The sequence below is a fragment of the Pseudomonas graminis genome (assembly GCF_004364335.1).
GTDB classification, from domain to species: Bacteria; Pseudomonadota; Gammaproteobacteria; order Pseudomonadales; family Pseudomonadaceae; genus Aquipseudomonas; species Aquipseudomonas graminis_D.
Genome location: NZ_SOCR01000003.1, coordinates 459137 through 516807, shown reverse-complemented (window position 1 = coordinate 516807; position 57671 = coordinate 459137). Strand labels below are relative to the sequence as shown.

Here is a 57671-nt window from a genome sequence, read left to right as displayed (position 1 = left end):
CAACAAGTTCGACGGTGTGATCTCCTCCATGACCGTGACCCCGGCCCGCGAGAAAGTCATCGACTTCTCCAGCGAACTGTTCTCCGGCCCTACCTCGCTGGTCTACAAAAAAGGCTCCGGACTGAGCACTGACCTTGCTTCGCTGAAAGGCAAAACCGTGGGTTACGAGCAAGGCACCATCCAGGAAGCCTACGCCAAGGCCATTCTGGACAAGGCTGGCGTGAAAACCCAAGCCTATGCCAACCAGGATCAGGTGTATGCCGACCTCGTTTCCGGTCGTCTGGACGCATCGGTTCAAGACATGCTGCAAGCCGAACTGGGCTTCCTGAAGTCGCCACAAGGCGGTGACTACGAAGTCAGCAAGCCAATCGACGATCCCCTGCTGCCAGCCAAAACGGCCGTCGGCATCTCGAAAGGTAACAAGGACCTGAAAGCGCTTTTGGACAAAGGTATCAAAGCGTTACACGATGACGGCAAGTACGCCGAGATCCAGAAGAAGCACTTCGGCGATCTGAATCTGTACAGCGGTAAATAAGCAAACAGACGCCCGTTGATTTCAGCCAGAATCCGCCGCTGAAGTTCACGGGCGTTTTTATTGACTGCATAGGTTGCACATGTTCGAAACTCTCCTGCAAAACCTGGGACTGTCAGCATTCAGCCTGAAAGGCTTCGGCCCGCTGTTGCTGCAAGGCACCTGGATGACCGTCAAATTATCGGTAATGTCGCTGCTGCTGGCCATTGTGCTCGGCCTGCTGGGCGCCAGTGCCAAACTGTCGAAAGCCGCCGTGCTGCGGGTTCCGGCCCAGATTTACACCACGCTGATCCGTGGCGTGCCGGATCTGGTGCTGATGCTGCTGATCTTCTACAGCCTGCAAACCTGGCTGACCACGCTCACCGAAGCGATGGATTGGGATTACATCGAGATCGACCCTTTCTCTGCCGGCGTCATCACGCTGGGCTTCATCTATGGCGCGTATTTCACCGAAACCTTCCGCGGCGCGATTCTCGCTGTACCGCGCGGTCAGGTCGAAGCGGCCACGGCCTACGGGCTCAGCCGTTCGCAACGGTTTCGCATGGTGGTATTCCCGCAGATGATGCGCTTCGCCCTGCCGGGCATCGGCAACAACTGGCAAGTGGTGCTCAAGGCCACCGCGCTGGTGTCGATCATCGGCCTGGCCGATCTGGTCAAGGCCGCGCAGGATGCGGGTAAAAGCACGTATCAGCTGTTCTATTTCCTGGTACTCGCCGCGCTGATCTATCTGGTCATCACCAGCGTGTCCAACTTCGCCCTGCGCTGGGCCGAACGGCGTTATGCCGCCGGCAGCCGGGAGGCTCAACGATGATCGAGTTGCTGCAAGAATACTGGCGGGCCTTCCTTTATACGGACGGCCAGAACGTCACCGGCCTGGCTATGACGATGTGGCTGCTCAGTGCGTCCATCGCCATCGGCTTCATCGTCTCGATTCCACTGTCCATCGCTCGCGTCTCGCGCAATCCGATGGTGCGCTGGCCGGTGCAGTTCTACACCTACCTGTTCCGCGGAACGCCGCTGTATATACAGTTGCTGATTTGCTACACCGGGATTTACAGCATCGCTGCCGTGCGTGAGCAGCCCATGCTCGGTGCGTTCTTCCGTGACGCGATGAACTGCACCATCCTCGCCTTCGCCCTGAACACCTGCGCCTACACCACCGAAATCTTCGCCGGTGCGATTCGCAGCATGAACCACGGCGAAGTCGAGGCGGCCAAGGCTTACGGCCTGACCGGCTGGCGCCTGTACACCTACGTCATCATGCCGTCGGCCCTGCGCCGTTCGCTGCCTTATTACAGCAACGAAGTGATCTTGATGCTGCACTCGACCACCGTGGCCTTCACCGCCACCGTGCCGGACATCCTCAAGGTCGCGCGGGACGCCAACTCGGCCACCTTCCTGACGTTCCAGTCGTTCGGCATCGCGGCGCTGATCTACCTCACCGTCACGTTCATTCTGGTGGGCCTGTTCCGATTGGCTGAACGCCGCTGGCTGGCCTTCCTCGGCCCGACTCACTAGGAACCCTGCATGCGACACCAGACCCATGATCTGCTGGCCCCGGTGCCCGGCACTGCTCGACAGATCCACAGCTTTCACTACGGCCCGGAAAACAGCGTCTGCAAGGTTTACATCCAGTCGTCCCTGCACGCCGACGAGCTGCCGGGCATGCTGGTGTCGTGGTATTTGAAGCAACGGCTGGCTGAGCTTGAAAACGCCGGTCAGTTGCTCGGCGAAGTCGTGGTCGTTCCGGTGGCCAACCCCGTCGGCCTGGAGCAGGTTCTGATGGACATGCCGTTGGGACGTTACGAGCTTGAGAGCGGACAGAATTTCAATCGTCGCTTTGTCGACCTCGGCCAGCAAGTGGGCGATGAAGTCGAAGCGCAGCTGACCGATGACCCCAAGGGCAACGTCACGCTGATTCGCAAAACCTTGCTGGCGGCACTGAATAACTGCGTCGGCAGCACCCAGCTGGAGTCCCAGCGGCTGACGTTGCAACGCCTGGCCTGTGACGCCGACGTGGTGCTGGACTTGCACTGTGATTTCGAATCCGTCGAGCACCTGTACACCACGCCCGAGGCCTGGCCGCAGGTCGAAGCGCTGTCGCGTTATCTCGGCGCACAGGCAAGCCTGCTGGCGACCGATTCCGGCGGGCAGTCGTTCGACGAATGCTTCACGCTGGTCTGGTGGCAATTGCAGCAGCGTTTTGCCAAACGCTTTCCGATTCCGCTGGGCAGTTTTTCCGTGACCCTGGAGTTGCGCGGCCAGGGCGATGTCAACCACGCCCTCGCCAGCCGTGACTGCCAGGCGATCATCAGCTACCTGATGCACCATGGCGCCATTGCCGGCGAGCCGGTTGCACCACCTGAACTGATTTACCCGGCGACCCCGCTGGCGGGCGTCGAACCGGTCGCCACGCCTGTGGGTGGTCTGCTGGTGTTCTGCACACTGCCCGGCGAATACGTCGAGGCGGGGCAATTGATCGCTGAGGTCATCGACCCGATCAGCGACGCAGTGACCCCGATCCACACGGCCAACGCTGGCCTTATGTACGCCCGCTCATTGCGACGCATGGCGACCGCCGGCATGGTCATCGCCCATGTCGCCGGCACCGAAGCCTACCGCAGCGGCTACTTACTTTCTCCTTGAGGACTGCCCTTCATGTACAAACTGACCATCGATGGCCTGCATAAAAGCTACGGTGACCACGAGGTGCTCAAAGGGGTGTCGCTCAAGGCCAGCGTCGGCGACGTGATTTGCCTGATCGGCGCCAGCGGCTCGGGCAAGAGCACGTTCCTGCGCTGCATCAATTTTCTCGAGCAACCCAATGACGGCGCCATGAGCCTGGACGGCCAGCCCGTGCGCATGGTCAGCGACGCCGGCGGCATGCGCGTTGCCGACCCGGGGGAGCTGCAGCGGATTCGTACACGTCTGGCGATGGTGTTCCAGCACTTCAACCTGTGGAGCCACATGACGGTGCTGGAAAACATCACCATGGCGCCGCGCCGGGTGCTGGGCGTGTCGAAGGTCGAAGCCGAGGCCCGCGCGCGCAAATACTTGGACAAGGTCGGGCTGCCCGTGCGCGTCGCCGATCAATACCCGGCGTTTCTGTCCGGCGGCCAGCAGCAGCGCGTGGCGATCGCCCGGGCGTTGGCGATGGAACCGGAAATCATGCTGTTCGACGAGCCTACTTCAGCGCTCGACCCTGAATTGGTCGGCGAAGTGTTGAAGGTGATTCAGGGCCTGGCAGAAGAAGGCCGGACCATGATTCTGGTGACCCACGAAATGGGCTTCGCCCGCAAGGTCGCCAATCAGGTGGTGTTCCTGCACCAGGGCCAGATCGAGGAAATGGGCCACCCGGACGACGTGCTGGGCAGCCCGAAGAGCGAGCGCCTGCAGCAGTTTTTGAGTGGGAACTTGAAGTAACTCGTAGCGCCCTGATCTCCTGCCGCGTTCATTACGCCTGGCAAATGCACATCCTGTAGGAGCGACCGGTGTGGCGCTCCAAATTGCCCTCGATAGCCATTTGTCTGCGCCCGAGCCGGTGACTGACGGAAAGCTATCGCGGGCAAGCGCGCTCCTACACATTCAGCGCCGGGTGATAAATCCCGACCAAACTAAACCCCTCCCCCAGCGGTCTGTGACTTAACCCCTCCCAGAGCCTGCGCATGCCTAAAGCTGTCAATTTCGCCAAGCGCTGGTTTGCCGAGCGTGGCTGGAAACCCTTCCCCTTCCAGAAAGAAGTCTGGGCCGCTGTCGCCCGCGGCGAGTCGGGCCTCCTGCACGCCAGCACCGGCGCGGGCAAGACCTACTCGGTGTGGTTTGCCGCCCTCAACCAGTTCGCCCGGCCGGCGCCCGCGCCGACCGAGCAGAAGCCGCGCAAGCGCAAGCCCGTCGCCGCGCCCCTCAGCGTGCTGTGGATCACGCCCATGCGTGCCCTCGCGGCCGACACCGCCCGGGCGCTGGAAGGCCCGCTGCAGGATTTACAGATTCCGTGGAGCGTCGGCCTGCGCACCGGCGACACCAGCAGCAGCGAGCGCGCCAAACAGGGCCGGCGCCTGCCCTCTGCGCTGATCACCACGCCGGAGAGCCTGACGCTGCTACTCACCCGCGCCGATGCCCAGGCGACGATGTCGACGCTGAAGATGGTCGTCGTCGATGAATGGCACGAGCTGATCGGCAACAAGCGCGGCATCCAGTTGCAACTGGCGCTGGCGCGGTTACGTCAGTGGAATCCCGAGCTGGTCATCTGGGGCCTTTCCGCGACCCTCGGCAATCAGGAGCACGCGCAACAGGTGCTGGTGGGCGATCACGGCACCACCGTTCACGGCAAAGTGGTCAAGGAATTGATCGTCGACACACTGCTGCCGCCGTCCATCGAGCGCTTCCCCTGGGCCGGGCACATGGGCTTGCGCATGCTGCCGCAAGTGCTGGCCGAGGTCGACAGCAGTTCCAGTTGCCTGCTGTTCACCAACACCCGGGCGCAGTCGGAAGTCTGGTATCAAGCGCTGCTGGAGGCGCGCCCGGATTGGGCCGGGCTGATCGCGCTGCACCACGGCTCGTTGTCCCGTGAGGTCCGCGACTGGGTTGAACGCGCGCTGAAAGAAGGCCACCTGAAAGCCGTGGTCTGCACCTCAAGCCTCGACCTCGGCGTGGATTTTCTGCCGGTCGAGCGCGTGCTGCAGATCGGCTCGGCCAAAGGCGTCGCGCGGCTGATGCAGCGTGCGGGACGCTCGGGCCACGCGCCTGGCCGCCCGTCACGGGTCACACTGGTGCCGACGCATAGCCTGGAGCTGGTCGAAGCCGCCGCTGCCCGCGATGCCGTCAACGCGCGCCTGATCGAACCCCGCGAATCCCCCCACAAGCCGCTGGATGTCCTCGTACAGCATCTGGTGAGCATGGCCCTCGGTGGCGGTTTTACTCCAGACGCGTTACTGGCCGAAGTTCGCACCGCGTGGGCCTACCGCGATCTGACTGACGAGGAATGGGAATGGGCGCTTGCGTTCGTTCGCTACGGCGGCTTGTCACTGACAGCGTATCCTGATTATCGACGCGTTGAGCCTGACGAAGACGGCATCTGGCGCGTCCCCGATGCACGCCTCGCCCGCCGCCATCGCATGAGCGTAGGCACCATCGTCAGCGACGCCAGCATCAACGTGAAGTATTGGAGCAAGGGCGGCGGTGGTGGATCCCTCGGCAGCGTCGAAGAAGGCTTCATCGCCCGTTTGAAACCCGGAGACGGCTTTTTGTTCAGCGGTCGTCTGCTGGAACTGGTGCGCGTTGAGAACATGACCGCGTACGTGAAAAAGGCCACGGGCAAGAAAGCCGCCGTCCCCCGCTGGAATGGCGGACGGATGCCGCTCTCCAACGAGCTGGCAAACGCCGTGGTCGAAAAATTCGATGCCGCTGCCCGGGGCGACTTCAGCAGCCCCGAGATGCACATCGTCAGCCCGCTGCTCGAAGTGCAGCGGCAATGGTCAGCGTTGCCGCGCAAGGACACGCTGCTGGCGGAAGTCCTGAAGTCCCGCGAGGGTTGGCATCTGTTTCTCTACCCCTTCGCCGGCCGGCATGTGCACCTGGGGCTGGCGAGCCTGCTGGCGTGGCGACTGAGCCGCGACACGCCACTGACCTTTTCGATCGCCGTGAACGACTACGGCTTCGAGCTGCTCAGTGCTACGCCGATCGACTGGAACGAGCGCCTGACGACTCAACTGTTTTCCGAGGACGAGCTGCTGGCCGACATCATTGCCAGTCTGAACGCCGGCGAACTGGCCTTGCGCCGCTTCCGCGAGATTGCCCGCATTGCCGGGCTGGTGTTCTCCGGCTACCCAGGCGCTCCGAAGAGCAACCGACAACTGCAGGCCTCCAGCGGCTTGTTCTTCGAAGTGTTCAAACAGTACGACGCCAGCAACCTGTTGCTGACCCAGGCGCAGGAAGAAGTGCTGCGCCAGGAACTGGACGTCGCCCGTCTTGAACAAACCCTCAGCCGCATCAACAACCGAACCCTGGATTTGCACGTGATCAAACGCCCCACCCCGATGGCCTTTCCGCTGCTGGTCGAACGCATGCGCGAAAGCCTCAGCACCGAGAAACTCTCCGACCGTATTGCACGCATGGTCAGCGACCTCGAAAAAGCCGCCGGGCCTGAGGTCATGACGTGAGGCCGTATCTTTCGATTCAGCTGGCGGGTGCGGAGTTGTGGTTACTGGCGGACAAAGCCATCTACTACCCGGCCGAGCGCGCGTTGTTGATTGCCGACGCCCACTTTGGCAAGGCTGCTGCGTATCGACGGCTGGGTCAGCCAGTGCCCCATGGCACCACCGACGATAACCTTCAGCGCCTCGATGCGCTGCTGGCGAGCTATGACTGCGATCGGCTCATTTTTCTGGGGGACTTTCTTCACGCCCCGGAATCCCATGCGGCCGGCACGCTGTCGGCCATTCAGGCATGGCGCGACAAGCATCATGGCCTGGCGATTACCCTGATTCGGGGCAACCACGACAAGCGTGCGGGTGACCCGCCACCGGAGTTGCGCATGGACGTCGTCGAGGAGCCGATGTTTCTGGGACCGTACGCGCTACAGCATGAACCTGACCCACACCCTGACTTTCACGTACTGGCGGGCCATGTGCACCCGGCTTACCGGCTATATGGCCGTGGACGCCAGCGCTTGCGGCTGCCGTGCTTTTACGTGCTGCCACGGGTGAGCCTGCTGCCAGCATTCGGGGCTTTTACCGGGGGGATGAATATCGACCGCGCTGAGAACAGCAAGGTTTATGTGGTGGGGGATGGGGCGGTATGGGAGGCGGTTTGAAGCGGAATGTCAACGGCTTGAAACGGGGTCGAAAGAACGGGGCCGAAGGATCGCCGGGATCCTGATCGAACGGCTTGATGTGACTGACCGAGAAGCAAAATGGCCCCGCCGATGCTTTGGCTCCGGCGGGACATCACTCAGGCAACCGGTGCCGGCGGTGGCTCGTCCGGAATGGTCGGCACGCCACCTTCGTCAGGCTGAGGGTATTCGTTTGGACTGTCTGGGTCTGGCTGCCCGGGAATGCCCCCGGCGACCATGTTATTGAGGTGTGGATGCGCTAACAGCGACCAAGCCAGCAACCCAACCTGATTGGCACTCGGGTCGGGTTCCTTGCTGCTGGTGTTGATGTGTCTCTTCATAGGGCACTCCTGAGCGTTGGCCCCAACCGCATGGTGCGGAAGGGAACAGTTCAGTCAATAGAGTGCGGATTCCGAGACAAATTCAGTGCCCAGGTGACAAATGGCGCTATTACGTGCGAGGCAGCGTCACACCGCGCTGGCCTTGATACTTGCCACCACGGTCCTTGTAGGACACTTCGCACTCTTCGTCGGATTCCAGAAAAAGCATCTGCGCGACGCCCTCATTGGCGTAGATCTTCGCCGGCAGCGTGGTGGTGTTGGAGAACTCCAGCGTCACGTGGCCTTCCCATTCCGGCTCAAGCGGCGTCACGTTGACGATGATGCCGCAGCGCGCGTAAGTGCTTTTGCCCAGGCAGATGGTCAGCACGTTACGCGGAATGCGGAAATATTCGACGGTGCGCGCCAGTGCAAACGAGTTCGGCGGGATGATGCAGACGTCGCTTTTGACGTCTACAAAACTTTTTTCATCGAAATTCTTGGGGTCTACGGTGGCCGAATTGATGTTGGTGAACACCTTGAATTCGTCGGCGCAACGCACGTCGTAGCCATAGCTGGAGACACCGAAAGAGATCACCCGATCAGCGCCTTCGCCGCGCACCTGACGCTCCACGAACGGCTCGATCATGCCGTGTTCCTGCGCCATGCGGCGAATCCACTTGTCCGATTTGATGCTCATGGCGGTGTCCTGAATAGCGAGGTGAAAAAGATGTCCGGCATCTTACCGGTCGAACGCCCCGGGTTCAAAGATTGCGCGCCGTCTGCATTAAAGACGTTGAGCCACCTCAAGAAAAAATCGCAGACAGCCCCTTTGCACATCTGAAAAAGTGGGGTAAGGTGGCTCCACTGTGTTGCTTGTGTCACTGAGAATATCTACACGATGTTGAATTTCGATCCAACCATCTCCAAGAATTTTTCCTGCTCTTTGCACTCAGTCTCGGCCAGGGCACTTCCTGAGTCGCAGTTAACTTTGTCCAAGGAGATACACTATGTCTAATCGCCAAACTGGTACCGTTAAGTGGTTCAACGATGAAAAAGGCTTCGGCTTCATCACTCCACAATCCGGTGACGACCTGTTCGTTCACTTCAAAGCTATCCAATCTGACGGCTTCAAAAGCCTGAAAGAAGGCCAACAGGTCTCTTTCATCGCTACCCGCGGTCAGAAAGGCATGCAAGCTGAAGAAGTTCAAGTTATCTAACTTGTACTGAATCGCTTAAAGAACCCCGCCCTCAAAAGCGGGGTTTTTTTGTGCCTGTAGAAAAGGCATTCCTGCGCATTCCGCCTGCTACCCGCTGCCTCAAATCCTACTACCGCGACATGCCGAGCCTCCGGCACATCGCGTTTCCAGCCTTGCGCCTCAGCGCATCAGTCGTCGCTCTCAGAGATGCTCGGCATCTCCGCAGTCGCAGCTTCCTGCAGCACGATCCGCGCGCCGACATGACGCGCCAGCTCCTGATACACCATCGCAATCTGACTTTCGGGCTCGGCAATCGCCGTTGGCTTGCCGCCATCGGCCTGCTCTCGAATCAGCATGGACAGCGGCAGCGAGGCCAGCAACTCGACGCCATATTGCGTCGCCAGCTTTTCCCCTCCGCCTTCGCCAAACAGATGCTCGGCATGACCGCAATTCGAGCAGATATGCACGGCCATGTTTTCAACGACACCCAGCACCGGGATGTTGACCTTACGGAACATCTCCACGCCTTTCTTCGCGTCCAGCAATGCAAGATCCTGCGGGGTCGTGACAATGACTGCGCCTGCAACCGGGACCTTCTGCGCGAGGGTCAGCTGGATATCACCGGTGCCTGGCGGCATGTCGATGACCAGGTAATCCAGATCATTCCAGGCGGTCTGGGTCACCAGTTGCAGCAGCGCCCCCGACACCATCGGCCCTCTCCAGACCATCGGCGTGTTGTCGTCGGTCAGAAACGCCATGGACATCACTTCGATGCCATGGGCCTCGATCGGCACGAACCACTTCTGATCCTTGATCTTCGGACGGGTGCCTTCGGCGATGCCGAACATGACACCCTGGCTCGGGCCGTAGATATCGGCATCAAGAATGCCGACGCGCGCGCCTTCGCGGGAAAGCGCCAACGCCAGGTTCGCCGCCGTCGTGGATTTACCGACGCCGCCTTTGCCCGACGCAACGGCCACGATGTTCTTCACATTGGCCAGGCCGGGGATCTGGCCGAGGGCTTTGTGGGGGTGAATGACCGAGGCGATCTGGACGCTGGCCGATGCGACGCCATCCAGCCCTTCAATCGCCATCTGCAGCACCTGCGCCCAGCCGTTCTTGAACAGCGCAGCCGCGTAACCCAGTTCCAGCTGGACGCTCACGCGGTCGCCGTCGATCTCGATGGCGCGGACACACCCGGCGCTGACCGGGTCCTGATTCAAGTAAGGATCGGTGTACTGGCGAAGGACGGCTTCCACCGTTGCGCGATTGACGGCGCTCATGGGTGACTCCCTATAAGACTGACTAAAACAGGCGGCCATCCTACCTTGTATGCCTGATAAAGAACGCAACGACGTTTTCTTTCAAGCACATCGGCAGATTCCGACATGCAGCGCGGGATGAAAAAAAACGCTCAGGCCTTTATAGTGGCCGACCTCCGTTTCACTTCAAGTAGCCGAGCCCAATGTCCGAGCCACGCAAGATTCTCGTCACCAGCGCCCTGCCCTATGCCAATGGTTCCATTCACCTTGGCCACATGCTCGAGTACATTCAGACCGACATGTGGGTGCGCTTTCAAAAGCACCGCGGCAACCAGTGCATTTATGTGTGCGCGGATGACGCCCATGGTTCGGCCATCATGCTGCGCGCCGAGAAAGAAGGCATCACGCCCGAGCAGTTGATCGCCAACGTGCAGGCCGAGCACAGTGCCGACTTCGCTGACTTTCTGGTGGACTTCGACAACTTCCACTCGACCCACGCCGAAGAAAACCGCGAGCTGTCCAGCGAGATCTACAAACGGCTTCGCGACGCCGGACACATCGCCACGCGCTCCGTGACGCAGTATTTCGACCCGGAAAAGAAAATGTTCCTGGCCGACCGCTTCATCAAGGGCACCTGCCCGAAATGCGGCACTGAAGACCAGTACGGCGACAACTGCGAAAAGTGCGGCGCGACCTACGCCCCGACTGACCTGAAAGATCCGAAGTCCGCGATCTCCGGTGCAACCCCGGTCCTCAGAGACTCCAAACATTTCTTCTTCGACCTGCCTGCGTTCGACGCCATGCTCAAAAGCTGGACCCGAAGCGGCACGTTGCAGGACGCCGTGGCCAACAAGATCGCCGAGTGGCTGGATTCCGGCCTGCAGCAGTGGGACATCTCCCGTGATGCGCCGTATTTCGGCTTCGAGATCCCCGACGAGCCGGGCAAATATTTCTACGTGTGGCTGGACGCTCCAATTGGCTACATGGCGAGCTTCAAGAACCTCTGCGCGCGCCGCCCGGATCTGGACTTTGACGCCTTCTGGAGCAAAGACTCGACCACCGAGCTTTACCACTTCATCGGCAAAGACATCGTCAACTTCCATGCGCTGTTCTGGCCAGCGATGCTCGAAGGCTCAGGGTTCCGCAAGCCTACCGGCATCAACGTCCACGGCTACCTGACCGTCAACGGCCAGAAGATGTCGAAGTCCCGCGGCACCTTCATCAAGGCACGCACGTACCTTGAGCACCTGTCGCCGGAATACCTGCGTTACTACTACGCGGCCAAGCTGGGCCGTGGTGTGGACGATCTGGACCTGAACCTTGAAGACTTCGTGCAGAAGGTCAACTCTGACCTGATCGGCAAGGTGGTGAACATCGCCAGCCGTTGCGCGGGCTTCATTCAGAAAGGCAACGCGGGTTTGCTGGTGGCCGGCAATGCCGAGCCCGAACTGACCGATGCTTTTCACGCCGCAGCGCCAAGCATTGCCGATGCCTATGAGGCACGTGACTTTGCCCGTGCGATGCGCGAAATCATGGCCTTGGCCGACCGTGCAAACGCGTGGATAGCCGACAAGGCGCCCTGGTCGCTGGCCAAGCAGGAAGGTAAACAGGAAGAGGTCCAGGCGATCTGCGCCCTGGGCATCAATCTGTTCCGTCAGCTGGTGATCTTCCTCAAGCCTGTGCTGCCGAATCTGGCCGCAGACGCCGAGCAGTTCCTCAACGTCGCGCCACTGACCTGGGATGACCACCAGACGCTGCTGAGCAATCATCAGCTCAATCCGTTCCAGCCACTGATGACCCGCATTGACCCCGTTAAAGTGGAAGCCATGACCGACGCATCGAAAGAAGACCTGGCCGCCAGCGCCACCGACACAGGCGCGGCCCCGCAGGGCAATGGTGAGCTGACCAAAGACCCGCTCTCCCCGGAGATCGACTTCGACGCCTTCGCAGCCATCGACCTGCGTGTCGCACTGATCGAGAAAGCCGAGCATGTCGAAGGCGCCGACAAGCTGCTGCGCCTGACCCTGGATATCGGCGACGAGAAGCGCAACGTCTTCTCCGGCATCAAGAGCGCGTACCCGAACCCGGCGGAGCTGGAGGGTCGGTTGACCATGATGATCGCCAACCTGAAACCGCGGAAAATGCGCTTCGGTATCTCCGAAGGCATGGTGATGGCAGCGGGTCCTGGCGGTGAAGAGATTTACCTGCTGAGCCCTGACAGCGGCGCCAAGCCCGGTCAGCGCATCAAGTAACCCGCCCCGAACCGTAACATTCTGCACGTTATCGACGGCCCGCTCGGGTCGTCGATCGGGTCCAAGCATGAGCCTGATTCAGCGCATCGACGCCCTGCTGCCGCAAACCCAGTGCGGGAAGTGCGGCCATCCAGGCTGCCAGCCCTACGCCGAAGGCATTGCGAGGGGCGAAGCCATCAACAAGTGTCCACCCGGCGGCGACGAGACCATCGCGGCACTGGCCCGGCTGTTGAATGTGCCAGTGCTGCAACTGGACATCGAACGGGGCAGCGCGCCGGCGCAAGTCGCATTTATTCGCGAGGCCGAGTGCATCGGTTGCACCAAATGCATTCAGGCCTGCCCCGTGGACGCGATCGTGGGCGCCGCCAAGCTGATGCACACCGTTATCGTTCAGGAATGCACCGGCTGTGACCTGTGCGTTGCCCCCTGTCCGGTGGACTGCATCGACATGCTGCCGCTGCCTATGACCTCGGTGCCGTTCATTGGCGATTGCGCGATGGATGAAACGCAGCGATCGGTCAGAGCGGTCAAACGCAGTCGGGCACGGCAACGCTTTGACGCGCGCACAGCCCGCATGCAGCGCGATGAGCAACGGCGCCAGACCGAACGCCAGGCTCGCCAGTCACGGACCGCCACGCCTGCCGTGCTCCAACCAGACCCGGCGCAAGCCGCCCTGGCGCGCATTCGCTCGAAACCTTCGGCTGGCGGCGACGCGGCATTGAAACAGGCACGTGCCCAGGTTGCCATGAGCAGAGCCCAATTGCTGAAGTCGCTGAAAGCCTTTGGTCACCCGCCAATTGCCGAACAAGCCGCACAACTGGTGCGGTTGCAGCGCGGCCTCGACGAGGCAGAGCGCGCGCTTGCCCAGTTGCAGAACCCTGCGCCTGGCGCATCGTCTTCTCAGGAACCCCCCGCCCCATGAACGCCGCCAAACGCCTTGAGATCTTTCGTCGCTTGCACGAAGACAATCCCGATCCCAAAACGGAACTGGCCTATACCACGCCGTTCGAGCTGTTGATCGCCGTGATTCTCTCGGCGCAGGCGACCGATGTCAGCGTCAACAAGGCCACGGCGCGTCTGTACCCGGTAGCCAATACGCCTCAGGCGATTTACGCGTTGGGCGTCGAGGGTTTGTCTGCCTATATCAGGACCATTGGCCTGTACAACAGCAAGGCGCGGAACGTGATCGAAACGTGCCGCCTGCTGATTGAACTGCACGGTGGGGAAGTGCCACAAACCCGAGAGGCCCTTGAAGCCCTCCCCGGCGTGGGCCGCAAGACCGCAAACGTGGTCCTGAACACCGCGTTCCGTCAGCTGGCAATGGCGGTCGACACGCATATCTTCCGGGTGAGTAACCGCACCGGTATCGCGCCCGGAAAGAATGTGGTGGAAGTTGAAAACAAGCTGATGAAATTCGTGCCCGGGGATTACCTCATGGATGCCCACCACTGGCTGATTCTCCACGGCCGTTACGTGTGCATCGCGCGTAAACCTCGGTGCGGCAGCTGCCGGATCGAGGACCTGTGCGAGTACAAGGCCAAGACCTCCGACGATTGAACGATAGCGTCTCGGGGCTTTAATCGATTAAAAAAATCTTTTTTACCCGCGCGGAGTTTGTCGCTATAAGGAGCGCCAACGACTGTTCACGCCTGAGGCTGAATCATGAGCGATGAAAAAGACACCATCGAAGTGGACGACGACTTCGTGATCGAAGAGCCGGAGGACGTGCCGCCCGTGCCGGTAGAGACCGCCAAGGCCAACCTCAGCAAGCGCCGCACCATCGATAATCTGCTGGAAGAGCGTCGTCTGCAACGGCAGCTTGCAGACTACGATTTCGATTTCTGACCGCTCCTTGAAACGCCCTGCCGGAAGGCCTCTCCCTCGAGAGGCTTGGGCAGGGATACATGAGCTGAAAACGCCGCCTTGAAGCACCGTGGTTCCTCGACCATCAAACGAGACCGTTACGTTGGGCGAGTTCGATAAGGTCAACCAGCGAGTGCGCATTGAGCTTTAGCAACAGGCGCGTCTTGTACGTGCTGACGGTTTTGTTGCTCAGGAACATGCCGTCAGCGATCTCCTTGTTGGTCTTGCCACGGGCCAGCTGCTGCAACACCATCATTTCCCTGCCCGACAGACGATCCACCATCTCCGCCTCACTGGCATTGCCAAGACTGGAGCGCACCGTGTGCAGTGCCTGATTGGGGAAATAACTGTAGCCGGACAACACCGCCTTGATGGCGCTGAGCAATTCGGTCAAATCCTGCTGCTTGCAGACATAACCCGCCGCCCCCGCCTGCATGCAGCGCATTGAAAAATGCCCCGGCGCCTGGGACGTGAGTATCAGCACTTTGAAGGCCAGGGTCATTGCCGACAATCGGGCGATGACCTCCAGGCCATCGAGCTTGGGGATACCGATGTCCAGAATGACAATGTCTGGCAAATGCTCGCGCGCCAGTTGTAACGCATCCACGCCGTTATCCGTCTCGGCAATGACTTCGTAGCCATGGCGTTCCATCAACATGCGTACGGCGAGCCTAATGACAGGGTGATCATCCACGATCAACACTTTATTCATGAGCAGTCCATTCTTCGCTGTTCGAATTTTCAGAGCCCGCACAATAGCTTAGTCGTTTAGTGCTTTGCATGGCGCTCCTCCCTGCAGACCAGCAGGCAAAGACCTTTCTCACTCAACCAACAGAAAAATCCTACAAAACCTGCCCTATCCGCTCTCTTTTTAACGATCTTCAATCCATTCCCAGTACGTGACCGCATAATTTCGGGGACCGCAAGTGGTCATTTTTGAATCCTGAATGCGCTAAGCATTTCTGACTATATGAAGGGAGCTTGATAGCTCGCTTTGTCCTAAGGTTGTTCGACGACCTGATTGCTCCACCGACCTGTTTGAAGGTCTGGAAAGCCAGGGCTCTCCGTGAGGTTCGGGAAAAATGGGGTTCCTCTTTGAAGCAGTGCACCCGGCTGACGGATTACAGCTCGTTCACGATGTGCGTTAAGGCTTCAGCATATGCCCATCTCACCGGGCTGCCAGCAAACAAAAATCATAAAATATTGCAGGCCATCCGAAGCGCAGACAACCGCACACACTTGGTAAAACTACACAACTGAGCTCGACGAGTTTTATTACATATAAATACTCGAAAGGACCTACAGCGCGTTCAGAAATTTCTGAATAGTCCGGATCAACTTTCAACTGCCTTCACTGATACGCCGACCAGGGGCGGGAGAGAAAGTAACGCCCCTTGACCACCTCCCAACCGGGCGACGCGATTCAATAACCACGGCATCACATCACCCCCTATTAAAACAAAGGGCTGGCCCGCCTTTTACGTAATACTATTCGGCTCATAACATCCAGCACCCTCAAGCCATTCCAGAAAAATACTACATAACTAACGGACTATTATTACCGTAAATAAATTCACCCGAAGGAATAAAAAAACAAACCGCCTATTTTTTGGCTTTTCACTTGCCAAACCTATTACCAGTCGTTACTTTTTGATGAGCGAATGGTTCAACCCACTGTTAGTTAGTGGCTCTCATCACAATATAAGATTACTGCGTATATAAAGGCGGGCGCTTCTTTTGCCAGCAGTCCGTGCGCAGGTCTCTCTTCGGCATCAATAAAGCCATTCGGTGTTTAAACGCTTTTAAGCGTGAACGTCCCGGCAGTGCAGGCTGTTTAGTTGATATGTTCAAAGGAACCTACCATGACCAAGAAAATTAAATACTCCATTGGCGCAAGCAGCGACCCTATCAAACTGGCGGAGGCCGTAGAGCACTACGTTTCCCAGGGCGGCGTCATTAATGTCATTGCAGAAGGAGAGTCGAGGGAGACCGAAGCGTCGCGGCAAATCCGGGACGCCGATCCGGAAGCGGAGCTGTCTACAAAGGTCGATCTTCTCAAGGGGCTTGTTGCCAAGGGAGCAGGTGTCGCCGCGCTGCAATACTCGCTGCGCATGAACCAGAAGGACATCAAGCGCCTGGCCAGCGAGAACGGTCTGAAGATCCGCTGTTGCCAGCCTGTTCGCCGGTCACGCACGTCCCGGCAGAGAGAGCCGGCAACCCTGGACGACGCCACTGCCGGGCATGCCATGCATTACTCGGCGCTGGGTTACACCGTTCCTGAAATCGCTCAACTACTGGGCGTCGGGGTCCGCGATATCCGGGACATCGGCAAAGCCTATCGTTTTGAGTTTCGAACAACTTCGCAGGGGGATACGGCTAAGAGAATCGCCGGGGAGGACACAGATTTGCCAACATGAACGCAGCAAATGCCGCAGAGCGCGATCGCATCATTTACCGCCGGTAAACAGGGGCAATAATCGGCCAGCGTGGGAGCGTGAAGCGGTTTGGATGAATCGCCAGCGGTATGAAGAGGCCAGGTGTAATGAGTGCAGCCCCGAACAGGGCTGCACATCAACCACGACAGCGATCAGAACAACTTGCGGCCCTTGTTCGCTGCAATGCGCATGCGCAATGCGTTGAGCTTGATGAAGCCCGCCGCATCTGCCTGATTGTAGGCGCCGCCGTCTTCTTCAAACGTCGCGATGTTCGCATCGAACAGCGACTCGTCGGACTTGCGACCGGTCACGATCACATTGCCCTTATAAAGCTTCAAGCGCACCACACCATTCACGTGTGCCTGCGAAGCATCGATCATCTGTTGCAGCATAAGACGCTCAGGGCTCCACCAGTAGCCGGTGTAAATCAGGCTGGCGTACTTGGGCATCAACTCGTCTTTGAGGTGAGCGACTTCGCGGTCCAGGGTGATTGACTCGATCGCACGGTGAGCACGCAGCATGATGGTGCCGCCCGGGGTCTCATAGCAGCCGCGGGATTTCATGCCGACGTAGCGGTTCTCGACGATGTCCAGGCGACCGATGCCGTGCTCGCCGCCAATGCGGTTCAAGGTGGCGAGGACAGTGGCCGGGGTCATTTCAACGCCGTCCAGTGCCACGATGTCGCCGTTGCGGTACGTAAGCTCCAGATACTGCGGCTTGTCCGGCGCGTTTTCCGGAGACACTGTCCACCGCCACATGTCTTCTTCATGCTCGGTCCAGGTGTCTTCAAGCACGCCGCCTTCATAGGAAATGTGCAACAGGTTGGCGTCCATCGAATACGGGGACTTTTTCTTGCCGTGGCGCTCGATCGGAATCGCGTGCTTCTCGGCGTAGTCCATGAGCTTCTCGCGGGACAGCAAGTCCCATTCGCGCCATGGCGCAATCACTTTTACGCCTGGCTTGAGCGCATAGGCGCCCAGTTCGAAGCGGACCTGGTCGTTGCCTTTGCCGGTAGCGCCGTGGGAAATGGCGTCAGCGCCGGTTTCGTTGGCGATTTCGATGAGGCGTTTGGCGATCAGGGGGCGCGCGATGGAAGTACCCAGCAGGTACTCGCCCTCGTAGACGGTATTGGCGCGGAACATCGGGAACACGAAATCACGCACGAATTCTTCGCGCAGGTCGTCGATGTAGATTTCTTTGACGCCCATGGCCTGCGCCTTGGCGCGCGCTGGCTCGACTTCTTCGCCCTGACCCAGGTCAGCGGTGAAGGTCACCACCTCGCAGTTGTACGTATCTTGCAGCCACTTGAGGATTACCGAAGTATCCAGACCACCGGAATACGCGAGAACTACCTTGTTTACGTCCGCCATGCCATCACTCCAACGCGTTGTACGGAAAACCGACGAGTTTACCGATCACGCGCGGGAATTTACAGTGTCGCGACAGCTTCTGACGACAAAGCGACAGATTCTGTCAGTCAGACGACCTGCCTGATCATCATCAAGAGGCCTTGGCGGGCGTCGTACCTGCCGCTGTAACAGGCGCCGCGCCCGGGGCTGGCGTTGCGGCGGGTCCAGGCAATGGAGCCGGCATCGGAGCAGGCGCTGCGGATGGCGGCACGGCCGGGGTCTGCTGCGCCACACGTTCCAGGTGAATGTTCACCCGGCGGTTGCGCGCGCGATTGGCGTTGTTGGTGTTTGGCGCCAGCGGGTACTGCTCGCCGTGGAAGCGCAGGGTGATCTGCTCTTCCGGGATGCCCTGGGCTTTAAGGTAGTCCATGACCGACAGCGCACGACGCCGCGACAGATCGCGGTTGGTCAGTCGGTTACCGCTGTTATCAGAGTGACCGTCGAGTTCGACGTGATTAACCGTCGGATCAGCCTTCATATAAGCCAACACGGTGTCCAGCTTGCGCTTGGCCGTAGCGTCCAGCTCGATGCCACCGCCGGGGAAGCCGATCTCGGACTGCCGCACTTGCTCGAAATTCATTGGCAACAGCTTGGCCGTACATACTTGGAACTCGCCGTAGGCCTTGCTGAATTTGACCGGCAGCAGACGGACTTCCATGGCGCCGCCGCCATCGCGCAAGCTGTGACGAATCACCGGGCTGCGCCCTTCCATCAGGCCCGCAATCAGGCGCGTAGCCTGGGCCTGGTTGGTATTGAAAGGAGTCTCGCCGCTGTTGACTTTAACGGCGCCAAGATTGAGATCACTGCGACCCGGCTGCCACGGCGCCGCAGCGGCAATCAACATGGCCGAACCGGACGCCAGGCTGTAACCGTTTGCCTTCAGCCGAAACGTCGGCTGCTCACCCGCGCGACGCACGAACTCGCCGGCACCGAAATCAGTGATCGGCTGCGTCAGTCTGCACTCGAACTGATCGCCTTCCACCTTCCACTCAATATTCTCCAGACGGGTCTGGAAGGTGAGCGCCATGGCCGGCAGACTGGCAAACGCGCTGAGCAAGGCTAGATATCGCTGGCGCACGGGAGGCTCCACTAAATTCACGTGTAACAAGATTTATGACTTACACGTGGCTATCGGTAACTTCCCGCAAAACTTGATAGCGAGTGCCTGGAGGAGTCTTTTCCGGTAGCATTCCCAGCGAGTTTGACCCGCCTGGAATCCCCAATGTCCGAACGCCTGACCCTCCTGCGCCCCGACGACTGGCATATCCATCTTCGAGATGGCGCTGTTCTGCCCCACACCGTCGCCGACGTAGCGCGCACTTTTGGCCGCGCGATCATCATGCCGAACCTCGTGCCTCCGGTACGCAACGCGGAGCAAGCGGACGCCTATCGTCAGCGCATCCTCGCTGCACGTCCGCAAGGCAGCCGCTTCGAGCCGCTGATGGTGCTTTACCTCACCGACCTGACGCAGCCCGAAGAGATTCGCGCCGCCAAGGCCAGTGGCTTCGTGTATGCCGCCAAGCTATACCCGGCAGGCGCGACGACCAATTCCGATTCGGGCGTGACCAGCGTCGACAAGATCTTCCCGGTGCTCGAGGCGATGGCTGAAGCAGGCCTGCCGCTGCTGATCCACGGCGAAGTGACCCGCGGCGACATCGACGTATTCGACCGCGAAAAGATTTTCATCGACGAGCACATGCGCCGTGTCGTCGAGCGTTTTCCGACGTTGAAAGTGGTGTTCGAACACATCACCACCGCCGACGCCGTGCAGTTCGTCAATGAAGCATCGGCCAATGTGGGCGCGACCATCACGGCTCACCACCTGCTGTACAACCGCAACCACATGCTGGTGGGCGGTATTCGCCCTCACTTCTATTGCCTGCCGATTCTCAAGCGCAATACCCATCAGGTTGCCCTGCTCGATGCCGCCGCCAGTGGCAGCAGCAAGTTCTTCCTGGGGACAGACTCCGCACCCCACGCGCAGCACGCGAAAGAAGCGGCGTGCGGTTGTGCCGGCTGTTACACCGCGTTCGCCGCCATCGAGCTTTACGCCGAGGCGTTCGAATCACGCAATGCACTGGACAAGCTGGAAGGTTTCGCCAGTCTGCACGGCCCGGCGTTCTATGGCCTGCCGGCCAACACCGACACCATTACCCTGGTTCGTGACGAGTGGACGGCTCCCGCCAGCCTGCCGTTTGGCGAGCTTTCTGTTATCCCGCTGCGCGCCGGTGAAAAACTGCGCTGGCGCCTGCTGGAGGAACACGCGTGAGTGAAGAACATTACGAAGACGAGCAAGAAGGTTCCGGTGGCGGTACAGGATCCCGGCACCCGATGGCGGCCCGTTTTCGCGGTTACCTGCCCGTTGTTGTTGACGTAGAAACAGGCGGCTTCAATTGCGCCACTGATGCGTTGCTGGAAATCGCGGCCACGACGATTGGCATGGACGAGAAAGGCTTTGTCTTTCCAGATCACACCTACTTTTTCCGTGTCGAACCTTTCGAAGGCGCCAACGTTGAAGCGGCGGCGCTAGAGTTCACCGGCATCAAGCTGGATCACCCGCTGCGCATGGCCGTGAGCGAAGAAACCGCGCTGACGGACATCTTCCGCGGCATCCGCAAGGGCCTGAAAGCCAACGGCTGCAAACGCGCGATTCTGGTCGGTCACAATGCCAGCTTCGACCTGGGCTTCCTCAACGCAGCGGTTGCCCGGCTGGACATGAAGCGCAATCCGTTCCATCCGTTCTCCAGCTTTGACACGGCGACGCTGGCGGGCCTGGCGTACGGTCAGACTGTTCTGGCGAAAGCCTGCCAGTCGGCGGACATCGATTTCGACGGCCGCGAAGCCCATTCGGCGCGTTACGACACCGAGAAGACAGCCGAACTGTTCTGCGGCATCGTCAACCGCTGGAAAGAAATGGGCGGCTGGCACGACTTCGACAATTGAGTCGCTGCTGCTAGGCAATGAACGAACCGGCCCAAGTGGCCGGTTTTTTATGGGGTGGGATTGATGGCAGTGACCAGCCTAAAGCCCTAAGCGCCCCGATTGGCCCCTTCCCGGCTAAAGCCGGTCCCACTGATAGACCGCGCGCGCCTGTAGGACCGGCTTCAGCCGGGAAGCTCTTGTTCTGCTTTTGACCATCTTACGCAAAAGGCTCAGTCACCGCAGAACGCGACTTGGGTGCAGGCTGAACGCAGGTCTCGCGCAGTGGGCCGAGCCGCAGGGATGCGGCGAGAGCGCCGTCAGGACACGGATGTCCGTTCGGCGCGGGCCCACGGAGCGAGACCGGAGTGAAGGTATTCCGACGAAGGAAGGGCCCAACCAGGAGCACGGCCTTTTTGGTTACTTTTTCGGCTGTTGGAAAAAGTGACCCGCCGTAAGGGCGGAACCATAATCAGCCCAACCGCCGTTAATGGATACACACACAACCCTCACAAGCGATCAGGCCGATCGCCGTACCTGACCACTCATCGGTAGCCACGCGAAGGAGCCTGAGTAGTTTTGACAAGCATTCTCATTAACATTAGTATCCCTCGCATTGAGCCAATCACTCAGCGACGGTTTCTTATATGTATGTCTGCCTCTGCCAAGGTGTTACCGACGGACAAATCCGTGATGCAATCATGGAAGGATGCTGCAGCTATCGTGACGTCCGCGAGACCCTGGGTGTCGCCAGCAAATGTGGGAAATGTGCCTGCCTTGCGAAGGAAGTAGTGCGCGAAACCCTGACCGAGCTGCAAACCAGCCATGCCGCCCTCGCCTATCCCGCAGAATTTTCAGCTGCCTGAATGACCGCCTTCAAACAAAACCGGACACTGTCCGGTTTTTTTATGCCTTTAATTCAATCGCTTAGCAACAAGATGCGGAACACAAACATTCTTATTCCTATTTATTTTCACTTAGTATTCAATAACTTAGGTTTGACAGAGTTATAGAGGGGGCTCAGACTTGCGGCCTGTATTACCTATACCTTCGACAGGACCCGATCATGAAAGGCGACATCACAGTCATCCAGCATCTCAACAAGATCCTCGGTAACGAGCTGGTCGCGATCAATCAGTACTTCCTGCATGCGCGCATGTACGAAGACTGGGGCCTGAACAAGTTAGGCAAACACGAGTACCACGAATCCATCGACGAGATGAAACACGCTGACAAACTGATCAAGCGCATCCTGTTCCTGGAAGGCCTGCCCAACCTGCAGGACCTGGGCAAGATCCTGATCGGCGAACACACCAAGGAAATGCTTGAGTGTGACCTGCGCATCGAGCGCAAGGGCCACGCCGATTTGAAGGCCGCCATCGCGCATTGCGAAACCGTGGGTGACTTCGGCAGCCGCGAGATGCTGGAAGACATTCTGGAATCGGAAGAAGAGCACATCGACTGGCTGGAAACCCAGCTGGGCCTGATCGACAAGGTCGGCATCGAGAACTACCTGCAATCGCAGATGGGCGAAGAGGACTGATACTCGTCCCTGACACCGCCCAATAAAAAAGCCCCGCGTCTCGGCAGAGAGCGGGGCTTTTTTACGACTGCCCAAATCAGGCAGTGGCGTTTTTCGCAACAGCGGCTTTCACCAGTTCCTGCAGCGAACCGTCAGCCTGCATTTCAGTGATGATGTCGCTACCGCCGACCAGCTCACCACCGACCCACAGTTGCGGGAAGGTTGGCCAGTTGGCGTATTTCGGCAGATTGGCGCGGATTTCCGGGTTCTGCAGGATATCGACGTACGCGAACTTTTCGCCACACGCCATCAGTGCCTGAGAAGCCTTGGCCGAAAAGCCACACTGCGGGGCATTCGGAGCGCCTTTCATGTAAAGCAGAACGGTGTTGCTGGCAATCTGGTCTTTGATCGTTTCGATAATATCCATGGAGCACCTCGGCTAAACTTTACGACTGTATGTGTCGACACGGTGGCGCATTCTAAACGATTCCCGAGCATAACGCTCGGTCTTGGCCTTGATCGCTGCGATGAAGATGATGGCCATCATGCCGCGGCGACAGTGACCGGCACCCCGTTCAACACGGCGTTACCGGAAATCCCGTCCAGTGCCCGCTCGTCAGTCAGGTCATTCGCGCTTTCACCTGGCTGGGCCGTCGCGATCTCCATTTTTACGCCCGGACGACCGTGGCCCCAGCCATGGGGCAGGCTGACGACACCACGCATCATGTCGGTGCTGCCCATCACTTCGACCTCGATCACGCCGACCCGCGAGCTGACCCTGACCCGCTGACCGTCCATCAACCCCCGGCTGAGCAAGTCGTCGGGGTGCATCAGCAACTGATGGCGCGGCTTACCTTTCACCAGGCGGTGGTAATTGTGCATCCAGGAATTATTACTGCGCACATGGCGCCGGCCGATGAGCATCAGGCCATCGGCCTGGGGCGCAGGCTCCCCGGCGAAACGGGCAATGTCAGCGAGAATCAATGGCGGCGCGGCCTGCACCCGCTGGTTCACGGTTTTCAGGCGCGCGGCAAGATTGGGTTTGAGTGGGCCAAGGTCCAGACCGTGGGGATACTGCGCCAGTGTCTCCAGCGACAACTTCAACGGCGAAGCATCGCCATACAGTCCGCCGCGCAAACCGCGATCGACCATCTGCGCCGGCGGCATCGTCGGTTTCAGCTCGCGGCCGGTTTTCAGTGCGAACGCCTGGGCGAGCCCGACAAAGATTTCCCAGTCGTGCAAGGCGCCCTCGGGCTTGGCGAGGATTGCGCGGTTGAACCGTGTGACGTTGCGCACCGCGAACATGTTGAACGTGGTGTCGTAGTGGTCATTCTCCAGCGCGGACGTCGATGGCAGGATCAGGTCTGCGTGCCGCGTGGTTTCGTTGATGTACAAATCGACGCTGACCATGAACTCCAGCCCTTCAAGCGCGGTGTCGAGCTGACGGCCGTTGGGCGTCGACAACACCGGGTTGCCCGCGACCGTAATCAGCGCCTTGATCTGCCCCTCCCCCGGCGTCAGCATTTCCTCGGCCAGCGCGGAAACCGGCAGCTCGCCGCCGTACTCAGGCAGTTGCGAGACGCGACTCTGCCAACGGTTGAAGCTGCCGCCGGAGGTTGACTCCACCAGATCCAGCGCGGGCTCGGTGCACAGCGCACCGCCTGAACGATCGAGATTGCCGGTGACCAGATTGATCAGTTGCACCAGCCAGTGGCACAGCGTGCCAAACGCCTGGGTGGAAATGCCCATACGCCCATAACACACCGCACTTTCGGCAGCGGCGAAGTCCCGCGCGAGCTGCCTGATCTGCTCGGCAGGCACGCCGCATCGAGGGCTCATGGCGTCGGCGTTCATCTCGCTGACGGCCGCGCGGACGTCCTCCAAGCCATCAACCGCAAGGTGGCTTTCTCGGGTCAGGCCTTCGGCAAACAGGGTGTGCAGCACGCCGAACAGAAATGCCGCGTCGCCACCCGGGCGGATGAACAGGTGCTGATCGGCAATGGCGGCCGTCTCGCTGCGGCGCGGATCGACCACAACGACTTTGCCGCCACGGGCCTGGATCGCCCTCAGGCGCTTTTCGACGTCGGGCACGGTCATGATGCTGCCGTTGGACGCCAGCGGATTACCGCCGAGGATGAGCATGAAATCGGTGTGGTCAATGTCGGCGATGGGCAGCAGCAGGCCGTGGCCGTACATCAAATGACTGGTCAGATGATGGGGAAGCTGGTCTACAGATGTTGCGGAATAACGATTGCGGGTTTTCAGCAGCCCGAGAAAATAATTGCTGTGGGTCATCAGCCCATAGTTGTGCACGCTGGGGTTGCCTTGGTACACCGCCACCGAATTCGAACCGTGGCGCTCCTGAATCCCGGCCAGGCGCTCGGCAATCAGCTCAAACGCGGCCTGCCACTCGATTGGCTGCCAGTCGTCGCCAATGCGCTGCATGGGCTGCCGGAGGCGATCGGGGTCATTCTGGATGTCTTGCAGCGCCACGGCTTTGGGGCAGATATGCCCGCGACTGAACGTGTCCTGGGGATCACCCTTGATCGAGGTAATCAGGGTGGTAGCGTCGTCCTGCAGAGTGGTTTCGAGGGTGAGGCCGCAGATCGCCTCGCACAGGTGGCAGGCACGGTGGTGGAGAGTCTTGGTCATCGCCAGTCTCGAGTTTTTATAGGGCGATCAGGCCGATCGCGGATACAAAACTATGGGACCTGTGCAGGCGATGCGCCAGAAATGTCAGCGCCGTGAATCGGGCAGCATCAGGCGAGCCGATAGCTCACCCGATGAAGAAAACGTCACTCAGGAAGCGGCGCCACCGATGGGCGTGACCACCTTGCGCTTCATCTGCACCTCGTGAACCGTTTCGATCTGCTCCTGAGACACCTGGATGCCGGTGAGTTCGCCGATCAGCCGCCAGTGCTCGTCAAGTCCGCCGCTGATGGTTGCCATGCGATCGATCATCCGGCGTCCCGCAGAACGTGTGACCTCGTCTTCGCTGCGCATCAGTTCGAACGACATCGACGTCATGGACGCCGTGAGGTGCGTAAGGGTTCGAGCCGTCAGCCCGAGCAGTTCCGTCAGTTGTTGCTCTTTTGAATCCATTCCCCACCTCTTTTGGAGGACATAAGCGGCCTTTATAACCCACGCCGATGGTTTAGGAAACGTCCGGGTTTCCGCGGCGTGAAGCATGTCGCATAAGGCTGCACAGTGGTTGCGACTGTTGCGAATCGGGCAGTCATCGCGGCGACGCCAAAGAGCGTCACAAGCGACCTGCCCAATCAGGACTAATGCGATGGCGAATGGCCTGCGCAGAATTGTGACTGTAGCACTTCGTTACATGAAAAGCGTCCCGCGAACACCGCTTTTAGGCTACCGAACGTCCGACTACGATTTTCCGTCACGGCGGGCCTTGGCATCAGGCGACATTTTCTTATACCCTCGCGCCTTCCCTATTCGTCGCCCCGTGCGGCTTTCGCCGCAGGTCTCGCCCGTTTTTCCGAAAAAAACCCGGCTTTGAGGATCTGCGGTCTGTTGCAGACAAGGTAGTTAATGATGAGCGCAAGGCACTTTCTCTCGATGATGGACTACACCCCCGCTGAGCTGGTCGGGGTGATTCGTCGCGGCGTTGAGCTGAAGGACCTGCGAAATCGAGGCGTGCTCTTCGAGCCGTTGAAGGGCCGCATCCTGGCGATGATCTTTGAGAAGTCCTCGACCCGCACCCGTGTCTCGTTCGAGGCCGGGATGATCCAGCTGGGTGGACAGGCCATCTTCCTCTCCCCTCGGGATACCCAACTGGGCCGTGGCGAGCCGATTGCCGACGGCGCGCGGGTCATGTCGCGGATGGTCGATGCCGTGATGATCCGCACCTTCGCCCACAGCAACCTCACCGAATTCGCCGCCCATTCCCGCGTGCCGGTGATCAACGGCCTGTCCGATGATCTTCATCCTTGCCAATTGCTGGCCGACATGCAGACGTTCCTCGAACACCGCGGCTCCATTCAGGGCAAAACCGTGGCGTGGATCGGCGATGGCAACAACATGTGCAACAGCTATATAGAAGCCGCGATTCAGTTCGACTTTCAATTGCGGGTCGCCTGTCCCGAAGGCTACGAACCCAGCGCGCATTATATGGCCCTGGCGGGCGATCGCGTGACCCTGACCCGCGATCCCCACGAAGCGGTGAAAGGCGCGCACCTGGTCTCCACCGATGTGTGGACGTCCATGGGCCAGGAAGAAGAAGCCGCCAAGCGTCTGGCCTTGTTCAAGCCGTTCCAGGTCACCCGCGCAATGCTCGACCGCGCGGCTGACGACGTGATTTTCATGCACTGCCTGCCGGCGCACCGTGGTGAAGAGATCAGCGAAGACCTGCTGGATGACCCGCGTTCGGTGGCGTGGGATCAGGCGGAGAACCGGCTGCATGCGCAGAAAGCCCTGCTTGAATTCCTCGTGGCTCCGGCCTTCGCTGCCCCATGAGTCAGCCCCTGCTGCTGACCCTGCATAACCTCGCCTGTGGTTATCAGGACCAACGGGTGGTGCAGAACCTCAATCTGCATTTGAATGCTGGCGACATCGGGTGCCTGCTGGGTTCGTCCGGCTGCGGCAAGACCACCACTTTGCGCGCCATCGCCGGCTTCGAGCCGGTGCACGAAGGCGAGATCACGCTGGCGGGCGACGTCATCTCCCGGGCCGGCTTTACCCTGGCCCCGGAGAAGCGCCGGATCGGCATGGTGTTTCAGGACTACGCCCTGTTTCCGCACCTCACCGTCGCAGACAACATCGCCTTCGGCATCCGCAATCACCCGCGCCAGAAGCAGGTGGTTCAGGAAATGCTGGAGCTGGTCAATCTCGGTGCGCTGGGCACGCGTCATCCCCATGAGCTTTCCGGTGGACAGCAGCAACGAGTGGCGCTGGCCCGCGCACTCGCGCCGGAGCCGCAACTGCTGCTGCTCGATGAGCCGTTTTCAAACCTGGATGGCGAGTTGCGTCGGCGCCTGAGCCACGAGGTGCGCGACATTCTCAAAGCCCGTGGCACCAGCGCGATTCTGGTGACCCACGACCAGGAAGAGGCCTTTGCCGTGAGCGATCACGTCGGCGTGTTCAAGGACGGTCGGCTGGAGCAGTGGGATACGCCCTACAACCTCTATCACGAGCCGGCGACGCCCTATGTCGCCAGTTTCGTCGGTCAGGGTTATTTCATTCGCGGGACAATGATCGATGCCGAATCGGTGCAGACCGAGTTGGGTGTACTGCAAGGTAATCGTGCCTACGCCGGCGCGCGCGGTACCCCGATGGATGTGCTGCTGCGCCCTGACGACATCGTTTATGCGCCCGACAGCCCGATCAAGGCCCGGGTTGCGGGCCTGACGTTCCAGGGCGCGGCCACGTTGTATCGCCTGCAGCTGCCGACCGGCACGCAGCTGGAAGCGTTATTCCCCAGCCATGTGGATCTGCGCGCAGGGGATGAGGTCGGCATCAACGTGTCAGCCGAGCATCTGGTGCTCTTTCCATCCTCGGGCAGCGTTCCGGTGCATCGGGACGTGACGGTCTGAAGGTCTGAAGGTTTGAAGGTTTGAAGGTTTGAAGGTCTGGCATTCTCGATCAGGCACCTTCAGCCCCGTATCACTATCCGAGTATCAACGCGCCGCTGGCCACCAGCGTCGCGTGCCCGCCAATCTTCACGCGCTCACCCTCCAGCCGGCAGAACAGCTCCCCTCCCCGCGCCGACGCCTGATAACCGGTCAAGCTGAATTTGTTGAGACGGGCCGACCAGTAGGGAATCAGGCTGCAGTGCGTCGAGCCGGTGACCGGGTCTTCATTGATGCCGATCCCCGGCGCAAAGTAGCGCGAGACAAAATCGTAGCGTTCGCCGTCACCCTTGGCGGTCACGATCACCCCAGGCCACGGCAACCGCGCGATGGCGGCAAAGTCGGGTTTGCAATCGCGAACAGCCTGCTCGGACTCCAGCACCACAAGCAATTCCGCCGCACTCAGCACGTCGACCACGGCAGTCCCGAGAGCGCGCTCGATTTCCACTGTCACACCCTGCTCGGCGGGCGGCATCGACGGAAAGTCCAGAACCAGCCGATTGCTCTCACGGCTCACACTCAACGGCCCGGATTTGCCGATGAAGTGAATAACCTCGGCCTTCTCGCCGTACTTCTCGAACAGCACAAAGGCGCTGGCGAGGGTCGCATGACCGCACAACGGCACTTCATGGGTCGGGGTGAACCAGCGTATGTGCCAGCCCGGGGCTTCACGGACCAGAAAGGCGGTCTCCGACAAATTGTGCTCCGAAGCGATTTGCTGCATCAATTGGTCGGAAAGCCAGGCGTCAAGGCGGTAGACCATTGCCGGGTTGCCTGAGAACGGGCGGTCGGTGAAGGCATCGACCTGATGGAATTCAAGCTGCATGGAAGGCATCCCCGAGTGAATAGACGCGGCAACCCTGTTCGGGTGCTGCGGTTCTGCGGCCAGTTTCGCCGCTTGAAAGGGTCAGGCATTTCTGACGAATCCGACGAATCATTCCCGGCCAATCCGGGCAAAGGTCGCACCGGTGTGCTGTGCAAGTACAGCGGCGGGCAGCTCGACTTCAAGCCCGCGCCGACCTGCGCTGACAAAAATCGTCGCGAACGGTTGAGCGGACTCATCGATGAAGGTGCGCAGCCTCTTCTTCTGCCCGAGCGGGCTGATCCCGCCCAGTAAATAGCCGGTGGCGCGCTGGGCGGCGCCCGGGTCAGCCATTTCGGCCTTCTTCGCGCCTGCGGCATGGGCCAGGGCTTTCAGGTCCAGCGAGCCCACGACGGGGACGACGGCCACCAGCAGCTCGCCTTTTTCGGTGCTGGCCAGCAGGGTTTTGAACACCTGAGCGGGGGCCAGATCGAGCTTCTCTGCCGCCTCCAGGCCATAGGAGGCGGCTTTGGGATCGTGCTCGTAACTGTGGACGCGATGTTCGGCGCGAACCTTTTTCAGTAAATCCAATGCAGGGGTCATGCAGCACTCCAGACAGCCAGATACTTTCTCTTTTGCTGACGATACTTTAGGCCATCGGTTATCGAAATGCCTGCATTCAAGAAGGACTTATCCACTAATATCGGCGTCTTGGAACATTCATCGGTAACGTTCGCTTTCGACCTTTGACAAGGTTCGTTTACGTCTATATTTTTTCGAATACGAATATCCCGCTTGCTTCCTAGACGCCATCCCGGTATTCAGTGCGCAAAGGCACCTCGCACAGGCAACAAAACGGACGGCCGTTTCCGGAAACTCGCTACATCACCAGGCATTCACCATGACCGACACCGAAAATAAGAATTACATCATCGCTCTGGATCAAGGCACCACCAGCTCCCGCGCCATCATTTTTGACCGCGACGCCAACGTGGTCAGCAGCGCCCAGAGTGAGTTCGTTCAGCATTATCCCCAGCCTGGCTGGGTCGAGCACGATCCGATGGAGATCTTCGCGACCCAGACCGCGTGCATGACCAAGGTGCTCGCCCAGGCCAACCTGCATCACAACCAGATCGCGGCGATCGGTATCACTAACCAGCGCGAAACCACGGTGGTCTGGGAAAAGGACACCGGCCGGCCGATCTACAATGCTGTGGTCTGGCAATGCCGCCGCAGCACCGAGATCTGCCAGCAACTCAAGCGTGACGGTCTGGAAGACTACATCCGCGACACCACCGGCCTGGTCATCGACCCGTACTTTTCCGGCAGCAAACTGAAGTGGATTCTTGACCACGTTGAGGGCAGCCGCGAGCGCGCCCGCCGTGGCGAGCTGCTGTTCGGCACCGTCGATAGCTGGCTGATCTGGAAGTTTACCGGCGGCAAGGTGCACGTCACCGACTACACCAACGCCTCGCGCACGATGATGTTCAACATCCATACGCTGGAGTGGGATCAGCGCATGCTCGACGTGCTCGACGTGCCCCGGGAGATGTTGCCGGAGGTCAAGTCGTCATCCGAAGTCTATGGCCACAGCAAAAGCGGCATCCCCATCGCCGGGATCGCCGGCGATCAGCAATCGGCGCTGTTCGGCCAGATGTGCGTGGAGCCGGGTCAGGCGAAGAACACCTACGGCACGGGCTGCTTCCTGCTGATGAATACGGGCAAGAAGGCGGTCAAATCCAGCCACGGCATGCTCACCACCATCGGCTGCGGTCCCCGCGGTGAAGTGGCGTATGCGCTGGAGGGCGCTGTGTTCAACGGCGGCTCCACCGTGCAGTGGCTGCGCGATGAGCTGAAAATCGTCAACGACTCCATGGACACTGAATACTTCGCCACCAAGGTGAAGAACAGCAATGGTGTTTATCTGGTGCCGGCCTTCACCGGCCTGGGCGCGCCCTACTGGGACCCGTATGCACGCGGCGCCTTGTTCGGCCTGACCCGTGGCGTCAAGGTCGACCACATCATTCGTGCCGCGCTGGAGTCCATCGCCTACCAGACCCGTGACGTGCTCGACGCCATGCAACAGGATGCCGGCGAGCCGCTCAAGGCCCTTCGCGTTGACGGCGGCGCAGTGGCGAACAACTTCCTCATGCAGTTCCAGGCCGACATTCTCGGCACGCCGGTGGAGCGCCCGAAAATGCGCGAAACCACCGCACTGGGTGCCGCGTATCTGGCAGGTCTCGCGATCGGGTTCTGGAGCGGCCTGGACGAGCTGAAGGGCAAAGCAGTCATCGAGCGCAAGTTCGAGCCGCAGTGCGATGACGCCGAGAAGGAAAAACTCTACGCCGGCTGGCGCAAGGCGGTGGACCGTACGCGCGACTGGGAACCCCACGAAGAGGTCGAATAAGCGCGGCTCTGAAAGGAGCGGCAGAGGCAATTTTTTCCGGCTGACAGGTCATGGCTGCCTGCGGCATCATGGGCGCCCGTGCCCGAAGGATAAAAAATGAATCTGCCACCCCGTCAACAGCAGATCCTCGAGCTGGTCCGTGAGCGCGGCTACGTCAGCATCGAGGAAATGGCGCAGCTGTTCGTCGTGACCCCGCAAACCATCCGCCGCGACATCAATCAGCTCGCGGAAATGAATCTCCTGCGTCGCTACCATGGCGGCGCGGCGTACGACTCCAGCATTGAAAACACGGCCTACGCCATGCGTGCCGATCAGATGCGCGATGAAAAGCAACGCATCGCCGAGGCCATCGCCGCGCAGATCCCGGATCACGCGTCGCTGTTCATCAACATCGGCACCACCACTGAATCCATCGCCCGCGCGCTGCTCAACCACAACCACTTGAAGATCATTACCAACAACCTGCATGTCGCGTCGATTCTCAGCGGCAAGGACGACTTCGAAGTGCTTTTGGCGGGCGGCAACGTGCGCCGGGATGGCGGCGTGGTCGGTCAGGCGAGTGTGGATTTCATCACCCAGTTCAAGGTCGATTTCGCCTTGGTGGGCATCAGCGGTATCGACGAGGACGGCAGTCTGCTGGATTTCGATTATCAGGAAGTGCGCGTTTCCCAAGCGATCATCGCCAACGCGCGTCAGGTGATTCTGGCAGCGGACTCCAGCAAGTTCGGCCGAAACGCGATGGTTCGACTGGGACCGATCACGCTGATCGACTGCCTGGTGACGGATCAGACGCCGGTGCCCGCGCTGGCGCAACTGCTGACGCAGAACAAGATTCGACTGGAAGTGGTGTAACCCCCGATCCATGAGCGAGCACGCCAACACGCAGTGCGAAGCACGGTCACGCTGAAGGTAGCGCTCGCTCACCTCCGATGTTCGCTTTTGTTCCTTTCCCTTCCCTCCCATCAGTATTTTCAATGAATACTGAGTGGCTGTGTTCGGCTTATTGCGCTACTATTTTCGGAAATGAACATAAATGTTCGAATTCGGCCGCTCTGTGGCGCAATATTCGAACGCGATCGAACACTCAGGAGGCCCCGATGGCCCAGTCCAGTTTGCCCACCCCACCCCTTTCCGAGGTCTATGACGTTGCCGTGATAGGTGGTGGCATCAACGGTGTTGGCATCGCGGCAGACGCATCGGGCCGGGGCCTTTCGGTCTTTCTTTGCGAGAAGGACGACCTCGCCAGCCATACGTCTTCGGCCAGTAGCAAGCTGATCCACGGTGGCCTGCGCTATCTGGAACATTACGAATTCCGTCTGGTGCGCGAAGCGTTGGCCGAACGGGAAGTGCTGCTGGAAAAAGCGCCGCACATCGTCAAACCGATGCGTTTCGTGTTGCCTCATCGTCCGCACCTGCGCCCTGCGTGGATGATCCGCGCCGGGCTGTTCCTGTATGACCACCTTGGCAAGCGCGAGAAGCTGGCAGCGTCCAAGACCATCCGCTTTGGCGCCAACAGCCCGCTGAACAGTTCGATCACCAAGGGCTTTGAATACTCCGATTGCTGGGTTGACGATGCGCGTCTGGTCGTCCTGAACGCCATGGCCGCCCGTGAAAAAGGCGCGCACATTCACACGCAGACCCGCTGCCTGGGCGCCCGTCGCAGCGGCGGTCTGTGGCACATGAACATGGAGCGTGCGGACGGCAGCCTGTTTTCCATTCGCGCCAGAGCGCTGGTCAACGCAGCCGGTCCGTGGGTCGCCAAGTTCATTCGTGAAGACCTCAAGCTTGAATCGCAGTACGGCATTCGCCTGATTCAGGGCAGCCATTTGATCGTGCCAAAACTGTACGAAGGCGAAAACGCGTTCATTCTGCAGAACGAAGATCAGCGCATCGTGTTTGCCATTCCGTATCTGGAACGCTTCACCATCATCGGTACGACCGACCGCGAATATTCCGGCGATCCGGGGAAAGTAGCGATCACCGAAGGCGAGACCGATTACCTGCTGAAGATCGTCAACGATCACTTCAAGAAGCAACTCAGCCGCGCCGACATTTTGAGCACGTGGTCAGGCGTACGTCCGCTGTGCAATGACGAGTCGGACAACCCGTCGGCGATTACCCGTGACTACACCTTGTCGCTGTCGGGGAGTGCGCAAGAGGCGCCGATCCTTTCCGTATTCGGCGGCAAGCTGACGACTTACCGCAAATTGGCGGAATCGGCAATGCAGCAACTGGCGCCGTTCTTCCCGCAGATGAAGCCAAGCTGGACCGCAAAAGCCAGCTTGCCAGGCGGTGAAAACATGACCTCGCCCGAGGCGTTGGCCGCCGAGCTGCAACAGCGTTGCACCTGGCTGCCGGCAGAGATCGCCAAGCGTTGGGCCATTACCTATGGCTCACGCAGCTGGCGCATCGTCGAGGGCGTCCAGACGCTGAGCGAAATGGGCGAGCACTTGGGCGGTGGCCTCTACAGCCGCGAAGTGGATTACCTGTGCAGCGAGGAATGGGCGACCAAGGCAGAGGACATCCTGTGGCGCCGGACCAAGCTTGGCTTGTTCACCACTGAGGAAGAGCAACTGAAGGTCCAGGCGTACCTGGATAAAGTGGCGGGCAGCATTAACCCCATTGACCTGATGGTCGTCACCGCGCCCCTCACAGCCTGATTGGGATGTACTGATCTCCTGTACGAGCGCGCTTGCCCGCGATGGCGTTGAGTCAGTTGATGGAGACGTTGACTGGCACGACGCTTTCGCGGGCAAGCGCGCGCCTACAGGTGCCTCAAGCCACAGCCTCATTCGGATTCCCGAACACTCTCCCCCGCCCAGTTCGGAATCCCGGACGGTCGAATCGCGCCTCACACATCCCTTCTTCGTAAATATACAGCGCTTTCATACGCTTAGCCTCGGCCACATCTCTGGCATGACTCATGCTCTACACTCCTGCACGATTGCTTCGATGTAGCGTGTCGCCTGACTGGGCCGCCGTTGAAGCGCTCTGAAACGATAGGGCCGTCCAACACCGGCCAATAAAAAAAACAATGTCGAGGAAAACCAGATGCGTATCGTTCCCCACATCCTGGGCGCAGCCATTGCTGCCGCTTTGATCACCACCCCTGTTTTCGCCGCCGAACTGACCGGCACTCTGAAGAAAATCAAAGAGTCCGGCACCATCACCCTCGGTCACCGCGACTCCTCCATTCCTTTTTCCTACATCGCTGACGCTTCCGGCGTGCCAGTGGGCTACTCCGCTGACATCCAGCTGAAGATCGTCGAAGCGATCAAGAAAGACCTGGACATGCCTGATCTGAAGGTCAAGTACAACCTGGTCACTTCCCAGACCCGTATCCCGCTGGTGCAGAACGGTACCGTCGACGTTGAGTGCGGTTCGACCACCAACAACGCCGAGCGCGCCCAGCAAGTCGACTTCTCCGTCGGCATCTTCGAAATCGGCACACGTCTGCTGAGCAAGGCTGATTCGTCCTACAAAGACTTCGATGACCTCAAAGGCAAGAACGTCGTGACCACGGCGGGCACCACGTCCGAGCGCATCCTCAAGGCGATGAACGCCGACAAGCAGATGGGCATGAACGTGATCTCGGCCAAGGACCACGGCGAGTCGTTCCAAATGCTGGAATCGGGCCGCGCCGTCGCCTTCATGATGGACGATGCCCTGCTCGCCGGCGAAATGGCCAAGGCCAAGAAGCCGACCGACTGGGCCGTTACCGGTACGCCTCAGTCCTACGAAATCTACGGCTGCATGGTGCGCAAGGAAGACCCTGCGTTCAAGAAAGCCGTCGATGACGCCATCGTTGCGACCTACAAATCGGGCGAGATCAACAAGATCTACGACAAGTGGTTCACCCAGCCGATTCCGCCAAAAGGCCTGAACCTGATGTTCCCGATGAGCGAACAGCTCAAAGCGCTGATCGCCAACCCGAACGACAAGCCGGCGCCGGACAAGAAGGCCTGAGTCCTTCGCTCCGCCATTCTGAAAACCTGAAAAGCCTGACTTCCGGAGACGCCCTGCGTTTCCGGAAGCCGCTACCTGGCGCGTGCGTGCATAACGATCGATAAGAGGGGAGACCCTGATGAACTACAACTGGGACTGGGGCGTGTTCTTCAAGTCCACGGGCGTCGGCAGCGAAACCTATCTGGACTGGTACATCACCGGGCTGGGCTGGACCATCGCCATTGCCGTCGTTGCCTGGATCATTGCGTTGCTGCTGGGCTCGGTGCTCGGTGTGATGCGCACGGTGCCAAACCGCATCGTTTCTTCAATCGCCGCGATTTACGTGGAAATTTTCCGTAACGTGCCACTGCTGGTGCAGCTGTTCATCTGGTACTTCCTGGTGCCGGATCTGCTGCCCGAGAACCTGCAGGAGTGGTACAAGCAAGACCTCAATCCGACCACCTCGGCGTTCCTGAGCGTTGTCGTGTGCCTGGGCCTGTTCACCGCCGCGCGTGTCTGCGAACAGGTGCGCACCGGTATTCAGGCGTTGCCGGTGGGGCAGGAATCTGCCGCGCGCGCCATGGGTTTCAAGCTGCCGCAGATCTACTGGAACGTGCTGCTGCCCCAGGCGTACCGGATCATCATTCCACCGCTCACCTCCGAATTCCTCAACGTGTTCAAGAACTCGTCCGTGGCGTCGCTGATCGGCCTGATGGAGTTGCTTGCGCAGACCAAACAGACCGCCGAGTTTTCCGCGAACCTGTTCGAAGCCTTCACCCTGGCGACGCTGATCTACTTCACCCTGAACATGAGCCTGATGCTGCTCATGCGTCTGATCGAGAAGAAAGTAGCGGTGCCGGGCCTGATCTCCGTGGGAGGTAAATAATGGACTTCTCTGGAGTGATTCCCGCCATTCCGGGCATGTGGAACGGCATGCTCATGACGCTGCAGTTGATGGCCATGGGCATCGTGGGCGGCCTCATCATCGGCACGATTCTGGCGCTGATGCGGTTGTCGTCGAACAAGCTGGCGTCACGTGTTGCCGGCGCCTACGTCAACTATTTCCGTTCGATTCCGCTGCTGCTGGTCATCACCTGGTTCTACCTGGCGGTGCCGTTCGTGCTGCGCTGGATCACCGGCGAAGACACACCGATCGGCGCGTTCACCTCCTGCGTCGTGGCGTTCATGATGTTCGAGGCGGCCTACTTCTGTGAAATCGTGCGGGCCGGCGTGCAGTCGATTTCCCGCGGCCAGATGGGCGCGGCTCAAGCGCTGGGCATGACCTACGGCCAGATGATGCGCCTGATCATCCTGCCCCAGGCGTTCCGCAAGATGACCCCGCTGCTGTTGCAGCAGAGCATCATCCTGTTTCAGGACACCTCGCTGGTCTACACGGTCGGTCTGGTCGACTTCCTCAACTCGGCACGCTCCAGCGGCGACATCATCGGGCGCTCCAACGAGTTCCTGATTGTCGCCGGTCTGGTGTACTTCACGATCAGCTTCGCCGCGTCGCGCCTGGTCAAGTTCATGCAAAAAAGGTTAGCCGTATGATTTCCATCAAAAATATCAACAAGTGGTATGGGGACTTCCAGGTGCTGACCGATTGCAGCACTGAGGTCAAAAAAGGCGAAGTGATTGTGGTCTGCGGCCCGTCGGGCTCGGGCAAGTCCACGCTGATCAAGTGCGTCAACGCGCTGGAGCCGTTTCAGAAAGGCGACATCGTCGTCGATGGCACCTCGATCGCTGACCCGAAAACCAATTTGCCGAAACTGCGCTCGCGCGTCGGCATGGTGTTCCAGCATTTCGAGCTGTTCCCGCACCTGACCATCACCGAAAACCTGACCATTGCGCAGATCAAGGTGCTGGGACGAAGCAAGGAGGAAGCCACCAAAAAAGGCCTGCAATTGCTCGAACGTGTCGGCCTGTCGGCCCATGCCCACAAGCATCCGGGGCAACTCTCGGGCGGTCAGCAACAGCGTGTGGCGATTGCCCGCGCATTGGCCATGGACCCGGTGGTCATGCTGTTCGACGAACCGACCTCCGCGCTCGACCCGGAGATGGTCAACGAAGTGCTCGACGTGATGGTGCAACTGGCCCATGAAGGCATGACCATGATGTGCGTGACCCACGAAATGGGCTTCGCCCGCAAAGTGGCCGATCGCGTGATCTTCATGGACAAGGGTCAGATCGTCGAAGACTGCGAGAAGGAAGAGTTCTTCGGCGACGTCAACGCGCGTTCTGAGCGGGCTCAGCAATTCCTCAACAAAATCCTGCAGCACTAAAAGCAATAGCCCTTCGAGGGCGCAAAAACCACCGGCCGCTCGCTCATCCAGGATGAAACGGGCGGCTGGCCGGTCCAGGACGACTGTGATGAAATGCGACCCCCCTCTCTACCGCGCCGCGCCGCCATCACTCGCCGTGAAACCCCGACTGATTCGCCATCTGTTCGTGCCGCCGCTGATCATTCTGGTGATGATTGCGCTGGGTTACGTCACGTATTTGTACAGCGAGAAAAACGCCATCAAGGCGCTGGGTGAAAACGGTCAGCGTCAGTTGGAGCTGCACGCGCGCACCGTCGAGAGCGAGATCAACAAGTACAACTACCTGCCCAGCGTGCTGGAGCTGGAATCCAATGTGTCCGACCTGCTCAACAATCCGTCTGCGGAGTTGCGCGCCAAGGTCAACGATTATCTCGAAGGCCTGAACCGGCGCAGCCGCAGTCGGGCCATCTATGTGCTGGACACCACCGGCCGGGTGCTGGCCACCAGCAACTGGCGCGATGCCGACAGTTACCTGGGTGAAGACCTGTCCTTTCGCGCCTATTATCAGGACGCGATTCGCGGTCTGCCCGGCCGCTTCTACGGCATCGGCAGCACCACCGGCGAACCGGGTTATTACCTGGCCCACGGGCTGGAAGAGAAAGGCAAGATCATCGGCGTCGCGGTGATCAAGGTCCGGCTCGAAGCGCTGGAAGAACGCTGGCAGCGCGCGCGTCTTGAGGCGTTTGTCAGCGACGAGAACGGCATCATCATCCTCTCCAGCGACCCTGCGCGACGGCTGAAATCAGTCCGCCCGCTGACCGCCGAGATCAAGGAGCGGCTGGCGCGCAGCCTGCAGTATTACTGGTGGCCGCTCAACGAACTGGTGCCGCTGGAGCGTGAATCGATCGCCGACGGGGTCGAGAAGCTGACCTTTCCGGCCAACACCAGCGTCGACCATGAGCACACAGTGGTGAGTTATCTGGCGCAGACCCGAGAACTGGCTGACACGCCCTGGCACCTGACCCTGCTGACGCCGCTGGAAGACCTGCGCCGGGAAGCCGCCAATCAGGGCATGCTGGTCGCCGTCGCCTGTGCGCTGGTGGCGTTTCTGCTGATCGCCTGGAACGAGCGGCGCAAGGTGATTTCCACCCGCCTCGCCGCACGTGAGGCGCTGGAGCAGGCGAACAACGAACTGGAACGGCGCATCACCGACCGCACCGCCGACCTGCGTGCCAGCAACGAACGCCTGAAGGGCCAGATTCGCGAACGTCGCCAGGCCGAAGAAACCCTGCGCCAGGCCCAGGATGAATTGATCCAGGCCGGCAAACTCGCGGCCATCGGCCAGATGTCCACCAGCATTGCCCATGAGCTGAATCAGCCACTGGCCGCGCTGCGCACGTTGTCGGGCAACACCGTTCGGTTTCTCGAACGGGGCGCGCTGGACACGGCGAGTGCGAACCTGCGCACCATTAACGATCTGGTGGATCGCATGGGCCGCATCACCGCCAGCCTGCGCGCCTTCGCCCGGCGTGGAGAAGACAAAGGTCAGGCGTCGCTGAGCAAGGCCGTCGAGGCTGCACTGCAGTTGCTCGCGGCGCGTCTGGACAATGCGTCGCTGGAGTTGCATCAGCAGATCGACGACGTTGAGTTGGCGATTGACCAGACCCGGCTTGAGCAGATTCTGGTCAACCTGATCGGCAACGCGCTGGACGCCATGCAAGCGCAGCCGTTGCCGACGCTGTGGCTGGAAGGTGAGGTGTTCGAAGGCCGCTATCGGTTGCGTGTGCGGGACAATGGCCACGGTATCGACGCCGAAGCGCGCAAGCATCTGTTCGAGCCGTTTTTCACCACCAAGCCCGGTGAGCAGGGCCTCGGGCTCGGGCTGACGCTATCCGCCAGCCTGGCCACGGCCGCCGGCGGCACACTCAACGCTGAAGACCCGGCCGAGGGCGGCACAATGTTTGTGCTGGTGTTGCCTCTGGTTGATCGCGGGGCGGCGGGTGTATGAGATATCAAACCATTCCCGGTCTCTGGGGAAGCGAGCTTGCTCGCGAAAGCAGAGGGGCAGTCACCTTGTTAACACCTGACACATCGCTTTCGCGGGCACGCGTGCTCCTACAGGATTGCGCACTTCGGCCACGGGAACCCCTCGCGATCAACGCAACGCTGTCGTACTGGAATACACCATGAACACTGATCTGACGGTCCTCATCGTCGAAGACGACCCGCATGTCCTGCTCGGCTGCCAACAGGCGCTGGCGCTGGAAGACATTCACAGCCAGGGCGTGGGCAGCGCCGAGGAAGCGCTGGCCTTGGTGAATGAGAACTTCGCCGGCATCGTCATCAGTGACATTCGCCTGCCGGGCATGGACGGGCTCGAGCTGCTCAAGCGCCTGAAAGAGCGCGATCGAACCCTGCCCGTGGTGCTGATCACCGGCCACGGTGACGTGTCGATGGCGGTCGGTGCGATGCGCGATGGCGCCTACGATTTCATGGAAAAGCCCTTCTCTCCCGAACGCCTGGTCGACGCCGCTCGCCGCGCCCTGGAGCAACGCGGGCTGGCCCGGGAAGTCTGGTCGCTGCGTCGCCAACTGGCCGAGCGCGACTCGCTAGAAGGGAAGATCATTGGCCGTTCCCAGGCGATGCAGAACCTGCGCGCGCTGATTGCAAACGTCGCGGACACCTCGGCCAACGTGCTGATCGAAGGTGAAACCGGCACCGGCAAGGAACTCGTAGCCCGCTGCCTGCATGACTTCAGCCGTCGCCATGACCACCAGTTTGTCGCGCTGAACTGCGGAGGACTGCCGGAAAGCCTGTTCGAGAGCGAGATCTTCGGTCACGAGGCCAACGCCTTCACCGGCGCCGGCAAACGCCGCATCGGCAAGATCGAACACGCTCACAACGGCACCCTGTTTCTCGACGAAGTGGAAAGCATGCCGATCAACCTGCAGATCAAACTGCTGCGGGTATTGCAGGAGCGCACGCTGGAGCGACTGGGTTCGAACCAGAGCGTAGCGGTGGACTGCCGGGTGATCGCGGCAACCAAGTCGGAGCTCAATGCGTTGAGCAAAGCGGGCCAGTTTCGCAGCGACCTGTATTACCGGTTGAACGTGGTCACCCTCGAACTGCCGCCCTTGCGCGAGCGCCGCGAGGACATCCTGCAGTTGTTCGAACACTTTCTGCAGCAGTCTTCGCTGCGCTTCGACCGTGAAGCGCCACAGCTGGACGCTCAGACCCGCTCGGTGCTGCTGGCCCATGACTGGCCGGGCAATGTGCGCGAGCTGCGCAACGTCGCCGAGCGTTATGCATTAGGCCTGCCGGCGTTCAAGACCGCCGGTGCGGAAGTCGCCACTCATAGTCTGGATTTCGCTGAAGCTGTGGAGGCGTTCGAGAAGAACCTGTTGGGTGAGGCGTTGCAGCGCAGCGGCGGGAACCTCAGCCAGGCCAGCCAGGAACTGGGCATGGCCAAGACCACATTGTTCGACAAGGTGAAGAAGTACGGGTTGGGGTGAATGCTTGCGCCTAGCCCAACACGTCAGTACTGCAAACGAGCTCATCCACTTCTGCCGCTGTCGGTGCAGTCGCCGGGCCCCAGCGGGTGACGGCGATGGCTGCGGCCGCATTGGCGCGCAATGCTGCGTGCGATGCTGAAAGCCCTGACGCCAGCCCGGCCAGCAACACCCCCGCATGGGCATCGCCGGCGCCGTTGGTGTCGATGGCCATCACCGGGAAGCCACTCACGTGTCGGGTCACGGAGCGCTCGCGGATCCAGCAGCCATTCGGTCCATCACGTACCACCAATAACGCGTCGTCGCGCACCCAGTGCGCCAGTCTGTCGAGGGCCGCTTCGATCCTCTCGCAACCGGTGAAGCGCAGCGCCTCCTCGGCATTGCTGGTCCACAGCGTGATCAAGGGCAACACCGTCTGCATGCCGGACGCCTCCGGCGAATCGATCAGCGGCCCCGGATCGAACACCACGCCCGCCCCTGCCGGCAACTGCGCGAGCCAATCCAGCAGCGTCGACACCTTGGCTTCGTGCAGCAAGCTGTAGCCGCTGACGAACACGTAATCCTCAGGCTGCACCTCGACGCCCCGCAGATCGTCAGCCGACAAACCGCCCTCGGCACCCACGTACGAAATGAACGAGCGCTCGGCCGAAGGCTCGATGAGCGCCACCGACAGGCCCGTGTCCTGACCCGTCGCCGCCGCTGACGCGATATCGATGCCTTCTGCCGCCATGGCCTGCCGCGCCAGATCGCCGAAACGCCCCGCGCCGTGCCGACCGAGATACAGCGTTGGCATGCCACTGCGTCGTGCGGCGGCCATCACGTTGAATCCGCCGCCGGTTTCGAAGGCGGCCGAGCGGGCGAGCACATCGCCGCCGGAGCGAGGCAACGTATCCAGCGCCATGACCAGATCGACCACGACCTGGCCGGTGTAGAGCAATCTAGCGGGCATGAACAACCTCTTCGGCAACAACGCGACGGTCACGGGCGCCGCCCAGCAACGCATAAACACCGCCCGCCACCAGGAAGGTGACGATCCAGCCCAGTCCGTTATGGCCCAACCATGAGTCCGACAGCAAACCTTTGAATATCACGTTCTCCGGCGTGGTCGCGACAGTGGTGAAGCTGTACCCCAGCACGATGGCCAGGGCCCACGCACCGAGCGCACGCCACTCGATGCCGCCGCGATACCAATAGGCGCTGCGCGGCGAAACGTCCATCAAGTCCGCCGGTGAGTAGTAGTGGCGATGCATCAGGTCAACGATGAATATCCCCACCCACGCGGTGATCGGCACGGCAAGCATGGAAATGAAGGTAATGAACGGGCCGTAAAAACTGTCGGCGATCAGCATGAAATAAATCGAGCCGGCGAAGATCGCCACGATGTCGACGATCACCGCGTGCACGCGCTTGATCTTCAGGCCCAGCGTCAGCGTGGTCAGGCCCGCCGAGTACACCGACAGGTTGTTGGAGAGCAGCAGCCCGCCGAACGCCGTGATCAGGTACGGCACGGCCATCCAGGTCGGCAGCAGCTCGCGGATCGCGATGATCGGATCCGTGGCGGACGCCAGGTGGTCATTGCCTACCGACAGCAGCCCACCCAGGGTAATCAGCAACACCAGCGGAATGCCCGCGCCGAAAGCGGCCGACGCCACCAGCCGCGTGGCCTTAACGCTGCGATGCTGATAACGCGACATGTCGGCCCCCGCGTTGGCCCAGCCGATGCCCGTGCCGGCGGCCATGGTGCCGATGCCGATGATCATTGCGCTTACCGGTGCAGGCGCCGCATTAAACACGGCGGCCCAGTCGATGTGCGCGATCAGGAAACCGCCGACGATGACGTTTAACGCGCCAAAGATGTACGTCGCCCATTTCTGGATGACCAGCAAGGTGGCGTGGCCGAGGCCGGAAACGGTCAGCGTCATCAGCACGAAAATGGCGATGAACACGAGGGTCAGGCCCGGCGCGCTCTTGGCCTCCACCGGCGTGGCAAAGAGGATCGAGCACAGCGACAGCAGTACGAAAGCGGCGGTCGCGGTGTTCACGGTTTCCCAACCCAGGCGCGACATCAGCGAAACGATGGTCGGACCGATGTTCCCGCGCACCCCGAAAATCGCCCGCGACAGCGTAAGACTCGGCGCCCTGCCCCGCCGACCCGCGATGGAGATGACCCCGACCACCGCAAACGAACCGGCTGCGCCAAGGATCGCCACGATGATCGCCTGCCAGATCGAAAGCCCGCGAAAGGCCACGAGTGTCGCACCCAGCGGCAGACCGAGGATGCTGATATTGGCCGCAAACCACACCCAAAAGAGCTGCAGCGGGTGGCCGTTGCACTCGTTTTCCGGAACCGGTTCGATGCCGCGTGTTTCAAGCTGACCTGCGCCTTGAGCGGCGTTGGATGACGTCATGGGAATGCTCCTGTGCCATTTGTTCTGGTTGTGGGCAGTGCGCAAAGCAAACGACGTCCATGTCAGCGTGGGCTTCTGCAGGCTGCAAAAGCCCTGACTCGCCGCTGCATAGAGCCGCGAGGTAGGTCTTGTTCTTTATACGGGCTGACGTCGGTCGGATCAGACCCCGCGCAGGGACAGCAACTGCTCGACCACGGGACGAAGGTCGAGTCCGTTCACGGTCTGAATCTGTGTGATCAGGGGCCCGGGCCAGGCGCCCATGCCTTCGCAGGCACCGAGCATTGCCCCGAGAATGGCAGCGATGGTATCGGTGTCGCCGCCCAGGCTCGCGGCCATGCACAGCGCATCGAATGCCGACAATTGCCCGCGAGCCACTTGATGCGCCACGGCGAATGCGGCGACCACCGATTCCTGGGACGCGACGGACGTGCCGATCACGTCATAAATCAATCCGGGCAGCTGTTCATTGCCGCATTCGGCACACAGCTGTTTAGCCCAATGGATACGAGCGGCAATGCGCCCGCCGGCGATCCAGTAGCCGAATAGCTCTGCTTGCTGGGCGATGCGCGCGCCGACATCCAGGGCTTCGCCGAGACTGGCACCGCTGATGCCCGCCGAGACAACCGCCGCAACCGCGGCCGCGCTGGAGATGCCGAGATTGGTGTTGTGGGTAACCTGGCAAGCCTGCTTGACCGCCTCGATGAAGGGCGCCTCTTCGCGCACATCGAAGGCAATGCCGACCGGCGTAATGCGCATGGCGGCGCCATTGGTGGTGCCAAAACGCCCGGATTCTTCAGGACTGTGCCCGGCCAGAATCATTTCGATGGCGCGTTTGGTCGAGGGACCCAGCAGGTCCTGCGAACCCTTGGCCTGCATCACCGCTTCCCAGTCGATCAGGCTCTGTGCCAGATCCGAGGGTTCGATGCGCCCACCTCCGGCCACCAGCAATTCGGCTACCAGCACCGCCTGCTCGGTGTCATCGGTGATCGACCCGGCGGCCATGTTCGGCGCAATCGGCTGATCGGCACCAGCGGCTTGTAAGGTGGTAATGCGGCCGAATCGCTGCCGGATCTGTTCGCGACTGAGGGACTGCGTCGGCATGCCCAACGCGTCGCCCAGCGCCAGTCCGTAGAAAGCGCCCAGGCCCCGGTCGCGGGTGTCGATCAGTGCAGTCATGTGGGTGATCCAAAAGCCAGATGCAGACGAAAATGCACGGGGTCCAGAAGACTCTCTACGTGCTCCATGAAACGCTCGCGGCGATCGAACGTGGTGCGCGTCGCCTTGAGAAATACCGAGCCCGGTTGTCGCAGCATCAGCGCCGCGTCGTCGTTGCTCAGGGGCTCGGCGCCGATCCATTGATCGCCGCGATCGCCAACATAGCCGTGGGCGGCCAGCGTGACCGTCAGTGAATCTTCTATTAGCCCGTCGCGAGGCAGATTTTCCAGGCCGTCGCAGGCCGGAATCAGCACCCGCTCCAGGGAAACCACGCTGCCATCGCCTGCCGCTCGACGGCGATCCAGCGCGATGAAGTCGGCCGTGCCAAACCGGCCCGCCAGATCAGGCCGTTGCACCGCCACCAGACGCAGAATCTCGGTGCTGACCTTAGCGCCCGTATCAGCCAGGGCCTGGGCCCATCCGGCGCGCTGATCCAGCGAGATGCCGTCGTAGGTCACGATCGAGCCCACACCGGTTTGCGTGGCGATGTAGTTGCGTCGCTTGAGCTCGGACAGCGCCTCGCGCAGCGTGCCACGGCTGACATTGAATTCCTGTGCGAGCAGATTCTCGCCGGGCAACAATTCGCCCGAGCCCATCTGGCCAGTCTCAATGCGTCGAGCCAGCTCATCCACCACACGTTGTTTTTTGTCGAATCGAACCTGTCTAATCATGTACAAATTGATATCCGAAAGTGGCTGGGGGGAGCAAGTGTTTTTTGAAAGGCAATGGACAATGCGTAACGGCAGATGACGATTGAAAGCGCATCGAAATGGACAGCTATCCGGGGGCAAAGAGCCCCGGATCAACTGCCTGCGCGCTACGCGTCAGGATTCATCTCGCGTTTCAATCGGCCCGCTTAACCACACTCGATTCTTCGCCCACGATCTGACGAATGGCGCTGACGAATACGTCGACGGGTTGCCCACCGGAGACTGCGTACTGTTCATTGAAGACGATCGTAGGCACCGAACTCACGCCCCGCGACACCCACAATTGTTCCAGTTCGCGAACTTCGCTGGCGTACTGGTCGCTGCCCAGCACGGCCTCGGCGCGCACCCGGTCCAGACCGACTTTCTGCGCGACATCCGCCAGTACCTGCTGGCTGGAGACGTTGGCGTGCTGGCTGAAATACGCCGTGAACAGCGCCTCTTTCAGCGCATGTTGCTTGCCTTCCAGCCCGGCCCAGTGCAGCAGTCGATGGGCGTCGAAGGTGTTGAAGATGCGTCGCTCGCCCTGCTTGAAGACGAACCCTAGCTCAGCGCCGCGCTCACGAATGTTCTCGGCGTTGGCCTGGAACTGTTCGCGCGTCGAACCGTACTTTTCGGCGATGTGCTCGAAGATCTCCTGACCTTCAGGCGGCATCTGCGGGTTGAGTTCGAAGGGCTGGAAGTGGATATCGGCCTGGACTTCATCGCCCAGATGCTCGAGCGCCTGGTCCAGCGCGCGCAGGCCGACGATGCACCAGGGGCAGGACACGTCGGAGATGAAATCGATTTTCAGCGGAGTGCTCATGGCAGCCTCGTGCAAGAGGGGAAAAGCTGCACGATACGCCGATCAGGCTGGCACTCAAACCCTACACCGGCGCGCCTGTCCTCAATAGACAGGTCAAGCGCGCCGCCGCATCAGAGCTGCGCGACGTGGGAAGCGTCCTCGCGATGCTCACGCAAATACGGCAACACGGCCGCCAACAACGGGGCTTTGAAGGCCTCCTGAAAACGATGGGCCAGACCGGGAATGAGCTTCAGCTGGCTCCCCTGAATATGCGCGGCCACATGAATCCCGTGCATCACCGGCAACAGCGGATCGGCCGTGCCATGTACGACCAGCGTTGGTACGCGCAGACGATTCAACAGCTCCACTCGGCTGGGTTCGGACAGGATCGCCAGAATCTGCCTTTTCACGCCTTCAGGATTGAACGCCCGGTCGTAGGAAACCGCCGCCTGATGCAGCAGCATCTGCCGATCATCCTTGACCTCCGGACTGCCCAACGCAGCCAGCAAATCAGCCTGCTGCTCAAGGGCGGTCTGCCGGTCCGGCGCGCCGCGACGGGCCAGCAGTTGCAGCAATGCAGGGCTGGGCATCGGAAGACCAGGCGCACCGGAACTGGTCATGATCAACGTGAGGCTCTCCACGCGCTTGGGCGCCATGTCCGCCAGATGCTGGGCAATCATGCCGCCCATGCTCGCCCCCAGCACATGGAATTGCTGGACGTGAAGCGCGTCCATCAGGCCCAGCGCATCCTGCGCCATGTCGGTCAGCGAATAAGGTGCCGACACCGGCAGGCCGATTTTGTAGCGCAGCACTTCATAGGTCAGGTTGGGGCTCGGCGGCGCCTGGACCCAGGTCGACAATCCGACATCGCGGTTGTCGTAGCGAATCACGCGAAAGCCCTGCTGACACAGGGCAACCACGACTTCGTCCGGCCAGTGGATCAGCTGCCCGCCGAGGCCCATGACCAACAGCAGCGCCGGATCGGAATCACGGCCGATGCTCTGATACGCCAAGTGCACGTCATCGAGCTCGGCCACCTGCGTGGGAACGTCAACATCGCATCGAGAGGCCGCAAAAGACGGCAGGCTGCACAAGAGCGCAGCCAGAAAAAGTAAAACCCGCATGGAAAAACACCGACACACAGAACCCCAGTAGGCCGCGAGTCTGATGAAGTTTGCTCAAGCGCGCTGCCACAGTTGCGTGACAGTTTGATGAAGAGGGCTGAGCGGTAGCAAAACGGTCATCTCAACGTGTATTCACGCTGCTGCAGTTGCCGACGCGCTGATCGAATCAGCGACCCAGAGGTTATCGGCGAAACGCAGTTGAGCTTCTTTCACCACCTCTAACGCGGCTTCACCGTCAGCACCAGCGGGATAAAGCTCGCCGGCAACACCCAGTGACAGCACCTTGTAGATAGGCAGACGGTCCAGCACCAAGGGCATTTGCTCCGGGGCACTGAGCACATCTACATGCAGGCCCTGCACTGGCAAAGACACCGCAAGGCCAAGGTTGCTGCCCAGTCCAAGACCGCCGCAGGAGACCGCGAGCAGCTTTTTGAGCGGCGAGTATTGCAGGGCGTGGTACGCGCGCTCGAAGGCGTTCTTCCAGTCCTGGGGCAGATCGAGGGTCAGAATCGGCTCGTCGATCTGCACCCATTCGACGCCCTTGCCCGCCAGCCGCCCGAGGATCTCGCCGTAAACCGGCAACAGGCGGTCGAGCAGCTCAAGCTTGTCGAAGTTCTCGCCCTGCGCTTGGCCAAGCCAGAGGTAGGTCAGCGGCCCAATGATTTCCGGCCGGATCGTTTGGCCCTGCGCGCGGGCTTTATCAACCTCATCGAACAGCGGCGTCCAGTTCAGGTTGAAACGCTGGTCCAGGGTGAACGTCGGCACTGAGTCCACATCGACACCGTCACTCAGGGTTTCGAGGATGTGCTTGAAGTCCCTGGCGACGCCGGTGTGAGGAAAATTCGAGTTGTTGACCTGGCCCATGCTGACTGCTTCCTTCAAAAGATGGCGCCATTGTCGACACTTCCGCCTGCATGAGACAAACTCATTAAATTCGTGTTGATCACAAAATTTACTCATGGAGCGCCGTCGGTGCTGGAAATTCGCCACCTGAAAACCCTGCATGCATTACGCGAGGCAGACAGCCTCGTTGATGCCGCCGACCGTCTGCATCTGACGCAATCGGCGCTGTCGCACCAGTTCAAGGAACTCGAAGAGCGCATGGGCATGCCGCTGTTCGTGCGCAAGACCAAACCGGTACGGTTCACCAGCGCAGGTTTGCGACTGCTGCAACTGGCCGACTCGGTGCTGCCGCAGTTGCGCCATGCCGAGCGCGATATCTCACGGCTCGCCGGCGGTGTCGCGGGGCGCCTGCACATGGCCATCGAATGCCACAGTTGCTTTCAGTGGCTGATGCCGACGATCGATCAGTTCCGCGATGCGTGGCCGGAGGTGGAGCTTGATCTGGCGTCGGGCTTCGCTTTCGCGCCCCTGCCCGCCCTGGCCCGTGGCGATCTGGATCTGGTGGTCACCTCGGACCCACTGGAACTGGCGGGCATTACCTACGTGCCGCTGTTCACCTACGAGGCCATGCTCGCGGTCGCCAATCAGCATCCGCTGGCCGCACGGCCTTATGTGGTGCCGGAGGATCTGATCAATGAAACCCTCATCACCTACCCCGTCGAGCGCGACCGACTGGACATCTTCACACGCTTTCTCGAGCCGGCCGACATCGAACCGGCGCAAGTGCGCACGTCCGAGCTGACGGTGATGATGATGCAACTGGTGGCCAGCGGCCGCGGCGTATGCGGGATGCCGCACTGGGCGCTGCATGAATACAGCTCACGCGGGTACGTGAAGGGCAAGCGACTGGGGGAAAAAGGATTGTTCGCCACGTTGTACGCGGCGATTCGCGCAGACATGCTGGACGCGCCTTACATGCGTGACTTCCTGCTGACAGCAAAAGACACGTCGTTTTCGACACTGGACGGGGTGAGTGCGGTTCGCTAAGGGCCGTGCAATCGGCAAATTGTAGGAGCGCGCTTGCCCGCGAAAGATTTTGCCTGTGACACATCGATCGCCTGAGCCACCGCCTTCGCGGGCAAGCGCGCTCCTACAATGGGGCGTGGCTTACCGACGATCCATATTGGGCGCAAAACTTGTGGGAGCGAGCTCGCTCGCGAATGCATTCGTGCAGACGCTGCACTGTCGTGAGACCCGCCGGATTCGCCAGCAAGCGGATACCTACGGACTGCGTGTACGCCACAGATCGTGGGCGTTACCGAGATCATTGTAGGAGCGCGCTTGCCCGCGAAAAGGGTCACTTACAATCCACCTTCGTGGCCTGACACGTTCCTTCGCGGGCAAGCGCGCTCCTACGGTTAATGGTGTCGAAGTCAGGCCGTCGCCAGGCTTCGGTACAGCGGCAATATCGAATCCCGGGTCAGCGGCGCCAGGTTCAACTGGTCGATATCCCCACCGTCGACCCACATCGCTTCCTCGATCTCCGCCGCGGGATTGACCGGGTCTTCAACCTGAACGCCGTACAGCTGGCAATTCACTTCAAAGCCCGGCTCATTCGCCGCCACCGCCGAAAACTCACCCAGGAATTGTGCTTGCTCGGGCGCGATGACCAGCCCCAGCTCCTCGTTCAGCTCGCGGGCCAGCGCTTCGAGCGCCGACTCACCTGCGTCGATCTTGCCGCCCGGCTGCATGAACGCTTCGGTCCCGCGCTTGCGCACCAACAATGTCTTGCCATCGGCGCGGGTCAGCAGCGCGGCGGCGATACGGAGCGTTTTCACCGTCACAGCACCACCTCGGTCTTCAGCGCGCGGGTTTCTTGGGCGCGCTCGAGCGCCAGTGTGATCAACCGGTCGATCAGCTCGGCGTAGCTCAATCCGCTGGCCTGCCAGAGTTTCGGGTACATGCTGATGGAGGTAAAACCGGGGAGCGTGTTGACCTCGTTGATGATGATTTCCCGTGCCTCGGTGACAAAGAAATCCACCCGCGCCAAACCGGCACAACCCAGCACGCGATAGGCCTGCAGCGCCACTTCACGCACGGCCTCGCTCAGGTCTTCGGGCATCTGCGCGGGGATGGCGATGCGCGCCTGACCGTCGTTCAGGTACTTGGTGTCGTACGCATAAAACTCGTCATTGGCCACGACCTCGCCGCACACGCTGACCTTCGGTTCGTGGTTGCCCAGTAAGGCGCATTCCACTTCACGACCGACGATACCCTGCTCGATCAGCACCTTGTTGTCGTAGTCGAAGGCCAATTTCAACGCCGCCGCATAGCCAGCTTCGTCGGTGACTTTGCTCACGCCGACCGACGATCCCTGACACGCCGGCTTGACGAAAAGCGGCAGGCCCAGCTGTGCAGAAACGCTGACGAAATCTACGGTCTCGCCACGCTGAAGGACCACAAACGGCGCGACCGAAATACCCGCATCGCGCAGCAGCCGCTTGGTCACGTCCTTGTCCATGCACGCCGCCGAGCTCAATACATCCGGGCCCACGAACGGAATGTCCAGCAGACGCAGCATGCCTTGCAGGCAGCCGTCTTCGCCGAAACTGCCGTGGATCAGCGGGAACACCACGTCGATGCGCGGCACCTCCTGCCCGGTCTGTACTTCCACGAACTGCGGCCCGCTGGCGCCCGGCATCAGCGAAAGCAAACGCCCTGAATCACTGAGTTTGATGTGCGCAGGATCGGTGGGGTTCTGCAGGTAATCCTGCTCGTCGAAGCGCAGCCAGTGGCCCTGCTTGTCGACGCCAATGAGGGTGATGGAAAAGGTGTTGCGATCAATCGCGTTGATCACGTTGCGCGCCGATTGCAACGACACTTCATGCTCGGAGGATTGCCCACCGAAAACGAGGGCGACTGACTTTTTCAAAGGGGGATGCTCCTGAATTTCAGGCCGCAGAGCTAAAAGCAATTTGGCCCGATAGTCCAGTGCCAAGGTGGCTTGCGAGACGGAATACAGGAAAAAAAAGGCAAAAAAATCCCGCGCCCGGGTGATCGACTGTCGATACCCGGAGCGCGGGAGGTGCCGCTGTCATTCCTCTTTCTTGGCGCCGGAGCCAAAGGTGGCGAAGCGCTTGTTGAAACCGGCAATTCGGCCTTCGGTGGTGGTCTTGCGCTGTTGGCCGGTGTACATGGGATGCGACGCGCTGGACACGTCGAGGGCAACATAAGGGTAGGTATTGCCATCGGTGTGAGCGTGCGTGCGGTCGGTCTCAACCGTGGAGCCGATCAGGAAAAACACATCGGCAGCGGTGTCGTGGAACAGCACCTGACGGTAGTCGGGATGGATGTCGGCTTTCATTATCCTTCTCCAGAATGTAAGCAATCATGTAATACGTTATACAGTATCAATTCGACAAAGTTCAATCGCAACCGATTTTGTAACGGTTACAACTTTCGGCTTTTCCACCGCCTCCCCTGCCGCTAACGTTCGCGCCTCTGACGACCCCAGCCCGGTCCTCAACGGGAACGGAATGAACAACAACACCAGGAGGTAGTGCCATGCACTTGATCGATCGATACGAAATGAGCGTCCCCGCACACATGAAGCTGATTGACGCCCGCAGCGCGTTGAATCATCTGCAGCGCCTGGTCCAGGCAACCGACGGCAAGCCTGACTCCGAGCAACTCGTCGGCCTGCTCGCAACGATCGTGGAGGCTTTTCACGAAGCCGCAGACGACGTAATGCCCGTCAATGACCACGACGTGTTCATGCGTCAGGCGTGCGAGTGGAACTACATCGGGTTGTCGCCCAGAGAGCGCGAAGTGCTCCACGAGATCCGCTGCTGCAATGACGAGGGCAAAGAAGACATTTATCGCATGATCAGCGAAACGCTGGACCGCAAGCCGATGCTGATGCCGGAACCTCAGTAATCCATGGTTGCATTCAGGATCTGCGCGCAGAAAAGGGGGCGCCGGTGAATAGCGCCCCTGCTGCGACGATCGTCGTACTAAATGCCGGTTGCAGGCCAGTCTGACGATTTCACCCGAATGAGATCGATTGAAAGCGTTCGGCCACCGTCGACCAGTCGATCTCGGAATGATCTACGGCTCACGCGCTAGGACGGCAGGCTCACCTGGCTACGCCATTGCATTTTCGTTTATTTCGAATAGCTTCATCAGCTCTTGCCCAAAGCGCCGGTACACCATGAATGCATCCACTGCGTCAGCCTTTCCCGAAGCCCGAGAAGTAGCAGCCGCCGTGCAGGGGCAACGGGATCTGGCGGCCTATCTGACAACCCGAACCGACACCCAGCGAATCGAAATCTATGATGCCGGGAACAAGGCACACACCGTCAACTTGCCCACCAGCGCACTTCGGCTGCTGGTCGAAATACTCGGAGAACTGGCTCTGGGCAACTCTGTCAAGGTTGTCCCGGTGCACGCCGAACTGACGACCCAAGAAGCCGCTGATCTTCTCAACGTTTCCAGGCCTCATCTGGTCAAGTTGCTTGAAGAAGGCGCTCTTCCCCACTTCAAAACCGGTCGCCACCGCAAAGTGTTGTTCTCTGACCTGATGACGCTCAAGAACAAACGCGACGAAGCCAACCGAGAAGCGATGGATGATTTGTCCCGGCTTTCAGAAGAGCTGTAGAGCGAGACATTCTGCAACATCCCCCCTTTGCTTTTACCCCGCAAACCCGCCACCCTGCGCGCCGCCGATCAGACCCTGCTGGCGGCAAGAAACCCTGGCCACCACTGGCCCCTCTTCTTCAAACACCTTTGCAAGGCCCACCGTCATGACGAACGGACGAGACCACCGGATCGACTTCTTTCGGGGTCTGGCGCTGATTTTCATTTTCTGGGATCACGTGCCGGACAACCCTTTCGCGCAACTGACGCTGCGCAATTTTGGTTTCAGCGACGCCGCTGAGGTGTTCGTTTTTCTCGCCGGCTATGCCGCTGTGCTCGCTTACGGGCGAGTGGCTCAGCGGGACGGTTACGTGGTGGCTTGCCTGCGCATTCTCCGGCGCACATGGGTGTTGTACGTCGCGCATATCTTCTTGCTGACGCTGCTGATGGGCATCGTTTTCGTCGCCAACAATCACGTCGAAACCCGTGACATGGTGCGGGAGATGGGCCTGGAGTATTTCGTCGGCAACCCGCAGCAGGCGCTGGCCGATGAACTGTTGCTGCGTTTCAAGCCCAACCTCACCGACCCGCTGCCGCTGTACATTCTGCTGATGGGCGCACTGCCGCTGATTCTGCCGATCATGCTGCGCAACGCCGCGCTGGCGATCGGCCTGTCGATCGCGCTGTACATGCTGGTGCCGCTGCTCGGCTGGAACCTGAGCGCCTACGAAGGCGGCGGTTACTGGTATTTCAATCCGGTCGCCTGGCAGCTGATCTTCGTGCTCGGCGGTGCCTTTGCCTTGCACACCCAGCGCGAGCTGACCGCAAAGCCCAGCGCTCGCCCGCTCTGGCAACAGCCGATGTTTCTCATAGCGGCGGCTTACCTGCTGATGGCCGGCGTCATCACCGTGCTGTGGAAATTTCCCGACGTGCATGACGCGCTCCTGCCTACCGCGCTCGCCGAATTGATTTACCCGATCAGCAAGACCGATCTGTCGCCGGTGCGCCTGCTGCATTTCCTTGCGCTGGTGTATGTCGTCGCGAAGACGCTGCCGACGTCGATGGCCTGGCTGAACAACTGGCCCGTCCAGCAGACCTGCAGGATGGGCCGCTATTCCCTAGAGATCTTCTGCCTGGGCGTCCTCCTCGCCCCGCTCGCCGACATGGCCAACGCGCTGGCCGACGATGCCTGGCAAATGCGCGTGATCACCGCGTTGCTCGGTCTGGGATTGATGCTGCTGTTGTCGAACTGGTTGGAGTTGAACAAGCGGCTGGGCAGTCCGAAGGCGGCGCGGGTGGTGAAGGTTTGAGAACCGGTTCGCACTAGGACGGAGCTTCGGAAATTTCCTACCGGTTTATCAGGCAAAGCTATTTCGCAGGGTGCCGTTACGCGAAGGAGTGGATAAATCAGCGGAGGAAAAATGGACATACAGGATCTGATAAAAAGCCCGGTGGTGACGCAAAACAAAACCTATGCACAGCAAAAGCCGGTGAGCGGAAAACCTGGCAAGGAGATTGGGGTTCCCTCCAGGGGCGTCGTAGATGAAGAAAGACCATGGCTTGCAGAGCCGAATCTGAAAGCCATTAAGAGCATGGGCGAATACCTATCTTTCAAAAAAATGGAGGCAAATATTGCGCTTGAACTAGCCAAAGTCGCCTACACCTCATTTAAAAACGAAATTTACAATTCACGGCCCGAGTTGGCTGCCAAGGATTTCAGCTTCAGCCTGGATGCCACTGGAAATATCCGAATAATTGATACGCATGGAACTCTGTCCAACGAAGAAAAGACGTGGCTAATAGAGCGAATTGATCATCGTGGATTGAAAGATCACCTAACAGATCATTTAAAGACGTCAGAACTGTTGGCAAAGTATGAAAAAACGGGATTCAGTGCTGGTTACAAGCTGGAAAACATGGATCTCGCCCGAATCATTGATTATGGAAAATTACTGGAAAGCGACGACATGGAGCAGACGTGGAAAAACCAAATCTCTGTGAGGGCGGAAAAACGGACCCCGTTTATCTCAGTGCGTATCTGAAGCATGGGCAAGCTTGGCTGCAGTCAACTGACGAGGCTGTAAACAAGAGATTTCCTACAATTCAGCCAGTCCCCTCAATGGCCTAAGACGAATCAGCCAGAAGACTCGCGGGTGCGATTGGTCTAAGCAGCGCTTACCACAAAGATGTGGCCGGAGGATGATGAATGGCCTGAGGGGAAGGGACCGACAGGGCGGCGGTCACAAACCCTTCGCTCGGGCCACCCAGCGTCTACGCTTGTATCAAGTGCGATGTGCAGGCTGGACCGGGCCAACGATATGGGCGCTTTTTGGCATTCCGATACGAAGAAGGCTGCGGTCAAGGCTGACAGTCAGGGGAACGGATCAGTGCCAGCCCATGCTCGCCCACGGCGTTACGTGTGGCGGTTTCTGCTGGTGGCGGTGCTGATGGCAGCGGTGATCCTGGGATTTGTGGTCTCGACCGAAATCCGCAGCTCTCGTCTGCAGGCCCAGGAGTTCAGCTAACTGGCCCAAGGCCTGAGCTACACCGTCGAAGCCGGTCCCAGCGACGCAATTGTCTATCCCGGTGACGGGCCTTTCGACAAACGACTTGGCTATTCCGCCCTCGGCGAATTCCTGCCGCGCTTGCTCAAGCGTGACTACCTGATCAACGCCCAGGCGCGGTTTTCCCCTGATCTTCTGTCCTACGCCAGGCGCGGTTTCTTCGTGCCGTATCAGGAGAAGATTCAATCCGGGCTGACCATTACCGACTGTCGCGCCGCGCCGCTGTATCAATACACCTACCCGCAGCAGCTGTATCCGACCTTCGCCGCCATCCCGCCGGTGTTGGTTAACAGCTTGCTGTTCATCGAGAACCGCGACTTGCTGGATGACCAGCGGCCGCTGGCGAATCCGGCGGTGGACTGGCCACGCTTTTTCAAAGCGGCGCTTTCCCAGGTGGCGAAACTGGTGGGATTGCCGGGGCAATCGGCCGGTGGCAGCACGCTGGCGACTCAGCTGGAGAAGTACCGACACTCGCCGGATGGCCTGACGCTGTCGGGCAGCGAGAAGATTCGTCAGATGGTGTCCGCCAGCGTTCGTGCCTATCAGCCGGGGCAGCAGACCCTTGAGGCGCGGCAACGGGTGGTGCGGGACTATCTCAATAGCGTGCCGCTGTCGGCGGTCCCCGGTCATGGCGAAGTCCACGGCATGGCCGAAGGTCTGCGGGTCTGGTACGGCGCGGATTTCGACCGCACCAACCAGTTGCTGGCTTCGACGGCCAACGACGATAAAACCCTGGCAGCGCAGGGTTTGGCGTTGCGCGAAGTCCTGTCGTTGGTGATCGCCCAGCGCAGGCCCTCACACTTTCTGGCGAAGGGACGCCAGGAACTCGCGGAATTGACGGACAGCCATTTGCGCGTGCTCGCACAGAATAAAGTCATCGATCAACCGCTGGCCGACGCCGCTCTGGCAGCCAGCGTGACCTATCGCGACTGGGTGCAGCAGCCGACCGTGCAGCCGATTGAGAGCAACAAAGGCATCACCGTCGCCCGCACCCGGCTGTCGAACATGCTCAACCGTTCGCTGTACGACCTCGATCGCCTGGACCTTTCCGCCACCAGCACGCTGCAAAACGACCTGCAGGTCAGCGTCAGTCAGTACCTGCGCGACCTCGCCAAGCCCGAGTTCGCCGGTCAGATGGGCTTGATCGGCGAACACCTGCTGACACCCACCAGCACCCAGGCGGTGCGTTACAGCTTCACCCTGTTCGAGCGCGATTCCGATGTCTCGCGGGTGCGGGTGCAGACGGACAGCACGGATCAGCCGTTCGACATCAACGAGGGCAGCAAGCTGGAGCTCGGTTCGACGGCCAAGATGCGCGTGCTGACGACCTACTTGCAGATCATCGCCGAGCTGCACGACAAGTATGCCGATCTGCCCAACAGCGCCCTGAAAAAAGTCTCGGTCGAGGCGTCCGATCGTCTGAGCCGCTGGGCAGTGGATTACCTGATTCAGAACAATGATCGCGACCTCTCGAAGATGCTCGCTGCCGCCCTTGATCGTCAGTATTCGGCCAGTCCTGGCGAGAGCTTTTTCACCGGGGGCGGCCTGCACCATTTCAACAATTTTCGCCGGGAGGACAACGCTCGCAACCCCACCCTTCGCGAGGCGTTGCGCGAGTCGATCAACTTGCCGTTCATTCGCCTGATGCGCGATCTGGTGCGCTACACCACCTATCAGGGGCCCAACAACAGCGCGGTGTTGCTCAAGGACGACAGCGATCCGAGGCGTCAGGAATACCTGGCGGATTTCGCCGACCGTGAGGGCAAGTCGTTCCTGCTGCGCTTCTGGAAGCGTTACAAAAACAAATCCACCCAGGACCGGCTCGACACCTTTCTCGACGGGGTGCATCCCGCGGCAAGCCGGCTCGCCGCCGTGCACCGCTACCTGCTGCCGGACGCCACGCAAAGCGCGTTCAATGCGTTCGTGCGGGCGCACATGGCCGGGGAAACGAGCAAGACGGCGCTGAATGAAAAGCGTCTGGACGAACTCTATTTCGCCTACGGCCCCGGCAAGTTCGACCTGCCGGATCAAGGCTACATTGCCCGCGTTCACCCGCTGGATCTGTGGCTGGTGGGGTATTTGCTGCAGAACCCGGACGCCACGTTCAAGGACGCCGTCGCGGCCAGCCGTTTTGAGCGTCAGGAAGTTTACAGCTGGCTGTTCAAGAGCCAGCACAAGAGCGCGCGCGACAGCCGTATTCGCACAATGCTGGAGATCGAAGCGTTTCTCGACATCCATCAGCGCTGGCAGAGGCTGGGCTACCCGTTCGATCACTTGGTGCCCTCGCTGGCGACCGCGATTGGCAGTTCCGGTGATCGACCCGCAGCGCTGGCCGAACTCATC

54 protein-coding genes and 2 pseudogenes (2 of these 56 running past the window's edge) are annotated in these 57671 nt (G+C 60.2%); 35 read left to right on the top strand and 21 right to left on the bottom strand.

Annotation, left to right across the window (positions count from 1 at the left end):
* The 7 genes from EC919_RS07370 to pdeM all read left to right on the top strand — a co-directional run.
* Positions 1-535: the 3' portion of a transporter substrate-binding domain-containing protein gene (locus EC919_RS07370; protein ID WP_133772569.1), read on the top strand. Its footprint begins 248 nt before the window's first position; 535 of the gene's 783 nt are visible here — the last part of the coding sequence; its start codon lies off the left edge, out of view; it ends in the stop codon at positions 533-535.
* A 79-nt stretch (positions 536-614) separates the two neighbouring features.
* Positions 615-1343 carry an ABC transporter permease gene (locus EC919_RS07365; RefSeq protein WP_133772567.1) on the top strand — a complete coding sequence of 243 codons (729 nt, stop codon included), beginning with the start codon at positions 615-617 and terminating at the stop codon, positions 1341-1343.
* On the top strand, positions 1340-2050 hold the full coding sequence (locus tag EC919_RS07360) for an ABC transporter permease (protein WP_133772565.1): 711 nt from the start codon (positions 1340-1342) through the stop codon (positions 2048-2050). Before EC919_RS07365 ends, EC919_RS07360 begins: the two co-directional genes overlap by 4 nt.
* A 9-nt stretch (positions 2051-2059) precedes the next feature.
* Positions 2060-3178 carry a succinylglutamate desuccinylase/aspartoacylase family protein gene (locus EC919_RS07355; protein WP_133772563.1) on the top strand — a complete coding sequence of 373 codons (1119 nt, stop codon included), beginning with the start codon at positions 2060-2062 and terminating at the stop codon, positions 3176-3178.
* A 12-nt stretch (positions 3179-3190) separates the two neighbouring features.
* Complete coding sequence (locus EC919_RS07350) at positions 3191-3955, top strand: ABC transporter ATP-binding protein (protein WP_133772561.1); 765 nt, start codon at positions 3191-3193, stop codon at positions 3953-3955.
* A 242-nt stretch (positions 3956-4197) separates the two neighbouring features.
* Positions 4198-6690 carry a ligase-associated DNA damage response DEXH box helicase gene (locus EC919_RS07345; RefSeq protein WP_133772559.1) on the top strand — a complete coding sequence of 831 codons (2493 nt, stop codon included), beginning with the start codon at positions 4198-4200 and terminating at the stop codon, positions 6688-6690.
* Positions 6687-7343 carry a ligase-associated DNA damage response endonuclease PdeM gene (pdeM, locus tag EC919_RS07340; protein WP_133772556.1) on the top strand — a complete coding sequence of 219 codons (657 nt, stop codon included), beginning with the start codon at positions 6687-6689 and terminating at the stop codon, positions 7341-7343. Before EC919_RS07345 ends, pdeM begins: the two co-directional genes overlap by 4 nt.
* A 137-nt stretch (positions 7344-7480) precedes the next feature.
* Here pdeM and EC919_RS07335 read toward each other — a convergent pair whose 3' ends face one another.
* Positions 7481-7702 carry a hypothetical protein gene (locus tag EC919_RS07335; RefSeq protein ID WP_074889014.1) on the bottom strand — a complete coding sequence of 74 codons (222 nt, stop codon included), beginning with the start codon at positions 7700-7702 and terminating at the stop codon, positions 7481-7483.
* 109 nt (positions 7703-7811) lie between these two features.
* Entirely contained in the window at positions 7812-8378 is a 567-nt protein-coding gene (dcd, locus tag EC919_RS07330) for a dCTP deaminase (RefSeq protein ID WP_074889011.1), read from the bottom strand.
* Between the two features lie 310 nt (positions 8379-8688).
* On the opposite strand from dcd, the gene EC919_RS07325 reads away from it, so the two are divergent.
* On the top strand, positions 8689-8898 hold the full coding sequence (locus EC919_RS07325) for a cold-shock protein (RefSeq protein WP_002554837.1): 210 nt from the start codon (positions 8689-8691) through the stop codon (positions 8896-8898).
* 167 nt (positions 8899-9065) lie between these two features.
* Here EC919_RS07325 and apbC read toward each other — a convergent pair whose 3' ends face one another.
* Positions 9066-10160, bottom strand: a complete 1095-nt coding sequence (apbC, locus tag EC919_RS07320) for an iron-sulfur cluster carrier protein ApbC (protein WP_133772554.1) — start codon at positions 10158-10160, stop codon at positions 9066-9068.
* A 182-nt stretch (positions 10161-10342) separates the two neighbouring features.
* Between apbC and metG the strand changes: the two genes are divergently transcribed.
* From metG to EC919_RS07300, 4 genes and pseudogenes are all read left to right on the top strand, one after another.
* Complete coding sequence (metG, locus tag EC919_RS07315; protein ID WP_133772552.1) at positions 10343-12391, top strand: methionine--tRNA ligase; 2049 nt, start codon at positions 10343-10345, stop codon at positions 12389-12391.
* Positions 12392-12458: 67 nt separating this feature from the next.
* Positions 12459-13301: pseudogene (gene rsxB, locus EC919_RS07310) on the top strand (electron transport complex subunit RsxB); the annotation flags it as partial.
* Between the two features lie 8 nt (positions 13302-13309).
* Positions 13310-13948: an endonuclease III gene (gene nth, locus EC919_RS07305; protein WP_133772548.1), complete on the top strand. Its 639-nt coding sequence runs from the start codon at positions 13310-13312 to the stop codon at positions 13946-13948.
* Between the two features lie 105 nt (positions 13949-14053).
* Positions 14054-14236, top strand: a complete 183-nt coding sequence (locus tag EC919_RS07300; RefSeq protein ID WP_133772546.1) for a PA3496 family putative envelope integrity protein — start codon at positions 14054-14056, stop codon at positions 14234-14236.
* Positions 14237-14339: 103 nt separating this feature from the next.
* Here the strand turns inward: EC919_RS07300 and EC919_RS07295 are convergent, their stop codons facing one another.
* Positions 14340-14966, bottom strand: a complete 627-nt coding sequence (locus EC919_RS07295; protein ID WP_037012286.1) for a response regulator transcription factor — start codon at positions 14964-14966, stop codon at positions 14340-14342.
* A 1150-nt stretch (positions 14967-16116) separates the two neighbouring features.
* Between EC919_RS07295 and EC919_RS07290 the strand changes: the two genes are divergently transcribed.
* Positions 16117-16671: a hypothetical protein gene (locus EC919_RS07290; RefSeq protein WP_243842214.1), complete on the top strand. Its 555-nt coding sequence runs from the start codon at positions 16117-16119 to the stop codon at positions 16669-16671.
* Between the two features lie 170 nt (positions 16672-16841).
* Here the strand turns inward: EC919_RS07290 and EC919_RS07285 are convergent, their stop codons facing one another.
* Both EC919_RS07285 and EC919_RS07280 read right to left on the bottom strand, forming a co-directional pair.
* Entirely contained in the window at positions 16842-18059 is a 1218-nt protein-coding gene (locus tag EC919_RS07285) for an argininosuccinate synthase (protein WP_007938916.1), read from the bottom strand.
* Positions 18060-18189: 130 nt separating this feature from the next.
* A complete protein-coding gene (locus EC919_RS07280) occupies positions 18190-19176 on the bottom strand; it encodes a flagellar protein MotY (protein WP_133772544.1) in 987 nt (328 codons plus the stop codon).
* 144 nt (positions 19177-19320) lie between these two features.
* Between EC919_RS07280 and pyrC the strand changes: the two genes are divergently transcribed.
* The 4 genes from pyrC to bfr all read left to right on the top strand — a co-directional run bounded on the left by pyrC (position 19321) and on the right by bfr (position 22560).
* Entirely contained in the window at positions 19321-20367 is a 1047-nt protein-coding gene (gene pyrC / locus EC919_RS07275) for a dihydroorotase (RefSeq protein ID WP_133772542.1), read from the top strand.
* Complete coding sequence (rnt, locus tag EC919_RS07270) at positions 20364-21041, top strand: ribonuclease T (protein WP_133772540.1); 678 nt, start codon at positions 20364-20366, stop codon at positions 21039-21041. The genes pyrC and rnt overlap by 4 nt, the downstream gene beginning before the upstream one ends.
* A 623-nt stretch (positions 21042-21664) precedes the next feature.
* Positions 21665-21883, top strand: a complete 219-nt coding sequence (locus tag EC919_RS07265) for a bacterioferritin-associated ferredoxin (RefSeq protein WP_133772538.1) — start codon at positions 21665-21667, stop codon at positions 21881-21883.
* Positions 21884-22083: 200 nt separating this feature from the next.
* Positions 22084-22560, top strand: coding sequence for a bacterioferritin (bfr, locus tag EC919_RS07260; RefSeq protein WP_065992554.1), 477 nt, complete (start codon positions 22084-22086; stop codon positions 22558-22560).
* Positions 22561-22636: 76 nt separating this feature from the next.
* Here bfr and grxD read toward each other — a convergent pair whose 3' ends face one another.
* From grxD to EC919_RS07245, 3 genes are all read right to left on the bottom strand, one after another.
* Positions 22637-22966, bottom strand: a complete 330-nt coding sequence (gene grxD, locus EC919_RS07255; RefSeq protein ID WP_074888979.1) for a Grx4 family monothiol glutaredoxin — start codon at positions 22964-22966, stop codon at positions 22637-22639.
* A 116-nt stretch (positions 22967-23082) separates the two neighbouring features.
* Positions 23083-25191, bottom strand: a complete 2109-nt coding sequence (locus EC919_RS07250; protein WP_133772536.1) for a molybdopterin oxidoreductase family protein — start codon at positions 25189-25191, stop codon at positions 23083-23085.
* A gap of 147 nt (positions 25192-25338) precedes the next feature.
* Positions 25339-25641: a hypothetical protein gene (locus tag EC919_RS07245; protein ID WP_133772534.1), complete on the bottom strand. Its 303-nt coding sequence runs from the start codon at positions 25639-25641 to the stop codon at positions 25339-25341.
* Positions 25642-26091: 450 nt separating this feature from the next.
* Between EC919_RS07245 and argF the strand changes: the two genes are divergently transcribed.
* Both argF and EC919_RS07235 read left to right on the top strand, forming a co-directional pair.
* Positions 26092-27012, top strand: a complete 921-nt coding sequence (argF, locus tag EC919_RS07240; protein ID WP_133772532.1) for an ornithine carbamoyltransferase — start codon at positions 26092-26094, stop codon at positions 27010-27012.
* On the top strand, positions 27009-28088 hold the full coding sequence (locus EC919_RS07235) for an ABC transporter ATP-binding protein (RefSeq protein WP_166650504.1): 1080 nt from the start codon (positions 27009-27011) through the stop codon (positions 28086-28088). The genes argF and EC919_RS07235 overlap by 4 nt, the downstream gene beginning before the upstream one ends.
* Before the next feature lie 73 nt (positions 28089-28161).
* Here EC919_RS07235 and EC919_RS07230 read toward each other — a convergent pair whose 3' ends face one another.
* Positions 28162-28950, bottom strand: coding sequence for a PhzF family phenazine biosynthesis protein (locus tag EC919_RS07230; RefSeq protein WP_133772530.1), 789 nt, complete (start codon positions 28948-28950; stop codon positions 28162-28164).
* A gap of 108 nt (positions 28951-29058) precedes the next feature.
* Complete coding sequence (gene ybaK, locus EC919_RS07225; protein WP_133772528.1) at positions 29059-29529, bottom strand: Cys-tRNA(Pro) deacylase; 471 nt, start codon at positions 29527-29529, stop codon at positions 29059-29061.
* Between the two features lie 298 nt (positions 29530-29827).
* Here ybaK and glpK point away from each other — a divergent pair, with 298 nt between their 5' ends.
* The 9 genes from glpK (at position 29828) to EC919_RS07180 (ending at position 41051) form a co-directional block, all read left to right on the top strand.
* Positions 29828-31333, top strand: a complete 1506-nt coding sequence (gene glpK, locus EC919_RS07220) for a glycerol kinase GlpK (protein WP_133772526.1) — start codon at positions 29828-29830, stop codon at positions 31331-31333.
* Positions 31334-31429: 96 nt separating this feature from the next.
* On the top strand, positions 31430-32185 hold the full coding sequence (locus EC919_RS07215; protein ID WP_074888955.1) for a DeoR/GlpR family transcriptional regulator: 756 nt from the start codon (positions 31430-31432) through the stop codon (positions 32183-32185).
* 245 nt (positions 32186-32430) lie between these two features.
* A complete protein-coding gene (glpD, locus tag EC919_RS07210; RefSeq protein WP_133772524.1) occupies positions 32431-33993 on the top strand; it encodes a glycerol-3-phosphate dehydrogenase in 1563 nt (520 codons plus the stop codon).
* Between the two features lie 391 nt (positions 33994-34384).
* A complete protein-coding gene (locus tag EC919_RS07205) occupies positions 34385-35299 on the top strand; it encodes a glutamate/aspartate ABC transporter substrate-binding protein (protein WP_122622341.1) in 915 nt (304 codons plus the stop codon).
* A 118-nt stretch (positions 35300-35417) separates the two neighbouring features.
* Positions 35418-36164 (top strand): amino acid ABC transporter permease, encoded by a 747-nt coding sequence (locus EC919_RS07200; protein WP_133772523.1) that lies wholly within the window; start codon positions 35418-35420, stop codon positions 36162-36164.
* Positions 36161-36829 carry an amino acid ABC transporter permease gene (locus EC919_RS07195; protein WP_208294956.1) on the top strand — a complete coding sequence of 223 codons (669 nt, stop codon included), beginning with the start codon at positions 36161-36163 and terminating at the stop codon, positions 36827-36829. The genes EC919_RS07200 and EC919_RS07195 overlap by 4 nt, the downstream gene beginning before the upstream one ends.
* Positions 36826-37560 carry an amino acid ABC transporter ATP-binding protein gene (locus EC919_RS07190; protein WP_037012313.1) on the top strand — a complete coding sequence of 245 codons (735 nt, stop codon included), beginning with the start codon at positions 36826-36828 and terminating at the stop codon, positions 37558-37560. The genes EC919_RS07195 and EC919_RS07190 overlap by 4 nt, the downstream gene beginning before the upstream one ends.
* Positions 37561-37648: 88 nt before the next feature.
* Positions 37649-39547 (top strand): sensor histidine kinase, encoded by a 1899-nt coding sequence (locus EC919_RS07185; protein WP_133772519.1) that lies wholly within the window; start codon positions 37649-37651, stop codon positions 39545-39547.
* Positions 39548-39725: 178 nt separating this feature from the next.
* Positions 39726-41051, top strand: coding sequence for a sigma-54-dependent transcriptional regulator (locus tag EC919_RS07180; protein ID WP_133772517.1), 1326 nt, complete (start codon positions 39726-39728; stop codon positions 41049-41051).
* A 10-nt stretch (positions 41052-41061) separates the two neighbouring features.
* Here the strand turns inward: EC919_RS07180 and EC919_RS07175 are convergent, their stop codons facing one another.
* The 7 genes and pseudogenes from EC919_RS07175 to EC919_RS07145 form a co-directional block, all read right to left on the bottom strand.
* On the bottom strand, positions 41062-41997 hold the full coding sequence (locus EC919_RS07175; RefSeq protein WP_133772515.1) for a PfkB family carbohydrate kinase: 936 nt from the start codon (positions 41995-41997) through the stop codon (positions 41062-41064).
* Positions 41987-43456 carry a purine-cytosine permease family protein gene (locus EC919_RS07170; RefSeq protein WP_133772512.1) on the bottom strand — a complete coding sequence of 490 codons (1470 nt, stop codon included), beginning with the start codon at positions 43454-43456 and terminating at the stop codon, positions 41987-41989. The genes EC919_RS07175 and EC919_RS07170 overlap by 11 nt, the downstream gene beginning before the upstream one ends.
* 159 nt (positions 43457-43615) lie before the next feature.
* Positions 43616-44632 carry an ADP-ribosylglycohydrolase family protein gene (locus EC919_RS07165; protein ID WP_133772510.1) on the bottom strand — a complete coding sequence of 339 codons (1017 nt, stop codon included), beginning with the start codon at positions 44630-44632 and terminating at the stop codon, positions 43616-43618.
* Positions 44629-45342, bottom strand: a complete 714-nt coding sequence (locus EC919_RS07160) for a GntR family transcriptional regulator (protein ID WP_166650503.1) — start codon at positions 45340-45342, stop codon at positions 44629-44631. The genes EC919_RS07165 and EC919_RS07160 overlap by 4 nt, the downstream gene beginning before the upstream one ends.
* Positions 45343-45514: 172 nt before the next feature.
* A complete protein-coding gene (locus tag EC919_RS07155) occupies positions 45515-46183 on the bottom strand; it encodes a DsbA family oxidoreductase (RefSeq protein ID WP_133772506.1) in 669 nt (222 codons plus the stop codon).
* A gap of 110 nt (positions 46184-46293) precedes the next feature.
* Positions 46294-47286, bottom strand: a complete 993-nt coding sequence (locus EC919_RS07150; protein ID WP_074888922.1) for an alpha/beta fold hydrolase — start codon at positions 47284-47286, stop codon at positions 46294-46296.
* A gap of 156 nt (positions 47287-47442) precedes the next feature.
* Positions 47443-48051 (bottom strand): annotated as a pseudogene (locus tag EC919_RS07145) (5-methyltetrahydropteroyltriglutamate--homocysteine S-methyltransferase); the annotation flags it as partial.
* 207 nt (positions 48052-48258) lie between these two features.
* Here EC919_RS07145 and metR point away from each other — a divergent pair.
* Positions 48259-49176, top strand: coding sequence for a transcriptional regulator MetR (gene metR, locus EC919_RS07140; RefSeq protein ID WP_065992512.1), 918 nt, complete (start codon positions 48259-48261; stop codon positions 49174-49176).
* Between the two features lie 386 nt (positions 49177-49562).
* Here metR and EC919_RS07135 read toward each other — a convergent pair whose 3' ends face one another.
* The 3 genes from EC919_RS07135 to EC919_RS07125 form a co-directional block, all read right to left on the bottom strand.
* Complete coding sequence (locus EC919_RS07135; RefSeq protein ID WP_133772502.1) at positions 49563-49967, bottom strand: NUDIX hydrolase; 405 nt, start codon at positions 49965-49967, stop codon at positions 49563-49565.
* A 2-nt stretch (positions 49968-49969) separates the two neighbouring features.
* Positions 49970-51061, bottom strand: a complete 1092-nt coding sequence (gene ddlA, locus EC919_RS07130; RefSeq protein ID WP_133772500.1) for a D-alanine--D-alanine ligase — start codon at positions 51059-51061, stop codon at positions 49970-49972.
* A 162-nt stretch (positions 51062-51223) separates the two neighbouring features.
* Complete coding sequence (locus tag EC919_RS07125; RefSeq protein ID WP_133772498.1) at positions 51224-51493, bottom strand: type B 50S ribosomal protein L31; 270 nt, start codon at positions 51491-51493, stop codon at positions 51224-51226.
* Positions 51494-51693: 200 nt separating this feature from the next.
* On the opposite strand from EC919_RS07125, the gene EC919_RS07120 reads away from it, so the two are divergent.
* From EC919_RS07120 to EC919_RS07100, 6 genes are all read left to right on the top strand, one after another.
* On the top strand, positions 51694-52065 hold the full coding sequence (locus tag EC919_RS07120) for a hypothetical protein (protein WP_133772496.1): 372 nt from the start codon (positions 51694-51696) through the stop codon (positions 52063-52065).
* A gap of 274 nt (positions 52066-52339) precedes the next feature.
* Complete coding sequence (locus EC919_RS07115; RefSeq protein ID WP_133772620.1) at positions 52340-52786, top strand: helix-turn-helix domain-containing protein; 447 nt, start codon at positions 52340-52342, stop codon at positions 52784-52786.
* A gap of 145 nt (positions 52787-52931) precedes the next feature.
* Positions 52932-54074, top strand: a complete 1143-nt coding sequence (locus tag EC919_RS07110; protein WP_133772494.1) for an OpgC domain-containing protein — start codon at positions 52932-52934, stop codon at positions 54072-54074.
* Between the two features lie 111 nt (positions 54075-54185).
* Positions 54186-54806 carry a hypothetical protein gene (locus EC919_RS07105; RefSeq protein WP_133772492.1) on the top strand — a complete coding sequence of 207 codons (621 nt, stop codon included), beginning with the start codon at positions 54186-54188 and terminating at the stop codon, positions 54804-54806.
* Between the two features lie 345 nt (positions 54807-55151).
* Complete coding sequence (locus tag EC919_RS27365) at positions 55152-55289, top strand: hypothetical protein (RefSeq protein ID WP_243842213.1); 138 nt, start codon at positions 55152-55154, stop codon at positions 55287-55289.
* Positions 55290-57671, top strand: partial view of a transglycosylase domain-containing protein gene (locus EC919_RS07100; protein ID WP_243842219.1) — the 5' portion only. Its footprint extends 534 nt past the window's final position; the window shows 2382 of its 2916 coding nt (coding positions 1-2382); its start codon is at positions 55290-55292; the stop codon falls past the right edge of the window.

Coding starts and splice junctions, on each gene's coding strand:
- EC919_RS07365 (WP_133772567.1), top strand. CDS start 615: ATGTTCGAAACTCTCCTGCAAAACCTGGGACTGTCAGCATTCAGCCTG.
- EC919_RS07360 (WP_133772565.1), top strand. CDS start 1,340: ATGATCGAGTTGCTGCAAGAATACTGGCGGGCCTTCCTTTATACGGAC.
- EC919_RS07355 (WP_133772563.1), top strand. CDS start 2,060: ATGCGACACCAGACCCATGATCTGCTGGCCCCGGTGCCCGGCACTGCT.
- EC919_RS07350 (WP_133772561.1), top strand. CDS start 3,191: ATGTACAAACTGACCATCGATGGCCTGCATAAAAGCTACGGTGACCAC.
- EC919_RS07345 (WP_133772559.1), top strand. CDS start 4,198: ATGCCTAAAGCTGTCAATTTCGCCAAGCGCTGGTTTGCCGAGCGTGGC.
- EC919_RS07335 (WP_074889014.1), bottom strand. CDS start 7,702: ATGAAGAGACACATCAACACCAGCAGCAAGGAACCCGACCCGAGTGCC.
- dcd (WP_074889011.1), bottom strand. CDS start 8,378: ATGAGCATCAAATCGGACAAGTGGATTCGCCGCATGGCGCAGGAACAC.
- EC919_RS07325 (WP_002554837.1), top strand. CDS start 8,689: ATGTCTAATCGCCAAACTGGTACCGTTAAGTGGTTCAACGATGAAAAA.
- apbC (WP_133772554.1), bottom strand. CDS start 10,160: ATGAGCGCCGTCAATCGCGCAACGGTGGAAGCCGTCCTTCGCCAGTAC.
- metG (WP_133772552.1), top strand. CDS start 10,343: ATGTCCGAGCCACGCAAGATTCTCGTCACCAGCGCCCTGCCCTATGCC.
- nth (WP_133772548.1), top strand. CDS start 13,310: ATGAACGCCGCCAAACGCCTTGAGATCTTTCGTCGCTTGCACGAAGAC.
- EC919_RS07300 (WP_133772546.1), top strand. CDS start 14,054: ATGAGCGATGAAAAAGACACCATCGAAGTGGACGACGACTTCGTGATC.
- EC919_RS07295 (WP_037012286.1), bottom strand. CDS start 14,966: ATGAATAAAGTGTTGATCGTGGATGATCACCCTGTCATTAGGCTCGCC.
- EC919_RS07290 (WP_243842214.1), top strand. CDS start 16,117: ATGACCAAGAAAATTAAATACTCCATTGGCGCAAGCAGCGACCCTATC.
- EC919_RS07285 (WP_007938916.1), bottom strand. CDS start 18,059: ATGGCGGACGTAAACAAGGTAGTTCTCGCGTATTCCGGTGGTCTGGAT.
- pyrC (WP_133772542.1), top strand. CDS start 19,321: ATGTCCGAACGCCTGACCCTCCTGCGCCCCGACGACTGGCATATCCAT.
- EC919_RS07265 (WP_133772538.1), top strand. CDS start 21,665: ATGTATGTCTGCCTCTGCCAAGGTGTTACCGACGGACAAATCCGTGAT.
- bfr (WP_065992554.1), top strand. CDS start 22,084: ATGAAAGGCGACATCACAGTCATCCAGCATCTCAACAAGATCCTCGGT.
- grxD (WP_074888979.1), bottom strand. CDS start 22,966: ATGGATATTATCGAAACGATCAAAGACCAGATTGCCAGCAACACCGTT.
- EC919_RS07250 (WP_133772536.1), bottom strand. CDS start 25,191: ATGACCAAGACTCTCCACCACCGTGCCTGCCACCTGTGCGAGGCGATC.
- EC919_RS07245 (WP_133772534.1), bottom strand. CDS start 25,641: ATGGATTCAAAAGAGCAACAACTGACGGAACTGCTCGGGCTGACGGCT.
- argF (WP_133772532.1), top strand. CDS start 26,092: ATGAGCGCAAGGCACTTTCTCTCGATGATGGACTACACCCCCGCTGAG.
- EC919_RS07235 (WP_166650504.1), top strand. CDS start 27,009: ATGAGTCAGCCCCTGCTGCTGACCCTGCATAACCTCGCCTGTGGTTAT.
- EC919_RS07230 (WP_133772530.1), bottom strand. CDS start 28,950: ATGCAGCTTGAATTCCATCAGGTCGATGCCTTCACCGACCGCCCGTTC.
- ybaK (WP_133772528.1), bottom strand. CDS start 29,529: ATGACCCCTGCATTGGATTTACTGAAAAAGGTTCGCGCCGAACATCGC.
- glpK (WP_133772526.1), top strand. CDS start 29,828: ATGACCGACACCGAAAATAAGAATTACATCATCGCTCTGGATCAAGGC.
- EC919_RS07215 (WP_074888955.1), top strand. CDS start 31,430: ATGAATCTGCCACCCCGTCAACAGCAGATCCTCGAGCTGGTCCGTGAG.
- glpD (WP_133772524.1), top strand. CDS start 32,431: ATGGCCCAGTCCAGTTTGCCCACCCCACCCCTTTCCGAGGTCTATGAC.
- EC919_RS07205 (WP_122622341.1), top strand. CDS start 34,385: ATGCGTATCGTTCCCCACATCCTGGGCGCAGCCATTGCTGCCGCTTTG.
- EC919_RS07200 (WP_133772523.1), top strand. CDS start 35,418: ATGAACTACAACTGGGACTGGGGCGTGTTCTTCAAGTCCACGGGCGTC.
- EC919_RS07190 (WP_037012313.1), top strand. CDS start 36,826: ATGATTTCCATCAAAAATATCAACAAGTGGTATGGGGACTTCCAGGTG.
- EC919_RS07185 (WP_133772519.1), top strand. CDS start 37,649: ATGAAATGCGACCCCCCTCTCTACCGCGCCGCGCCGCCATCACTCGCC.
- EC919_RS07180 (WP_133772517.1), top strand. CDS start 39,726: ATGAACACTGATCTGACGGTCCTCATCGTCGAAGACGACCCGCATGTC.
- EC919_RS07175 (WP_133772515.1), bottom strand. CDS start 41,997: ATGCCCGCTAGATTGCTCTACACCGGCCAGGTCGTGGTCGATCTGGTC.
- EC919_RS07170 (WP_133772512.1), bottom strand. CDS start 43,456: ATGACGTCATCCAACGCCGCTCAAGGCGCAGGTCAGCTTGAAACACGC.
- EC919_RS07165 (WP_133772510.1), bottom strand. CDS start 44,632: ATGACTGCACTGATCGACACCCGCGACCGGGGCCTGGGCGCTTTCTAC.
- EC919_RS07160 (WP_166650503.1), bottom strand. CDS start 45,342: ATGATTAGACAGGTTCGATTCGACAAAAAACAACGTGTGGTGGATGAG.
- EC919_RS07155 (WP_133772506.1), bottom strand. CDS start 46,183: ATGAGCACTCCGCTGAAAATCGATTTCATCTCCGACGTGTCCTGCCCC.
- EC919_RS07150 (WP_074888922.1), bottom strand. CDS start 47,286: ATGCGGGTTTTACTTTTTCTGGCTGCGCTCTTGTGCAGCCTGCCGTCT.
- EC919_RS07125 (WP_133772498.1), bottom strand. CDS start 51,493: ATGAAAGCCGACATCCATCCCGACTACCGTCAGGTGCTGTTCCACGAC.
- EC919_RS07120 (WP_133772496.1), top strand. CDS start 51,694: ATGCACTTGATCGATCGATACGAAATGAGCGTCCCCGCACACATGAAG.
- EC919_RS07115 (WP_133772620.1), top strand. CDS start 52,340: ATGAATGCATCCACTGCGTCAGCCTTTCCCGAAGCCCGAGAAGTAGCA.
- EC919_RS07110 (WP_133772494.1), top strand. CDS start 52,932: ATGACGAACGGACGAGACCACCGGATCGACTTCTTTCGGGGTCTGGCG.
- EC919_RS07105 (WP_133772492.1), top strand. CDS start 54,186: ATGGACATACAGGATCTGATAAAAAGCCCGGTGGTGACGCAAAACAAA.